General features: G+C 35.1%; 55 protein-coding genes, 3 pseudogenes and 1 riboswitch (1 of these 59 running past the window's edge). Of the genes and pseudogenes, 44 read left to right on the top strand and 14 right to left on the bottom strand.

Features of this window, described 5'->3' with window-relative positions; translation table 11 throughout:
- A protein-coding gene (locus tag V7S50_RS25820) for a YtxH domain-containing protein (protein ID WP_000030301.1) crosses the window boundary here: on the bottom strand, positions 1–143 show its 5' end (the start). Its footprint begins 220 nt before the window's first position; only the first 143 of its 363 coding nucleotides appear in the window; the start codon lies at positions 141–143; its stop codon lies off the left edge, out of view.
- Between the two features lie 185 nt (positions 144–328).
- On the bottom strand, positions 329–763 hold the full coding sequence (locus tag V7S50_RS25815; protein ID WP_242255619.1) for an HIT family protein: 435 nt from the start codon (positions 761–763) through the stop codon (positions 329–331).
- A gap of 559 nt (positions 764–1,322) precedes the next feature.
- On the opposite strand from V7S50_RS25815, the gene ecsA reads away from it, so the two are divergent.
- The 3 genes from ecsA to ecsC are packed head-to-tail and all read left to right on the top strand — an operon-like array spanning position 1,323 to position 3,991.
- Positions 1,323–2,066: an ABC transporter ATP-binding protein EcsA gene (ecsA, locus tag V7S50_RS25810; RefSeq protein ID WP_088062328.1), complete on the top strand. Its 744-nt coding sequence runs from the start codon at positions 1,323–1,325 to the stop codon at positions 2,064–2,066.
- Complete coding sequence (ecsB, locus tag V7S50_RS25805) at positions 2,059–3,270, top strand: ABC transporter permease EcsB (RefSeq protein WP_242255617.1); 1,212 nt, start codon at positions 2,059–2,061, stop codon at positions 3,268–3,270. Before ecsA ends, ecsB begins: the two co-directional genes overlap by 8 nt.
- A gap of 13 nt (positions 3,271–3,283) precedes the next feature.
- Positions 3,284–3,991 carry an ecs operon protein EcsC gene (gene ecsC, locus V7S50_RS25800; protein WP_242255607.1) on the top strand — a complete coding sequence of 236 codons (708 nt, stop codon included), beginning with the start codon at positions 3,284–3,286 and terminating at the stop codon, positions 3,989–3,991.
- Positions 3,992–4,081: 90 nt separating this feature from the next.
- Here the strand turns inward: ecsC and V7S50_RS25795 are convergent, their stop codons facing one another.
- The gene (locus V7S50_RS25795; protein ID WP_242255605.1) at positions 4,082–4,396 is read right to left on the bottom strand and encodes a DUF1433 domain-containing protein; all 315 of its coding nucleotides are present in this window, start codon (positions 4,394–4,396) and stop codon (positions 4,082–4,084) included.
- Positions 4,397–4,689: 293 nt separating this feature from the next.
- Positions 4,690–5,022, bottom strand: coding sequence for a hypothetical protein (locus V7S50_RS25790; RefSeq protein WP_242255603.1), 333 nt, complete (start codon positions 5,020–5,022; stop codon positions 4,690–4,692).
- A gap of 65 nt (positions 5,023–5,087) precedes the next feature.
- Here V7S50_RS25790 and V7S50_RS34130 point away from each other — a divergent pair, with 65 nt between their 5' ends.
- The 12 genes and pseudogenes from V7S50_RS34130 to V7S50_RS25735 all read left to right on the top strand — a co-directional run bounded on the left by V7S50_RS34130 (position 5,088) and on the right by V7S50_RS25735 (position 19,589).
- The gene (locus tag V7S50_RS34130) at positions 5,088–5,213 is read left to right on the top strand and encodes a hypothetical protein (RefSeq protein ID WP_396025708.1); all 126 of its coding nucleotides are present in this window, start codon (positions 5,088–5,090) and stop codon (positions 5,211–5,213) included.
- Between the two features lie 9 nt (positions 5,214–5,222).
- Positions 5,223–6,327 (top strand): annotated as a pseudogene (locus tag V7S50_RS25785) (lipase family protein); the annotation flags it as partial.
- 14 nt (positions 6,328–6,341) lie between these two features.
- Complete coding sequence (locus V7S50_RS25780) at positions 6,342–6,638, top strand: hypothetical protein (protein ID WP_001137435.1); 297 nt, start codon at positions 6,342–6,344, stop codon at positions 6,636–6,638.
- 200 nt (positions 6,639–6,838) lie between these two features.
- Positions 6,839–7,420: a TetR/AcrR family transcriptional regulator gene (locus V7S50_RS25775; protein ID WP_242255601.1), complete on the top strand. Its 582-nt coding sequence runs from the start codon at positions 6,839–6,841 to the stop codon at positions 7,418–7,420.
- Positions 7,421–7,422: 2 nt separating this feature from the next.
- Entirely contained in the window at positions 7,423–7,590 is a 168-nt protein-coding gene (locus V7S50_RS25770) for a hypothetical protein (protein WP_000783813.1), read from the top strand.
- Positions 7,591–7,669: 79 nt separating this feature from the next.
- Complete coding sequence (locus V7S50_RS25765; protein ID WP_000371358.1) at positions 7,670–8,146, top strand: PH domain-containing protein; 477 nt, start codon at positions 7,670–7,672, stop codon at positions 8,144–8,146.
- Complete coding sequence (locus V7S50_RS25760; protein WP_336376607.1) at positions 8,139–9,590, top strand: PH domain-containing protein; 1,452 nt, start codon at positions 8,139–8,141, stop codon at positions 9,588–9,590. Before V7S50_RS25765 ends, V7S50_RS25760 begins: the two co-directional genes overlap by 8 nt.
- Before the next feature lie 104 nt (positions 9,591–9,694).
- A complete protein-coding gene (locus tag V7S50_RS25755) occupies positions 9,695–10,129 on the top strand; it encodes a hypothetical protein (protein WP_000514471.1) in 435 nt (144 codons plus the stop codon).
- A 9-nt stretch (positions 10,130–10,138) separates the two neighbouring features.
- Positions 10,139–10,405 carry a CPCC family cysteine-rich protein gene (locus tag V7S50_RS25750; protein WP_242255597.1) on the top strand — a complete coding sequence of 89 codons (267 nt, stop codon included), beginning with the start codon at positions 10,139–10,141 and terminating at the stop codon, positions 10,403–10,405.
- Positions 10,406–10,775: 370 nt separating this feature from the next.
- Entirely contained in the window at positions 10,776–11,312 is a 537-nt protein-coding gene (locus V7S50_RS25745) for a TetR/AcrR family transcriptional regulator (protein WP_242255595.1), read from the top strand.
- 172 nt (positions 11,313–11,484) lie between these two features.
- A riboswitch (cyclic di-GMP riboswitch) is annotated at positions 11,485–11,577 on the top strand.
- A gap of 60 nt (positions 11,578–11,637) precedes the next feature.
- The gene (locus V7S50_RS25740; protein ID WP_336376608.1) at positions 11,638–17,835 is read left to right on the top strand and encodes a SpaA isopeptide-forming pilin-related protein; all 6,198 of its coding nucleotides are present in this window, start codon (positions 11,638–11,640) and stop codon (positions 17,833–17,835) included.
- A gap of 806 nt (positions 17,836–18,641) precedes the next feature.
- Positions 18,642–19,589 (top strand): hypothetical protein, encoded by a 948-nt coding sequence (locus tag V7S50_RS25735; protein WP_098556854.1) that lies wholly within the window; start codon positions 18,642–18,644, stop codon positions 19,587–19,589.
- A 106-nt stretch (positions 19,590–19,695) separates the two neighbouring features.
- Here the strand turns inward: V7S50_RS25735 and V7S50_RS25730 are convergent, their stop codons facing one another.
- Together V7S50_RS25730 and V7S50_RS25725 are read right to left on the bottom strand one after the other, a co-directional pair.
- Positions 19,696–20,331 (bottom strand): pentapeptide repeat-containing protein, encoded by a 636-nt coding sequence (locus V7S50_RS25730; RefSeq protein ID WP_098556853.1) that lies wholly within the window; start codon positions 20,329–20,331, stop codon positions 19,696–19,698.
- A gap of 142 nt (positions 20,332–20,473) precedes the next feature.
- Positions 20,474–21,106 carry a CatA-like O-acetyltransferase gene (locus V7S50_RS25725; RefSeq protein WP_242255592.1) on the bottom strand — a complete coding sequence of 211 codons (633 nt, stop codon included), beginning with the start codon at positions 21,104–21,106 and terminating at the stop codon, positions 20,474–20,476.
- Between the two features lie 135 nt (positions 21,107–21,241).
- On the opposite strand from V7S50_RS25725, the gene V7S50_RS25720 reads away from it, so the two are divergent.
- The 4 genes from V7S50_RS25720 (at position 21,242) to V7S50_RS25705 (ending at position 24,618) form a co-directional block, all read left to right on the top strand.
- Positions 21,242–22,045 (top strand): MerR family transcriptional regulator, encoded by an 804-nt coding sequence (locus V7S50_RS25720; protein ID WP_336376609.1) that lies wholly within the window; start codon positions 21,242–21,244, stop codon positions 22,043–22,045.
- 314 nt (positions 22,046–22,359) lie between these two features.
- Positions 22,360–22,656 (top strand): protoporphyrinogen oxidase, encoded by a 297-nt coding sequence (locus tag V7S50_RS25715; protein ID WP_242255588.1) that lies wholly within the window; start codon positions 22,360–22,362, stop codon positions 22,654–22,656.
- Positions 22,657–22,730: 74 nt separating this feature from the next.
- Positions 22,731–23,207 (top strand): PH domain-containing protein, encoded by a 477-nt coding sequence (locus V7S50_RS25710; RefSeq protein WP_001182711.1) that lies wholly within the window; start codon positions 22,731–22,733, stop codon positions 23,205–23,207.
- Complete coding sequence (locus tag V7S50_RS25705) at positions 23,200–24,618, top strand: PH domain-containing protein (RefSeq protein WP_242255586.1); 1,419 nt, start codon at positions 23,200–23,202, stop codon at positions 24,616–24,618. Before V7S50_RS25710 ends, V7S50_RS25705 begins: the two co-directional genes overlap by 8 nt.
- Positions 24,619–24,756: 138 nt before the next feature.
- Here the strand turns inward: V7S50_RS25705 and hmoB are convergent, their stop codons facing one another.
- A complete protein-coding gene (gene hmoB, locus V7S50_RS25700) occupies positions 24,757–25,254 on the bottom strand; it encodes a heme-degrading monooxygenase HmoB (RefSeq protein WP_242255584.1) in 498 nt (165 codons plus the stop codon).
- 127 nt (positions 25,255–25,381) lie between these two features.
- Here hmoB and V7S50_RS25695 point away from each other — a divergent pair, with 127 nt between their 5' ends.
- The 4 genes from V7S50_RS25695 (at position 25,382) to hemY (ending at position 31,126) form a co-directional block, all read left to right on the top strand.
- Positions 25,382–27,499 carry a transglycosylase domain-containing protein gene (locus V7S50_RS25695; RefSeq protein WP_242255582.1) on the top strand — a complete coding sequence of 706 codons (2,118 nt, stop codon included), beginning with the start codon at positions 25,382–25,384 and terminating at the stop codon, positions 27,497–27,499.
- Between the two features lie 189 nt (positions 27,500–27,688).
- Entirely contained in the window at positions 27,689–28,735 is a 1,047-nt protein-coding gene (hemE, locus tag V7S50_RS25690; protein ID WP_242255580.1) for a uroporphyrinogen decarboxylase, read from the top strand.
- Positions 28,736–28,749: 14 nt separating this feature from the next.
- Positions 28,750–29,685, top strand: a complete 936-nt coding sequence (hemH, locus tag V7S50_RS25685; RefSeq protein WP_242255578.1) for a ferrochelatase — start codon at positions 28,750–28,752, stop codon at positions 29,683–29,685.
- 19 nt (positions 29,686–29,704) lie between these two features.
- The gene (hemY, locus tag V7S50_RS25680; protein WP_242255577.1) at positions 29,705–31,126 is read left to right on the top strand and encodes a protoporphyrinogen oxidase; all 1,422 of its coding nucleotides are present in this window, start codon (positions 29,705–29,707) and stop codon (positions 31,124–31,126) included.
- Between the two features lie 52 nt (positions 31,127–31,178).
- Here the strand turns inward: hemY and V7S50_RS25675 are convergent, their stop codons facing one another.
- A complete protein-coding gene (locus tag V7S50_RS25675; protein ID WP_242255575.1) occupies positions 31,179–32,531 on the bottom strand; it encodes a DUF4026 domain-containing protein in 1,353 nt (450 codons plus the stop codon).
- 240 nt (positions 32,532–32,771) lie between these two features.
- Here V7S50_RS25675 and V7S50_RS25670 point away from each other — a divergent pair, with 240 nt between their 5' ends.
- Positions 32,772–35,138, top strand: coding sequence for a DUF6359 domain-containing protein (locus tag V7S50_RS25670; RefSeq protein WP_242255574.1), 2,367 nt, complete (start codon positions 32,772–32,774; stop codon positions 35,136–35,138).
- Positions 35,139–35,241: 103 nt separating this feature from the next.
- The gene (locus V7S50_RS25665) at positions 35,242–35,541 is read left to right on the top strand and encodes a hypothetical protein (RefSeq protein ID WP_063222373.1); all 300 of its coding nucleotides are present in this window, start codon (positions 35,242–35,244) and stop codon (positions 35,539–35,541) included.
- A 55-nt stretch (positions 35,542–35,596) separates the two neighbouring features.
- Here V7S50_RS25665 and V7S50_RS25660 read toward each other — a convergent pair whose 3' ends face one another.
- Positions 35,597–36,442 carry a hypothetical protein gene (locus tag V7S50_RS25660; RefSeq protein WP_063222372.1) on the bottom strand — a complete coding sequence of 282 codons (846 nt, stop codon included), beginning with the start codon at positions 36,440–36,442 and terminating at the stop codon, positions 35,597–35,599.
- A 230-nt stretch (positions 36,443–36,672) separates the two neighbouring features.
- On the opposite strand from V7S50_RS25660, the gene V7S50_RS25655 reads away from it, so the two are divergent.
- From V7S50_RS25655 to V7S50_RS25640, 4 genes are all read left to right on the top strand, one after another.
- Positions 36,673–37,074: a BlaI/MecI/CopY family transcriptional regulator gene (locus tag V7S50_RS25655; protein WP_063222371.1), complete on the top strand. Its 402-nt coding sequence runs from the start codon at positions 36,673–36,675 to the stop codon at positions 37,072–37,074.
- A 2-nt stretch (positions 37,075–37,076) separates the two neighbouring features.
- Positions 37,077–38,963 (top strand): M56 family metallopeptidase, encoded by a 1,887-nt coding sequence (locus V7S50_RS25650; protein ID WP_242255567.1) that lies wholly within the window; start codon positions 37,077–37,079, stop codon positions 38,961–38,963.
- 214 nt (positions 38,964–39,177) lie between these two features.
- Positions 39,178–39,750: a TetR/AcrR family transcriptional regulator gene (locus tag V7S50_RS25645; protein WP_000963375.1), complete on the top strand. Its 573-nt coding sequence runs from the start codon at positions 39,178–39,180 to the stop codon at positions 39,748–39,750.
- Positions 39,751–39,964: 214 nt separating this feature from the next.
- Positions 39,965–42,904, top strand: coding sequence for a YhgE/Pip domain-containing protein (locus V7S50_RS25640; protein WP_242255565.1), 2,940 nt, complete (start codon positions 39,965–39,967; stop codon positions 42,902–42,904).
- A 25-nt stretch (positions 42,905–42,929) separates the two neighbouring features.
- Here V7S50_RS25640 and V7S50_RS25635 read toward each other — a convergent pair whose 3' ends face one another.
- On the bottom strand, positions 42,930–43,361 hold the full coding sequence (locus V7S50_RS25635) for a PH domain-containing protein (RefSeq protein ID WP_242255563.1): 432 nt from the start codon (positions 43,359–43,361) through the stop codon (positions 42,930–42,932).
- 109 nt (positions 43,362–43,470) lie between these two features.
- On the opposite strand from V7S50_RS25635, the pseudogene V7S50_RS25630 reads away from it, so the two are divergent.
- The 3 genes and pseudogenes from V7S50_RS25630 to V7S50_RS25620 all read left to right on the top strand — a co-directional run bounded on the left by V7S50_RS25630 (position 43,471) and on the right by V7S50_RS25620 (position 44,580).
- Positions 43,471–43,684, top strand: a pseudogene (locus V7S50_RS25630) (hypothetical protein).
- A 21-nt stretch (positions 43,685–43,705) separates the two neighbouring features.
- Positions 43,706–44,011: a DUF2087 domain-containing protein gene (locus V7S50_RS25625; RefSeq protein WP_242255562.1), complete on the top strand. Its 306-nt coding sequence runs from the start codon at positions 43,706–43,708 to the stop codon at positions 44,009–44,011.
- 59 nt (positions 44,012–44,070) lie between these two features.
- Positions 44,071–44,580: a GNAT family N-acetyltransferase gene (locus V7S50_RS25620; RefSeq protein ID WP_242255560.1), complete on the top strand. Its 510-nt coding sequence runs from the start codon at positions 44,071–44,073 to the stop codon at positions 44,578–44,580.
- Here V7S50_RS25620 and V7S50_RS25615 read toward each other — a convergent pair.
- From V7S50_RS25615 to V7S50_RS25605, 3 genes and pseudogenes are all read right to left on the bottom strand, one after another.
- Positions 44,573–44,653: pseudogene (locus V7S50_RS25615) on the bottom strand (PH domain-containing protein); the annotation flags it as partial. The gene V7S50_RS25620 and the pseudogene V7S50_RS25615 sit on opposite strands and share 8 nt — an antisense overlap.
- 57 nt (positions 44,654–44,710) lie before the next feature.
- The gene (locus V7S50_RS25610; protein WP_242255558.1) at positions 44,711–45,211 is read right to left on the bottom strand and encodes a DinB family protein; all 501 of its coding nucleotides are present in this window, start codon (positions 45,209–45,211) and stop codon (positions 44,711–44,713) included.
- A gap of 84 nt (positions 45,212–45,295) precedes the next feature.
- The gene (locus V7S50_RS25605) at positions 45,296–46,237 is read right to left on the bottom strand and encodes a helix-turn-helix transcriptional regulator (RefSeq protein WP_242255556.1); all 942 of its coding nucleotides are present in this window, start codon (positions 46,235–46,237) and stop codon (positions 45,296–45,298) included.
- Between the two features lie 196 nt (positions 46,238–46,433).
- Here V7S50_RS25605 and V7S50_RS25600 point away from each other — a divergent pair, with 196 nt between their 5' ends.
- Positions 46,434–47,447, top strand: coding sequence for a LacI family DNA-binding transcriptional regulator (locus tag V7S50_RS25600; protein ID WP_000103726.1), 1,014 nt, complete (start codon positions 46,434–46,436; stop codon positions 47,445–47,447).
- A 39-nt stretch (positions 47,448–47,486) separates the two neighbouring features.
- Here V7S50_RS25600 and yhfH read toward each other — a convergent pair whose 3' ends face one another.
- On the bottom strand, positions 47,487–47,615 hold the full coding sequence (yhfH, locus tag V7S50_RS25595; RefSeq protein ID WP_000567010.1) for a protein YhfH: 129 nt from the start codon (positions 47,613–47,615) through the stop codon (positions 47,487–47,489).
- 180 nt (positions 47,616–47,795) lie between these two features.
- On the opposite strand from yhfH, the gene V7S50_RS25590 reads away from it, so the two are divergent.
- The 11 genes from V7S50_RS25590 to V7S50_RS25540 all read left to right on the top strand — a co-directional run bounded on the left by V7S50_RS25590 (position 47,796) and on the right by V7S50_RS25540 (position 57,577).
- Positions 47,796–48,530 (top strand): MBL fold metallo-hydrolase, encoded by a 735-nt coding sequence (locus V7S50_RS25590; RefSeq protein ID WP_242255554.1) that lies wholly within the window; start codon positions 47,796–47,798, stop codon positions 48,528–48,530.
- Between the two features lie 9 nt (positions 48,531–48,539).
- Complete coding sequence (locus V7S50_RS25585) at positions 48,540–49,529, top strand: lipoate--protein ligase (protein WP_060629876.1); 990 nt, start codon at positions 48,540–48,542, stop codon at positions 49,527–49,529.
- A 253-nt stretch (positions 49,530–49,782) separates the two neighbouring features.
- A complete protein-coding gene (locus tag V7S50_RS25580) occupies positions 49,783–50,208 on the top strand; it encodes a hypothetical protein (protein ID WP_242255552.1) in 426 nt (141 codons plus the stop codon).
- A gap of 161 nt (positions 50,209–50,369) precedes the next feature.
- Positions 50,370–51,902: a fatty acid--CoA ligase family protein gene (locus V7S50_RS25575; RefSeq protein ID WP_242255550.1), complete on the top strand. Its 1,533-nt coding sequence runs from the start codon at positions 50,370–50,372 to the stop codon at positions 51,900–51,902.
- A 111-nt stretch (positions 51,903–52,013) separates the two neighbouring features.
- On the top strand, positions 52,014–52,265 hold the full coding sequence (locus V7S50_RS25570; protein WP_000435468.1) for a hypothetical protein: 252 nt from the start codon (positions 52,014–52,016) through the stop codon (positions 52,263–52,265).
- An 89-nt stretch (positions 52,266–52,354) separates the two neighbouring features.
- Positions 52,355–53,380 (top strand): S-layer homology domain-containing protein, encoded by a 1,026-nt coding sequence (locus V7S50_RS25565; protein ID WP_242255547.1) that lies wholly within the window; start codon positions 52,355–52,357, stop codon positions 53,378–53,380.
- Positions 53,381–53,658: 278 nt separating this feature from the next.
- Positions 53,659–54,156, top strand: a complete 498-nt coding sequence (locus V7S50_RS25560) for a barstar family protein (protein WP_242255545.1) — start codon at positions 53,659–53,661, stop codon at positions 54,154–54,156.
- 226 nt (positions 54,157–54,382) lie between these two features.
- Entirely contained in the window at positions 54,383–54,580 is a 198-nt protein-coding gene (locus tag V7S50_RS25555) for a hypothetical protein (protein ID WP_242255543.1), read from the top strand.
- A 124-nt stretch (positions 54,581–54,704) separates the two neighbouring features.
- Positions 54,705–55,226 carry an SMI1/KNR4 family protein gene (locus V7S50_RS25550; RefSeq protein WP_313897244.1) on the top strand — a complete coding sequence of 174 codons (522 nt, stop codon included), beginning with the start codon at positions 54,705–54,707 and terminating at the stop codon, positions 55,224–55,226.
- A gap of 133 nt (positions 55,227–55,359) precedes the next feature.
- On the top strand, positions 55,360–56,466 hold the full coding sequence (locus V7S50_RS25545) for a metallophosphoesterase (RefSeq protein ID WP_242255541.1): 1,107 nt from the start codon (positions 55,360–55,362) through the stop codon (positions 56,464–56,466).
- Positions 56,467–56,599: 133 nt separating this feature from the next.
- Complete coding sequence (locus V7S50_RS25540; RefSeq protein WP_242255540.1) at positions 56,600–57,577, top strand: HD domain-containing protein; 978 nt, start codon at positions 56,600–56,602, stop codon at positions 57,575–57,577.
- Positions 57,578–57,671: the final 94 nt, after the last annotated feature.

Genomic DNA, 57,671 nt, shown 5'->3' with positions numbered 1-57,671 from the left:
AATGTCTTTTTAATATCATTTCCTTTTTCTTTTAACTTGCCGCGCATGTCTTTGCCAGAAGAAGGAGTAGAGAAAAGAACAGCTAATCCAGCAACTGCTCCGCCGCAAATGACACCTGTAATAAAGGATTTAGCTTTTGACATAAAAGGAGACCTCCTTATTTTTTGTTCGTATTCATGATGTGAAAAAATATGCATATCTTTAAGACAAGGGAAAGAAAAGTGTACTGTACATATTCCCTGGAATCTTGAATGGAGAAACAAGCCTTGCAATATTTAATCACTTTAGGAAAGTGGCTTGTTATGTATTACTTCTTATTATAGTGTCACTATTTCACACTATTTGCAATTTTACTTGCGATGTTTTGTAAATTTTCCATTGTGTATTCATTTTGATGTGATTTCCAAACAGCACCGAAACCATCGTTTTCACCGTAGCGTGGAATTAAATGAAGGTGGAAGTGGAACACAGTTTGTCCAGCTTTCTCGCCGTTGTTGTTAAGTAGGTTAAAACCAACTGGATTAAACTCTGCTTTAATCGCATTTGCGATTTTCGGAACGACAGAAAAAATGTGTGATGCGATTTCTGGCGTTAACGCAAATATGTCTTGTTTGTGAACTTTCGGAATAACAAGAGTATGTCCTTTTGTTACTTGACTAATATCTAAAAATGCAAGCACATGTTCATCTTCGTATACTTTTGAGCAAGGGATTTGCCCGTCAATGATTTTGCAAAAAATACAATTATCTGCTGTATGATTCATCGATCTCATCCTTTCAAATATCCTTAGCCGTATTTTACCATAATTACATAAGAGAACAAACACGAAAAACAGGAAGCTGACTCAGCTTCCTGTTTTCTGAAGAGGGATTGAAAAAGCATTATCGTAATTTACGTTTCGCAGACACCTCATTTATTTAAGAAATGCACGGTAAATCGGCTAAAGTTTCTGCCGTAGACACCCCATTTTCAAGTGAAATGAATTGCAATCTTTCATAAAAGGAAATTGTTTATTTTTTAAAACAGTATATGCTCTTTCGGAGACACCCCGTTTCGAAAATGAAACAAATGATCTGGTTATGTGTAAATTTCTTTGTCCAACATGGACACCCCATTTCATGATGACTTAACTATGTTGTTGTACTCATCAATTGGTGGTCGCTTTTTCAATGTGTTCCTTCTTCACTAATTATGATGTCCGCTTTCGTAAAAATATATGCTAACAAATTTAAATTTTTTTTAAGACATCGATACTATGTAGTACAGCGCCATTTTTGGTAAGATGAATATAGAATGAATACTAATGAAGAAAGTGGTGTCGTATGAGCGAGTTATTGCGTGTAGAAAATGTTACAGGAGGATATACGAAGCGACCTGTACTAAAAGATGTTTCGTTCTCTGTTAATAAAGGCGAACTTGTCGGCTTAATCGGTTTAAATGGAGCGGGTAAAAGTACGACGATTAAACATATTATCGGTTTAATGGAACCGAAAAAAGGAACTGTCACAATTAATGGGAAAACAATTCGTGATGATATGACAGCGTACCGTTCTAGCTTTTCGTTCATCCCAGAAACACCTGTATTATATGATGAGCTAACGCTAGAAGAACATTTGAAGCTAACAGCGATGGCGTACGGTGTCGATGAAAAACAATATGAAGAACGTGTAGGACAACTATTACAAGAATTTCGCATGAAAAATCGTTTGAAATGGTTTCCGTCTCATTTCTCAAAAGGGATGAAACAAAAAGTAATGATTATGAGTGCATTTTTAGTGGAACCATCTCTTTACATTGTGGACGAACCTTTCGTAGGGCTTGATCCGTTAGCGATTCAATCACTTCTTCAAATGATGGATCACATGAAAAAGAGCGGTGCAGGAATCTTAATGAGTACACACATTTTAGCGACAGCAGAGCGTTATTGTGATTCGTTCATTATTCTGCATCAAGGTGAAGTAAGAGCGAAGGGAACATTAGCTGAACTACAATCACAGTTTAATATGCCAGGTGCAACGTTAGATGATATTTATATTGCATTAACGAAGGAAGAAGATTATGAATAGCACAGCATTATGGAAAGAACGATTTCGTCACTTTCTAAAAGAAGTTCGTACATATAGTAAATACGTATTTAATGATCATTTGAAATTTATTTTTGTATTTATCATCGGCGCAGGAGCGTATTATTACCAGCAGTGGTTACAAACGCTAACACCGTCGTTTCCGACAGCACTCGTTATGGCAGTGTTGCTTGGACTCGTATTAACGGCCGGATCGATACAAACGTTATTAAAAGAAGCAGATCTCGTTTACTTACTGCCAGTGGAAGAAAAGTTAAAACCTTATTTCACAAAGGCATTTCTCTTTACGTTTATGATTCAGTTATACATAATCGCCATCGTAGCGGCAGCACTAGCCCCGTTATACTTTCAGCAAATGAAACAAACTGGAGCGGCGTACATATGGATTGTAATCGCGTTTGTCATTGTAAAAGCGTGGAATTTATTCTTGGCATGGGAAAAATCATTTTTAACAGACCAAAATATACAAAGAGCCGATTGGTTCATTCGTTTTATTTTAAACGGATTATTTGTTTACTTCCTTGTAGAACGTACTTCCATTATGTTTATTGGCGGAATCGTTCTGCTCATGGTGTTATACCTCGCTATCATGCATCAAATGGTGAAGGGAAAGCCGCTAAACTGGGAGTATTTAATTTCTGAAGAAGGTAAGAAGATGATGCTGCTGTACCGCATCGCGAATATGTTCGTTGATGTACCAGCATTAAAAGAGAGAGTATCCCGCAAGAAATGGCTTGATTTCATTCTTTCGATGATTGGCGAAAAGCGTACATATTTATACTTATATACGAGAACGTTTTTACGATCGGGTAACTATTTCGGCTTATATGTGCGCCTGCTCGCTCTTGGAGGAGTTATTCTGTACTTCATTCCGTTTTTATATGGACGATTTGTCGTAAGCCTTATTTTCTTATACTTAATCGGTTATCAGCTATTAACTTTATGGAAACATCACCGCATGAAGATTTGGCTTGATTTGTATCCGATAGGGGGAGAAGAGAAGAAGAAAGATTTTCTTACTTTATTAAATGCAATCCTTATTACAGGTAGTATTATCTTTACAATCATATTTGCACTTGCGACGAAAGATTTCATGATGACAGGAATTTTACTAGTCGTAAGCATAGTATTTAGTATCGGTTTCGTTTATCAATACGGGGCAAAACGTATTGAGCGTTTAAATTGAAGGGAATGAACCTATGATTACATATGAAGAAAAGGTTATAAAAGAGCTGGAGCAGTGGAAAGCTACATTCATGAAAGATTCTTCTATGATGACACGGTTCTCAAAGAAAGTGCAGACGAAAGTACAACAGCTTATTCCGGCGAAAGTGCAAAAAGTATTAACAGAAACGATTCGGATGATGGTGCAAACGATTAGTGCCGGATCAAACTTTATAAAGCCGAAATTAAAAGAGCCGAACTGGTCATTGCAACGACGAGACGATGAAGTACGTAAAAAAATGGATGAGTATAAAAAAATAGCAGCGGCAGAAGGAGCGGGGACGGGAGCAGGCGGTATTCTCCTTGGCCTTGCTGACTTTCCGCTTTTACTCGGCATTAAAATTAAATTTTTATTCGATGCAGCAACATTGTACGGATTTGATACGAGCGACAAAGAAGAGCGCCTTTTTATCCTTCACGTTTTCCAACTTGCCTTTTCAAGTGACGACCACCGAAAAGAAATATGGAAAGCCATCGAAACGTGGGATACAGAAGAAGAAAACCATATGGACTGGGAAAAGTTCCAAACAGAGTACCGAGACTATATCGATTTAGCAAAAATGCTTCAGCTCGTACCAATAATCGGTGCCCCGGTCGGCGCGTATGCGAACTATCAATTACTGCAAAGACTTGGGGAAGTAACGATGAATTGTTATCGTATGCGATTGCTGAATAGGAATTAAAAAGAAAGCATCCTAAATGTGTGATTTAGGATGCTTTTTTGTTTTAATGATTAATGCTTCAAAAGAAGAAGGTATAATTGAGATTGTTTTTCAGCGTTTTAGGCTGAAATTAGTGGTGGAGATAGAACCGATATTATAATCATCCTTATAATCAATTGAAGTAGTAAATTTCTTATTTGTATCATCTTTGATATGACCAGTTATAAAAATAGTTTCGATATCATTAGAAGGAAATCTATGATTCGTAATAGTCACTTCTAAATTCTCTTTTTCTTTGAAATACTGAATGGTTTCTTCTTTTGCTTTATTAACGATTTGTTGTTCTTCATTCTTTTGATCTATAGTACATCCACCTAAAAGGATAAGTGTAAAAATAAAGAATAATTTTGTACCGAATTTGTTCATGTATAATCACTCCATGGATCTTGCGTTATATTCCTTTTCACTAAATTTTATATTCACTGAACATTGTGGGGTGGGGTTATAAAGAAAAGCATTCTAAATTACCCGGGTACTTAGTTTTTAAGCTCTAAATTTTTTGAATGAGACATACGGCTTATATGATAATCTCCTACATCATATTCTTTGTCCATAGAAAAAACCTTATTTTTGTTATCTTTAACATGTCCGTTTATAAAAACTATTTGAACATTATTGGGAGCATATAGGAATGACTTAGATAAAAATTATGGGAAGTGTTAGTATTTTAATTTTAAACTTTTACTTTTAGAAATTGAACCTATCGTGTATTTATCTCCGCTATATTGAATAGTTATATTAAATGTTTTGTCTCTATCATCTTTGACATGTCCAGAAATATAAATGGATTGTAAGTCTTTAGGACCAAACTCATGCCCAGTAATTACTACATCCAAATCTTGCTTTTCCTTAAAGTATGTAATGGTTGTCGCTTTTGCTTCTTTTACTACTTGTTCTTCATTGTTTTTTTGATCCATGGTACATCCCTCTAAAGTACTTAAAATAAATATAAATAATAAACAAAAACTAAATTTTTTAATAATAATATCCATATGTATCCTCCGAAAATGTTATCTTAATTATAAGAATATATCAAATGTTGTAGAAGAAAAATGTTTTGAGTAACAAAAATGAAGTTTTAGATTCTACTTTTTATCAATTAGCAGACACAACGTATAAATCTGATAAAGATATTGAAGAAGTTGTTATTACCAATAAAGAAGGTCGAAGTTTACAAACATAGGAAAAGGGAGGAACATTCCACGATAAATTGGAATAGGCACAGTTGTCTTTGTACGAGATGTGAATGGGGAAAAGCAAGTTATGATAGCTTTCTGGGGGACAGAATGAGATAAAATTATAGAGAAAAACTCTTTAGGCGTTCTGATGAAGCTAGGGAAGGTATGAAGGATTTAAAAACGGATACAAATCATTTTGTATTACGAGAAGGTGTTCATGGACCAGCAGCACCTCCTGTAGCAGGGACTGAGAATGCAGGTTCAAAGAAATATTGGAATGAAGAGAATCAGCGCTGGGAAACACATAATCAATTTGAACAAGCTGAAAGGGTCATGAAACAAGTAACGGATACATATAAGGGCAGGGATGATGTGGAGATATATACGACGGGTCATTCATTAGGGGGAGCTTTAGCGGAATATGCAGCGGCATCTAATGACAATGTAAGATGTATGTCATGGAATGCGCCAAGTGCAAAACATTTGTTACCGCCTGATTTACAAGAAAAAGCAAATAATGGTGAGTTTAATAATAGAATTGTAAGTGTTGTTCACGGAAATGATTCAATTGGTTATGGACCATTTGGTGCATATGAAAGTCATATAGGATCTACTTATGCGGTAACACCACCAATTTCGAAAGAAGAAATGTCCGAGTTATCATTACAGCAAAAGCTTGGGATGGATGTTACTCGATTTTTGAATTCGATAAGTGGTCCTGGTTATCATTATCAAACAGATAAAAACTTCCGATTTGGGGAGAATGGGTCTTTATCAAATAAATACTTGTTAAATGTAGACACGAATGAAAGAGTTTATGATTCACCGGGCGCGTTATTAGGCGGGGGAGAGATTCGTGTAGTTGTAGAGAATTTGGAAAAAGCCGTAAGAGATATGAAGCGAAACGCACAAGAATTTCAAGAGAGAGTACCGAGGTTAATTTCTAATATGATGACATTATTAGAAACGGCTGAAAGTAGACGGGTAGAAGCTAAAGTAAATAATATACGTGCACATGTAGAGCATTTAAGTTTTTGGTACATACGAACAGCAACGGAAATTTCAGATTTTATTGAGAAGAAAACCGATGATTATAAGAAGACGGATCAACAATATTAAGGGAGAAGATTAGGATGCCGAGAATTTACCTAAATGAAGAAGCATTGAACCAAGCTTTACAACAATTTGACCATATGATTCAAGACTTAAACCATAATAAAAGGGTTGTAAGTAATGTACATAATTTACTCTTATCAAGCTGGTCTCAACTTGGAGTAGGGAAAAAAGCCATTAGCGATTTAGAATCTTTTAAAAAAGATATCGAAAGAAGAATGGAAGAATTAGAGTCTGATAAAAGAGAGTTAAAGGGTGCGATTGATTTATTAAAAGCGTTAGATCAAAGTTATGATTACATGGGGCCTAAATATTAAATTACAAGAAGCACTCACAAAGGTGCTTTTTGTAGTTTAACTGGATTAAAGATTACTGTAGTAACTATGGAGGAATATGATTCTGCTTCATAAAGTAAATGGAGAAAGTAATATGTAGTTTTGAATCAAACTTGCAAACGATAATTTTTTATTTTACAATTTATTTACCGACCGGTAAGTAAAAACAAGTGAGGTACAGTATGACAAAGAATTTACAAACATCTCAAAACATTGTAGCGGCATCATTTAAACTCATGGCAGAGCACGGCATTGAGAAGATGAGTCTTTCCATGATTGCGAAAGAGGTAGGTATTTCAAAACCGGCTATTTATTATCATTTTTCTTCTAAAGAAGCGTTAGTGGACTTTTTATTTGAAGAAGTTTTTTCTGGATATTATTTCATGAGTTATTTTGATAAAGAGCAATATACGAGAGAAAATTTTGCGGAAAAGTTAATCGCAGATGGTTTACATATGCTCTCAGAGTATGAAGGACAAGAAGGAATACTGCGCGTCATAAATGAATTTATCGTAACTGCGGCGCGAAATGAAAAGTATCAGAAACGTTTATTTGATATACAAGAAGAGTTTTTAAATGGTTTCCACGATTTATTGAAGAAAGGTGTGGAACTGGGCGTCGTGTCACAGCATGCAACGGAAGAAAACGCTCATACGTTAGCGCTTGTAATTGATAATATGAGCAATTACATGCTCATGGGATTTCAGTTAAAGTATAAAGAAATTTGGATTCGAAATGTGAAAAACGTCATGAAGGAGGAATAAAAGTGAAAATGCAAAAAAACTGGTGGCTCGGTTTTCTTGGATTTATTGGGGTGTATAAAATTCCAGGCATGATAGAAGCTTTTCAAGCGGATGGAAATTGGATGAAGTTAATCGGTTTCATTTGGCTACTTTGGTTCGGATATTTTATTCCTGAGAAGAAAGAAGATTAAATTTCAATTTTCTGTAAAGTTATGTAAAATATAGATTGAGACTATTCATATATTAGATTACTAGATTTGGAGTGGTTACATGGATCCATTGAAAAATGAAATTCACCCTGACATGGTCAAGGTGTGGAAAGTTCGGGCTGTAATAGAAGAAGGGATCGGTATTCTTGTCATTTTAGCGTACCTTTTCCTCATGATAAAGTTTGATTGGTGGGCGTGGATTTTGTATGTGATGATTGGGCTAACAGTTGTGTTCGCACCATTTTCGTACTTCTTATTCCCGAAACTACGTCAACGTTATTACAGCTACCAACTAAATGAAGAAGAGCTTGAAATTCAGCACGGTCTTTTTGTCGTAAAGCGCGTATTAGTACCGATGATTCGTGTGCAGCACGTTACGATTGAACAAGGGCCGATTATGAGAAAATATGGCTTAGCAGAATTACACATTTCAACAGCAGCAACTTCTCACAGCATCCCAGGCTTAACGATGTATGAAGCGGAAATGTTGAAAACGAAAATCGCAGAATTAGCGAAAGTGAGTGATGAGGATGTATAAGAGGCAGCATCCAATCACGATGTTATTGGAATTAAAAATAAGAGATTTTATACCACTCTTTATTTTCATGTTTAGCTTAAATGGAAAATTCCCGTTTTGGTACTTAATTCCCGCTGCATTTGGTTTACTCACTGTCTTTTCAGCGTTTGAAAAATGGTATTACACAACATATTGGGTTGAAAATAACGTATTACATGTGAAACAAGGGCTCTTTGTAAAGAAGGAGAGCTACTTAAATAAAGAACGTGTTCAAACGATTCATACAAGTTCTAACGTGCTATATCAAATGCTCGGTTTAAAGAAAATTCAGATCGAAACAGCTGGCGGGGGCGATGATGCGGAGGTTAGCTTAGCCGGTATTACAGTAGAAGAGGCAACTGAGCTTATTGCTTTGCTAAATGAGCCAACTCCAGAAGTGAAAGCAGAAGGAACGCTAGACGAAAAAGCGGAACATGCAGTAAAAAAAGAAATCGTTACAGAAGAAAAACAAACAACAGAATATAAATTGACTTGGAAAGAAATTTTACTAGCCTCTGTTACATCGGGGCAGTTTGGACTATTATTCTCGTTAATCTTTTTCGTGTATCACCAAGTAGAGGAGTACATTCCGAAATGGATAGAGAATAGCGTAAAGTCATATGTAATGCAACATGATATATATGGCTGGATTTTCATGGTAGCTATTTTACTCGTCCTTTCGTGGATTATATCTACAATCGGTTATGCGCTAAAACATGGAGATTTCACAGTAAATCGAAGAAATGACGAAGTCCGCATTTCACAAGGATTACTTGAGAAAAAAGAACTCGTCTTAAAGTTACATCGTATTCAAGGGATTACGATAAAAGAAAGTATTTTACGTCAGCCATTCGGCTATTGTGCTGTGCAAGTAGAAGTTATTCAAAGTAAGGGAACGGATGATGAAAAAGAAAAAGTTACACTGCATCCAATCATTCGAAAAGACCGAGTACAACAGTTACTCGCGCATTTACAACTACCATACGAACTGGATACAAATATTATTTCATTACCAAAAGCAGCATTACGCCGCTATCTCATTGATAGCTTCATCTTCTTCACGATGCTAGCAATTCCGCTTATTGGAATAAGTATATACTTTGAAAAACACTTCATCATGTGGGCACTAATTCCGCTCACGATCCTCATCTTTACACTTGGTTACGCAACATTTAAAACAAATGGTTACAGTGTAAACGGAGAGCAAATTACACTTGTATATCGCAGCGTTGGAAAATATACAGGACTTGTTAGAAGAAGACACGTCCAATCGATGGAAAAGACACAATCATATTTCCAGCGCCGGGCAGATTTATGTACGTATAAGTTTTCGAGCGCATCATCGAGTTATAAATTAGAGCATACGAGAGTAGAAGATGCGGAGAGAATGCAGGATTGGTATAAGAAGAGAATAAGTGAGAATTAAATGGAATGGCTCGTCTTTTGCGGGAGGCGAGTTATTTTTCTATGTAAAAATGATAGGAAATAATTAATAATATATGTGACGCAAAAAAAGTGAGGTGAGCAGGATTGGGAAAATTTTTAATTCCGTATTCCCATTCTTTATTAAGCTTATTTATTTCAATGACGATAATTCAAATATACGATGAGAAGGGGATTTTTGAAGGAGAGCTATTTTCTATTTTTACGAATCTTTTTATTGCTATGGCCCAAATGTTGGCCGCTACTTTGATAGTTGGAGTCCCTGTTGTTTTAGTTGGATGTCTTCTTGGGGAGATATTGTTTAGGTGCGTTATTTTACCTATAAAGCTACATTTTATCCCATCCTTAATTTTATATATTCTTTTAGCCATAAGTATTGTTTTTTGCTATGAAGTTATATCTGACGGGGTTCCTACAACATATGAAAATACTCGTATTATTAAAATGATGTACTTTATGGGATTAACTATAATTTGCTCTATTACATTTTTAGTAAGTAGGACTACATATGAAGGGAAATAAGGTGATTATATGAAATACACCTATCCATGCCGCGGATATAAAACAATAGAAGAAGAACCACCGGGTACATATGAAATTTGTAATATATGTTATTGGGAAGAGGATCCTGTTCAGCTTAAAGAGCCTGACCTTGAAGATGGAGCAAATGAAGTCTCGTTAAGACAAGCACAGAGAAATTTCATTGCATTTGGGGCTTGCGGGGAATGTTTTGTGAAATCAGTTAGAAATCCGACTAGTGAAGATGTGAAGGATGCTAGTTGGAAGCAAATTTGTTAAATAGATTAAAATAAAAATGTTATTACTCGATGTAACAGGAGTAATAACATTTTTTATGCAACGATGAAAGAATTAACGCCGTCTTATAAGGTAAAACAATAGAGATGATAAAGTAAAAAAAGGACTAAAACAGTAAATTTCACTAATGGATATATTAGGAATGAAAACAAAAGTATAGATGTATAGTCATCTTTGTGTATTTAATGTTATCATATTGAATGATATGAAAATTTTTAATAGAAGAAGCAACGAACAATTCAAAGGCGATGAAGCTTTTGTTGTATAAAGAAAATATTTATTATTACTCAGTGATATTAAAAATAAGATACGTATTTATATAAATTTAGTAGAAATGGGGTTTTAAAAAGGAATGAGTACAAGTATAACACGGCAAAAGATTTTAGAAGCCGCTTCTCAAATTGTGCAATGTAAAGGGGTTGCTAAATTAACCTTAGAAGCAGTGGCAAAAGAGGCGGGTGTAAGTAAAGGTGGATTATTGTATCACTTTTCAAATAAAGAAGCTTTAATAGAAGGTATGATAGTCAGAGGGGTAGAGGATTATGAGGGGGCCATTTACGCTAAAGTAGCGGAAGACTCAGAGAGGAAAGGAAGGTGGGTTCGCTCTTTTGTAGAGGAAAGATTAAGTAACGAGAGAAGAACAGAAGAGTTGTCTAGTAGTATGATGGCAGCATTCATGTTAAAACCTGAATTACTTGAGCCATTACAACAATCATTTCAGCAACTGCAAAAGAATATAGAAAATGATGAGATAGATTCAGTTTGTGCAACAATTATTAGATTAGCAGCAGATGGATTATGGTATGCGGAATATTTAGGGGTTGGAAGACTAAGGCCAGAGTTAAGAGAAAAAGTGATTCAAGCTCTTATTAATAATTCATATAAATAGAATATATTAACTATATAATATATAAATAATTCACCATTGCTTCTTTAATGTAGTGGTGAATTATTTTTTTTATTAGAAAAATAGAACAATTTTATAGAGTATTGAATTATAACCGTCCAGACGGTATAGTAATATTTGGTTTAAGAGGAAAATGAAACAAAAAAAGAATAAAAGATATTTTTAGCACACTATTCGAAAGGATAGGCCGCAAAGCTTAGAGTCTACGGTAATACATATTGGTTACTAAGATCGTCTGGTTGCACATTTTTGATGCAACCAGACGGTCTTTTTTTGTTATATAAATATAAAAATTTAGGAGGGAACTATGCAAATGAAAAGTACTAAAAGGCACATTTCAATGGTTTCATTAGTTTTTCTAGTATTATTTTCAGTGCTGAATGTGTGGGCTCCAGTTATTCAAGCTGCTGTGATGAAAAGTCCAGTGGACGAAATTAATATTTCCCGTACTGATGGCACGACATCTGAACCGTATCAAGCCTCAGATGGAATGAAAGTAGAAGTGAAGTGGTCAGCTAAAGAAAAAATAAAAAGTGGAGATCAATTCACAATTGATATGCCAAAAGAGTTTCGAAAAGACCTTATGAATATGAGTTTTCCTTTAAAAGATGCTGAAGGAAAAACAGTTGGTACATGTGAGATGAAAAAGGGTCTATTGACGTGTACTATGGGTGATTACGTAGAAGGAAAGAATAACATTAAAGGTTCTTTATTCGTAGAATTCTACTTTGGTCTAGAAGCATATGATGGTGTTAAAGAAATTCCATTAGAATTTAACGTTGATGGTCAAATCGTCAATAAAGAAGTAAGTGTAAATAATACGACAGAGAGACCGAAGCCACAGCCCAATACAGATAATCTATTGAAATGGGGTTCTTATAATCAAGAAGATCCGTCCATTGCTGATTGGCTTGTATATGTAAATGCAACTGGAACAGAAATGCAAGATCTTAAATTAACAGATACATTAGGACCTGGGCATGAGTTAATTACAGACAGTGTAGTATTAGAAGAGGCTGTATTTGAAGATGGTTATGCACCAACAAATATTAAGCCAGCAGATTTATCTAACATTAAAATAAATGCAACAAAGACTGGATTTACAATTGAGTTTCCAGACAGTTCAAAAGGTTATATTTTAAGATATAAAACAAAGATTACTAATCCTGCTGCAAAGCCTCATAAAAATACAGTGAAATTAGAAGGGGAAAATATTAAAACTGAAGAAAAAGTAGGACAAGTATTCGTAAGTGGTGGGGGAGGAACCGGTTCAGGTGACGATCATCCACCTAGCATTGAAAAAAATATAGTTGATGAGAATGGCAAGCTTGTAGAGAATGAGCAGCTAACACAAATGGATCAAGTTATTCAATACCAAGTTGGTACACATATACCAAACGATCCTCCTAAATACACATCAATGGTAATTAGTGATGATTTAGAAGATGTTTTAGAAGTATTAGAGGCAAAAGTGTATGATCAAAATGGCCAAGATATTACTTCTAAAGGAACGTTAAATATAGATAAACAAAGAAGTGAAGTAACATTTACGTTTGGTGAGAATTTTGACTATAAGTCATATGAAGACCAGATAATTAACCTCAGTATCAAGGCGAAAATCAAAAATAATGCAGACTTATCTTCTTACGTAGATAAGAAGATTCCTAATAAAGCGGAATTACATTTTGATGATAAAACATTAACATCAAAAGAAGTAACCATTACACCGCCTGAAGCTCCAAAAGATGGTACAGTATCGATTCATAAAATAGATTCTGAGAATCCGAACAAAGGGTTAAAAGGTGCCGAATTTGAAGTTCGAAATAGTGCAAATGAAGTTGTTGCAAAACTGAAAACGGACGAAAAAGGTTTTTCAGTACCTCAAACTTTAGCTCCCGGGACATATAAAGTTTATGAAACAGTAGCACCAGAAGGATATCAAAAATTAACAAGCCCAGTAGAGGTTACACTTCAAGCTGGAGAAACAAAAACAATTGAAATTAAAAATACTATGCAAAAGGGTCAAATTGAAGTAAAGAAAATTGATTCGGAAAATGGTGAAAAACCATTAGCAAATGCAGAGTTTGATATAGTAAAAGACGGTGTAGTAGTCGAACATATTGTTACAGATAAAGATGGTAAGGTAATCTCTAAACCGTTAGCACCAGGGAAATATATTTTAAAAGAAACGAAAGCGCCTGAAGGATACCAATTAAAAGAAACAGAGTTCGAAGTAAATGTAACAGGGGACGGCATATTCCCAATACAAGTGGAAAATGCAATGGTTGACAAAGGTAATATAGAAATTACAAAAGTGGACAAAGAAAACGGGGCAGTATTAGCGGGTGTCGAATTTGAAGTCCAAGATGAGAAAGATGGAGTAGTAAGAAAAGTAGTAACAGATAAAGATGGAAAAGCAAACGTTTCAGATCTATCAGTAGGAAAGTACAAATTAGTAGAGACGAAAAGCTTACCAGGTTATAAAAAGCTAACAGAACCAGTACCATTTGAAATTGCAAAAGGTATGACAAAAGCTTTAGCAATAAAAGTAGAAAATGAGCAGTTAGACAAAGGCTCAGTAGAAATTACAAAAATAGATAAAGATAGTCAAAAAGTATTAGAAGGCGTAGTCTTCGAAGTGCAAGATGAGCAAGGCAAAATAGTAACAAAAGTAAAAACAGATAAAGATGGTAAAGCGAAAATCTCTGATTTATCAGTAGGAAAGTACAAATTAGTAGAGACGAAAAGCTTACCAGGCTACAAAAAGCTAACAGAACCAGTATCATTCGAAATTACAAAAGGTATGACAACAGTCCTATCATTGAAAGTAGAAAATGAACAGTTAGATAAAGGTTCAGTAGAAATTACAAAAGTAGATAAAGACAGCAAAAAAGCATTAAAAGGCGTAGTCTTTGAAGTGCAAGATGAAGCTGGAACAGTAGTAAAGGAAGTAAAAACAGATAAAGATGGTAAAGCAAAAATCTCTGATTTATCAGTAGGGAAGTACAAATTAGTAGAGAAAGAAAGTTTACCAGGCTATAAGAAATTAACAGAGCCAGTATCGTTTGAAATTACAAAAGGCATGACAGAAGTTCTATCATTAAAAATAGAAAATGAAATGGTAGATACGGGAAATATAGAGATAACAAAGATAGATAAAGATAATAAAGCACCGTTAGCGGGAGTAACATTCATCGTCCAAGATGAAAAGGGTAATGAAGTTACAAAAGTAACGACAGATAAAGATGGAAAAGCAAATATTTCAGATTTACCTGTAGGAAAGTATGAATTAGTAGAGGTAGAAAGTTTACCTGGTTATAAAAAGTTAGAAAAACCAGTATCATTTGAAATCAAAAAAGGCATGACCGAGGTTCTATCATTGAAAGTAGAAAATGAAATGGTGGATACAGGGAATGTAGAGATAACAAAAATAGATAAAGATAGTAAAGCTCCATTAGAAAATGTTGTATTTGAAGTACGTGATTCAAAAGGAAAAGTAGTTGCAAAAGTAACGACGGATAAAGAAGGAAAAGCAAACGTTGCAGATTTATCTATTGGGAAGTATGAGTTGGTGGAAGTAGAAACACCGGCAGGATACAAACCACTAGAAAAGCCAATTTCATTCGAAATTGAAAAGGGTAGAGTAACAGCGCTAAAGCTAACAGTAGAAAATGAATTAGTGGATACAGGAAATGTAGAAATTACAAAAGTAGATAAAGAAAATAAAGATGCTTTAGCTGATGCAGTATTTGATATTCAAGATGAAGCAGGACAAGTAGTCGCTAAAATAACGACAGATAAAAAAGGACAAGCACAAGTTACTAATTTATCAGTTGGAACATATAAGCTAGTAGAAGTGAAAGCACCAAAAGGATATAAGAAATTAGTAGATCCAATTACTTTCCAAATTGAAAAAGGTATGAAAAAATCTCTTGCTTTAACAGTCGAAAATGAAATGTTAGACAAGGGTAATGTAGAAATTACAAAAGTAGATAAAGACAGTCAAAAAGCATTAGAAGGCGTAGTCTTCGAAGTGCAAGATGAAAAAGGAAAAGTAGTAACAAAAGTAACGACAGATAAAGAAGGAAAAGCAACAATTTCAGATTTATCAGTAGGGAAATATAAGCTAGTAGAGGTAGAAAGCTTACCAGGATATAAAAAACTAGCAAAACCAGTATCGTTTGAAATTAAAAAAGGTATGACAGAAGTTTTATCACTAAAAGTAGAGAATGAACAGTTAGATAAAGGCTCAGTAGAAATTACAAAAGTGGACAAAGAAAGTGGCGCGTTATTAGAAGGCGTAACATTCGAAGTGCAAGATTCAAAAGGCAAAGTAGTAACGAAAGTAACGACAGATAAAGAAGGAAAAGCGAAAGTTTCAGATCTATCAGTAGGAAATTACAAATTAGTAGAAGTAGAAAATTTACCAGGCTATAAAAAATTAACAGAGCCAGTAGCGTTTGAAATTAAAAAAGGTATGACAGAAGTCTTATCACTAAAAGTAGAGAATGAACAGTTAGATAAAGGTTCTGTAGAGATTACAAAAGTAGATAAAGACAGTCAGAAAGTATTAGAAGGCGTAGTATTTGAAGTGCAAGATGAGCAAGGCAAAGTAGTGACTGAAGTAAAAACAGATAAAGAAGGAAAAGCAAAAATTGCTGATTTATCAGTAGGTAAGTACAAATTAGTAGAGAAAGAAAGCTTACCAGGATACAAAAAATTAACAGAACCAGTAACGTTTGAAATTAAAAAAGGTATGACGAAAGTCTTATCACTAAAAATAGAAAATGAAATGGTAGATACGGGAAATGTAGAGATAACGAAGATAGATAAAGATAATAAGGCACCGTTAGCGGGTGTAGTCTTCGAAGTTCAAGGCGAAAAAGGAAAAGCAGTAACAAAAGTAACAACAGATAAAGAAGGAAAAGCAAACGTTTCAGACTTATCTGTAGGAAAGTACAAGCTAGTAGAAGTAGAGAGCTTACCAGGATACAAAAAATTAGAAAAGTCGGTACCATTTGAAATTAAAAAAGGTATGACAAAATCTCTAGTGTTCACTGTAGAAAACGAAATGGTGGATATGGGGAATGTTGAAATCACGAAAATAGACAAAGATAGTAAAGCACCATTAGAAGGTGTTGTATTTGAAGTACGTGATTCAAAAGGGAAAGTAGTTACTAAAGTAAAAACGGATAAAGAAGGAAAAGCAAACGTTTCAGATTTATCTATTGGGAAATATGAGCTGGTAGAAGTAGAAACATCAGCAGGATACAAACCGCTTGAAAAACCAATTTCATTTGAAATTGAAAAAGGTAGAGTAACAGCATTACAATTAACTGTCGAAAATGAATTAGTGGATACAGGAAATGTTGAAATTACCAAAGTAGACAAAGAAAATAAAGATGCTTTAGCTGATGCAGTATTTGAGATTCAAGATGAAGCAGGACAAGTAATTGCTAAAATAACAACAGATAAAAAAGGACAAGCAAAGGTTACTAATTTATCAGTTGGCACATACAAGTTGGTAGAAGTAAAAGCACCAAAAGGATATAAACCATTAGTAGATCCGGTTACTTTCAAAGTTGAAAAGGGCATGACAAAATCTATTGCTTTAACAGTAGAAAACGAAATGTTAGACAAAGGCTCAGTAGAAATTACAAAAGTAGATAAAGACAGTCAAAAAGTATTAGAAGGCGTAGTCTTCAAAGTACAAGATGAGCAAGGAAAAGTAGTAACAGAAGTAACGACAGATAAAGAAGGAAAAGCAAAAGTTTCAGATCTATCTGTAGGAAAGTACAAATTAGTAGAGAAAGAAAGCTTACCAGGATACAAAAAACTAACAGAACCAGTATCATTCGAAATTAAAAAAGGTATGACGAAAGTCTTATCAATAAAAGTAGAGAATGACTTATTAGACAAAGGTTCAGTAGAAGTTACAAAAGTGGATGCTGAAAGCAAAATTGTACTATCAGGGGCTGTTTTTGAAGTTCATGATAAAGGAGGACAAGTAGTAACGAAAGTAACAACAGATAAAGAAGGAAAAGCAAATATTTCAGATTTACCAGTAGGTAACTACACACTTGTGGAAGTGGAAGCACCAAAAGGATATGAAAAATTAACAAATCCAATTCCGTTTGAAATCAAAAAAGGAATGGTAAGTTCAGTTCAATTAGAAGTGTTAAATAAATTGCTTCCTTTAGCACCACCAGGTCCAGAGAAACCGGAAACAACGGATCCAGAAAAACCAGGAACACCAGATCCAGAAAAACCGGAAACAACGGATCCAGAAAAACCAGGAACACCAGATCCAGAAAAACCGGAAACAACGGATCCAGAGAAGCCTGGAACAACGAATCCAGAAAGACCAGGAACACCAGATCCAGAGACATCTGGAAAAGAATTGCCGAAGACAGGGCAGAAAATGCCGGTGGAACCATATATGGGAGCACTTCTTGTAATGATGAGTTTTGGATTACTCGTATTAGGTAGAAAAAAACAAAGATAGTGAAAGTGAAAAGGTATTCTCAAAGTACTTGAGGATACCTTTTTTATATTATTTGGCATAAAAAAGACATTTAGCAAAAGAACTCGATGTAAATAAAAAACAAAAAGGAAGACAAAGTTCATCCTTTTTTCCTCATGCGGTTATATCAAAAAAGTTAACTTTATTATATATATTTAATGTGAAAGCTATGAAAGTAAAAGGTCTTCGTAATGTTTGGGTGAAAAAAGAGTTATCTATGTAACTAATTTGAGGACTTTAAGAAAGAGGGCTTTTTCCTAAAGTATTCAAAGGATGATAGGTCCAATAGCAGGTGGGAGATGAAACTCGTTTTAGCACTGTATTAACACCTTAAAATGTAGATAGGGGAAAATAATGTAAAAAAACTATTGTATATTCAAAACTCTTATGTTACATTTGTGTTACAGATAAGTTACAAACCGTAACTTATGTTACATTTTGTTTTCTGTTGTTTTTCGGTATGTTACGAATTGAGGTGCGTATCGAATCGACCGATAATATATAAAGTTAAAAAAATACAAAACTAAAAATAGCTTTTCTATGTGTATAAGAGTGTGTGTAGTAAAGAGCCTGGTGAGAGCTTTACGCACATTATTAAAATTCCTTTCTGTCTTAAAAGAAGAAGAAAACCAACTACCAACTATTTAGGAGTTTTAAGTAATGATAGTAAATGAAATGTACTTCCTTTCCCACACACAATGTAGTACATATTTACTTTCAGTCTAATTACTACACAGACTTTTATACATATGACGTTATTGTTTTAGGAATGCATAGGGGGAGAAACATTGAGGAAGTTATTAACGGTAATTGGAATTACATTTTTAATGTTAGCAGGATGTAGTAATGGAGATTTTGAAAAAGAAATAGATGCAGGGAAGACCGCGTTAACGAATAAAGAATATAAAAATGCCTTATCATCATTTGAACGAGCGCTGGATGAGAAAAAAGACGATTCAGATACAATAGTGCTTGTAGAACAAACGAAAATCATGATGGAAGCAGTGAAGTTAAAAGAAGAAAAAAAGATAGAAGAATCAATTAAGTCATTTGAAAAAGTAGAGAACATGAAGGATGGAAATACTACACTTATAAAGCAGGCCAAGGAAGAACGAACAGCATTATTAGCCATTTTAGAACAAAAAAAGAAGTATAGCGAGCAACTGACGAAAAGTGAAGAGTTAATAAATAAGAAAAGTTATGCAGAAGCGAAAGAGCTATTAAATAAGCTAGTTTCAGAAACAAAAGATAACAAGAATCTTGAAGAATATAATAAAAAGGCTGTAGGATTAATCACTAAAATTGGTGAAGAAGAAAAAAATGCAAAGAATGTAACGGCAGCAGCAAAGGCACAAAAAACTGATGCAGTAACGAGTCAAAAGGTAGCAACAGAAAAGAACCAAAAAGCAGAGCCAGAAAAAAATCAGAAGGCAGTAACAGAAAAGAACCAAAAAGCAGAGACAGAAAAGAATCCAAAAACAGAGACAGAAAAGAACCAAAAAGTAGAGACAGGGAAGAATCAAGATGCATTTACTTTTGAGAAAGCTACAGCATATATCAAAAATGAATATAAAGAAGACTATGATTACACGCTAGAGAATACGCAAGTAGAGAATGGAAAGAAATATTATCAAATTAGAGTGCGTACGACATATAAAATAGAAGGCGCAGCTGGATCAGGATTTACTGGAGTATTCAAGGTATATGAAGATGGTACAATTGTTGAAATGTACTAAATTGATGAAAAGAATACGATACAAAACAGTAATAAAAATAGAGAGAATAAAAAGGTATCCTTCAAGTATGAGGATACCTTTTTACGTTTTAAATCGTTCTTTTTGACTAATCTTTAATAATCAATCCCAATAAAGATGCAAACTGAATAGCTTGGTGTGGTGACACTTTACATCCTCTTAGGTTGTTCACTGAAACCGTAAGTGTATCAAAAGTAGAAGAACTAATATCGATTCCTTTTAGTGATGTTTGATCGAAATTTGCTTCGTCAAGGCTGCATGAATCAAATTCAACCTTCTTTAGCTTACAGTCAAAAAAGTCTGCATTATTTAATGAAGTTTCATTAAATATAATCTTTTCTAGTTTAGAATTTCCAAATGAGGCTAAATTCAAAATTGAATTTTCAAATTCAACATTCCCTAAGCTAGATTCTGTAAAATTAACTCCAATTAATTTACTGTTTTTAAATTCGACTCTGTGAACAGAAGAATTGCTTAAATTAACATTTGATAAATCACAGTTTTCAAAACAAACATCTGTAATATCAATATTGCTAAAGTCTGTATTTGTGAACTTACAATTCTTTATCACTGCACTATATAAACGCACTCTATCTACAGATTCATTTTCAAAAGTGGAATCGATAATTTCACACATTTCTAATGTTGAATCTTCTTCATAAAAAATATCGTGAAAATTCTTTAAAGATAACTCTGGTGAAATTTTTGGTCTATCAATTTTCATATTATGTCCTTCTTTCATTGAATTAGTTAGCTAGAAAAAATGGTATGTCCTATAGAAAGAGCTGTGTAGAAATTTCATCTCTTTTTATACTACGCTTTTATTAACTTTAGCAATAAATGCATAGTCGTGTATTCTCTAAAAGTTAACGGTTCATTTCACGTTGCAGTATTTCAAAAAATAACGATACATGATAGCCATCAACTGTTGCATGATGAACCTTAATATTCACTGGCATTAACAACTGTGAACCAACTTTTTCGTATTTTCCACTAGTAATCATTGGTGTTAAATTATTTTTGATAGCTCCTTGATGAGATGAGAAATGTTCAAAATGCATCCAAGGAATGGATGAAATATTCACCACGTTTGGCGGAACAACTCCCATTGGTACGATATCTGTTGTATTTGTGTAGTCTTTTATAAGCCTTTTGTACTCACGATCAACTGATTTATAATCTGTTAATTCTTCTAACCATAAATTATAAAATAGCCCTGTGTCTTGATTAAAGTTCGTAAATGTTGGCACTAATTCTTGCCATTCTACTAATTGTTTATCCCTATGGGCATACTTCAAATTCGGGATCTTGTTAACCGATTTAGTCAAATTAAAAATGGAGTAAGCATAAAAACTTATAGATTCGTCTTTGCATTTTTTAACTGCACGAGTAACATCAATTTTGACTGTCATTTCAAACGTTGTGTTTGTCAACATAAAATACTCATAGTAGTTTCTTCTTGAGAAATTCTCTAAATCAATGATTTGATAATCTATCATCTATTTTAACCTCTTTTTTTTATAAATTCGATGATTGTAATGGCACCCATTTTTTATTACCCTTCCATTAACTTTAACGATAAAATAATAATGTCTCCCTTAAGAGGAGAGTCAAGGATAAGGGGGCAATATAAATTGGGAAATTTATTTTCTATTGGTGAAGTTGCTAAAATGAAAGGTGTTACAATAAAAGCTTTAAGATATTACCATCAAACAGGTATTCTTGTCCCGGTATATATTGATACGAAAACGGGTTATAGATACTATTCGGTAGATCAATTTGTTTATATTGATATAATTAAAGTTTGTAGAGATTTAGGAACGAGTACGAAAGAATTGCAAAAAATTTTTACGGAAAAGAATATGGATGAATTATTAAAATTTTTAGCATTAAAAAGAGAAGAAACTGAGCAAAAGATAAAAGAGATGCAAGCAGTCATTCATACAATTGATAAACTAAATAATAGTGTACAAGTCGCTAAAAAGGCACTAGTACATGATCAAATAACAATACAGTATTTTGAGCAACGTTATATCGTCACTGCTCCATGCAAAGAAGTGGGTAATTTTAAAGAATTCCTTTATTATTCAGATGTAGATAAAATTATTCAGGAGAGAAATTTAGAAACAACGATGGAAATTGGTATAGCATATACCATTCATTCAAAATACAGATTTGAACCAAAGTATGCTTTTTCTGTGTTATGTAAATATGATTACACACAGAAAGAGCAAAATATAGATATATTACCAGAAGGTAACTATTTGATACTGGCCTATAAAAAGAATAATAAAGAAGAAAGTATGGAGAAATTAAAAGATTATATAGAGAAAAATAATATAACAATCAAAAATTGCATTGAAGTGGAATTATTAGATGAGTTTTTTAGTACGGATTCTTACAGTTGCCAAATGCAATTGCTTATAGAGAATGAGTGAAAACGCACTTTAGAGCATACTCAGAAATAATATAAACTAAGAGATGAGGTTGGGTTATGTAAGTACAATTGTTGAAAAGGTAACCTCAAAGTATGTGAGGATGCTTTTTTAGCATAAAAAAAGCATCTAGCAAAAGTACTAGATGCAAATAAAAACACAAGGGAAGACAAAATTCTTCCCTTTTCCCGTAAGTAATTATATCAAAAAATTTATAAAAAACTAGCTTTATTTTTAATATAATTGATGTTTGAAGCTATGAAAGTATAAGATTACACTGTTTTTGTAGTATTTTGTTGAAAAAAGGAGCTGTATATATGATTAATTTTAAACCAGAAAATTTGAACCAACTATTAAAAGTGATGCTCATTAGTGCGAATAAGTCCTATGATGCGATTACAGATTATGAATTTACGGGAGAAGCGGTAGTATTCCGTATAGACTTCGAATATATTGACGTTTCTTTAATGATTGTAGATATGCTAGGAAGATCAGCGGCGAGATTTAACATTTTGCCATTTGCTAAACCAGATACGAATGAGATAGATTACATTCAGTTTCAAGTGTATTCCATTAATGAAGGGAATTTTAAAGAAATGATCGATACGATGTAGAAAACTATAAATTTACAAAAATGTATATAACAACTAATATATAAGTAATAAATTCATATAATTGGAGTGATGAGATGCAGCCGTTAGAAAGGGAGATTCATTCTAATATGCTGAAAGTGTGGCGAATTCACGCTTTAATTGGGGCGGCAGTTATACTAGCAGTCGTAATTGCGTATTTCTTTTTTATGATCAATTTTAATTGGTGGGGTTGGTTGTTTGGCTTGTTAGTAACAGGAGCTATTACGTTTATCCCACTTGATTATTTTGTGTTTCCAAATTTACGTCAACGTTATTATAGTTATAGATTAAATGAAGAAGAGATTGAGATTCAAAAGGGAATGTTCGTTGTAAAACGCGTGCTTATTCCGATGATTCGTGTGCAGCACGTAACGATTGAACAAGGCCCGATTATGAGAAAGTATAATTTAGCAGAATTACATATTTCAACAGCAGCAACTTCTCATAGTATCCCAGGCTTAACGAAGGAAGAAGCAGAGCAGCTGAAAAGACAAATTGGAGAACTTGCGAAAGTGAGTGATGAGGATGTATAAGAGGCAACATCCGATTACGATTTTATTAGGTATTCGAATTGCGGGTTTATTGCCTTTTATTTTTCTTGTTTTATTTCGGTCAGATGGTGAAGTGAAAGCTTGGTATTTATTTCATTTTGTTCTTTTGGCCATTTTATTTATTATGGCTATTTTCTCAGCTATAAAATGGTATTTCAAAGTGTACTGGGTTGAAAATAATATTTTACATATAAAGCACGGTGTGTTCGTTAAGAAAGAAAGTTACTTAAATAAAGAACGTGTACAAAATATTAGTACGTCTTCTAACATCATTTATCAAATACTTAGCCTAATGAAATTAAATATTGAAGTAGCAGGCGGCGGTACTGAGCCAGAAGTGATGTTAGCCGGTATTAAAGAAGATGAAGCGAAGGAACTAATGGCTTTATTACATAAAGAAAGCAGCGTTGTCAGTGAAGATGTGCTTGCGGAAGAAGGTAGTAAGGCAGTTTATCAGTTAACAGCGAAAGAAATTTTATTCGCATCGATTACATCTGGTCGATTTGGATTAGTGTTTTCTATGTTGGTAATCCTTTACACAGAGTTCAATCAATTTCTACCAGAATGGCTCATCAATAAAGTAGAAGCGTATGTGATGGATAACGGTGTATATGAATTAATCGTTATGGCGGCGATTTTAATGGCAGTCTCGTGGGTCATTTCTACAGCTGGCTATGCGTTAAAATATGCGAACTTTAAAATAGAGCGAAACAGAAAAGAAGTTCGCATCGTGCAAGGATTATTTGATAAGAAAGAGTTTGTTTTAAAATTACACCGCATTCAAGCGATTACAGTGAAAGAAGGCATTCTTCGCCAGCCTTTCGGTTATTGCTCTGTTGAAGTAGAAGTCATTCAAAGTACAGAAGCGGCAGGGAATGAAGTGATGCTACATCCTTTTATGAAGAAAAAAGATGTGCAGCAGTTACTTACGTATTTGCAGTTGCCGTATGAAATGGAAGAGGAAATCGTTCATTTACCGAAAGTAGCATTGCGCCGTTATGTGATCATGGGATGGATTACAAGTGCTGTGCTTGCTGTGCCGATTGTCGGTGCGAGTATATATTTTAAACAGAATATTGCGTTGTTCATACTGATACCATTATTTATTGTATTTACGTTACTTGCATACGCTCGGTATACAAGTGGTGGTTATATGATACGAGACAATCAGTTAGTAATGGTGTACCGAGGACTCGCGAAATATACAGGGATCATGCGAAGAAGGCATGTTCAAGCAGTAGGATATAGTCAGTCGCATTTTCAAAAGAAAGACGAGCTATGTACAGCTGTTGTATCGGTAGCGGGGCATCCTTACAAAGTGAAGCATATGCAAAAAGAAGATGCGCTTCGAATATATAATTGGTACAAAGAAAAAGGAAACACCAGCGTGTAATGGTGTTTCCTTTTTTGTGTCGTGATTTGTCGATAAGTCGATATATTTGAAAAATCGCTGATATAATTCGAGATACGCCAATATATTTGAAAAATCGCCGATATAATTTCATATACCGCTGTCTCCAAACTCCAAAACTTAAACTAACACATCAAAAGTAGTCACGAAAGACGGACGAGAGAAAATACTCTTTTGCTGTTCTGCATGTGGATGCGCCGGAGCTTGTCCTTCTGCTTGCGTGGGGCGTTTTTTATGAGCGTTTTCAAATGAACGTGATTCTGTCCAGTCTTTAAAGTTTTGCTCTGTTTCCCACATCGTTAAGATGACATATGTATCGTTACTTAATGGGCGTAGAACGCGGATCGCTTGGAATCCTGGTTCGTTTTCGATAAGGCCTGCGCGGTTTTTAAAACGGTTTTCAAATACAGGGCGACCTTCGTCTGTTACAGAAATGTTGTTACAAACGATATAGCCAGGTCGTCCTTTAAATTCTCCAACAGCGTCTAGTACGTCATATTGAAGAGAGCCGTCTACAGATTCTTCTGTATCTTCTTTATAAAACATATCTTTTTCATCATTTTTTGCAGTGAAATGTGCTTGTTCTAGAGGTGTTTCGTATGAAATAATAGCCTTCATTTTAATGCCCCCTTAATTGTTTGTTTCTATTATATCAACTCTCTTAAAAAACTTCGAAGATTATATACATAAAGATACTTCTTTTTCAAATAATAAATGTACCATCATTTGGAAAGAAGGCCGATGTATGAAGAAAGTAAAGTGGACTTTATTAGGTGGGTTAGCAACGCTAGTATTAGCGATTGTACTGTATAAACTTATCGTGTTAGCTGGTGGCTATATGATGGATGAAAAGCAGCTCGTTTTCCACTCTTCATCACGTATCGTTGACCAGAAAGGGAAAGAAATTACGAAATTATACGTAGAGAATAGAGATCTCGTACCAGTCGAGCAAATTCCGAAGTACGTGCAGCAGTCGTTTATTGCAGTGGAAGATTCCCGTTTTTATGAGCATCAAGGAATTGATTATCCGTCTATACTTCGCGCTCTTTATAAAGATACGTTAGCTGGAGAAAAAGTAGAGGGCGGTAGTTCGATTACGCAGCAACTTGCTAAAAACGTCTTTTTAAATCGTGAAAAAACATTTACGCGCAAGTTGAAGGAAGTCGCAATTTCCCTTCAACTCGAGCAAAAATATACGAAGCAGCAAATTCTTGAAATGTATATGAATCATATTTATTTTGGACATGGGGCGTACGGTATTCAAGCGGCAGCAAAGCTGTATTTTAATAAAAATGTAGAAGATTTAACAGTAGAAGAAGGGGCAATGCTTGCAGGTCTTCCAAAGTCGCCAAACGGATATTCACCTTATTTCTCTCCAGAAAAGAGTAAGGAGCGCCGCGATCTCGTATTGTCACTGATGCATAAACAAGGGTATTTAACTGCCGAAGAAAGTGTTCGTTATCAAGGAAAGACAATTGCTCTCTATAAAAACTTAGATGAGAATGAGCTAGCATATATGCCGTATATTGATATGGTCATAGATGAAGCAGCGCGTTTGTACGGTTTGTCTCATCAAGAAGTACTCCGAGGAGGATATACGTTTGTCGTACCGATGGATGAAAAGATTCAAAAGGTAGCGTATAACCAGTTTCAGGATGCAAAGAATTTCCCTGGGAAAGAAGAGGGTGCGCAAGGTGCATTTTTATTAATGGATAATCGTACAGGCGGGATTAAAGCAGCGATTGGCGGAAGAAAGTATGTCCCGAGAGGGTTTAATCGTGTTTTTGCAAAAAGACAGCCGGGTTCTGTGTTAAAACCGCTTATCGTCTATGCACCAGCACTCGAAACGAAAAAGTATAATCCGTATTCTTTATTGACGAATGAACGAAATTCTTTTGAAGGCTATGAACCTCGAAATTATAACCATGAGTATTCGAAAGAAATGACCATGTACGATGCGATTTTAGAATCGGCAAACGTACCAGCAGTTTCTTTATTAAATGAGTTAGGGGTAGAAGAAGGAAAGCAATATTTAGAGAAAGGTAATGTTCATATTGCTGATGCTGGTTTAAGTACAGCGCTTGGCGGATTGAAAAATGGTGTCTCACCATTTGAGCTTGTAAAAATGTATCGTGCATTTTTAGCAAATGGCGATATTATTGAGCCGCACGTTATTGATAAAGTGTTAAATAGACACGGCGCAGTCATTGGAGAATCGCCAAAAGTAGAAACGAAAATTTTTTCGAAACAAACGGCGTGGTATATGACGAAAATGTTAGAAGGAGTTGTGAAGGAAGGGACAGCGAAAGCTGGTGTATATAGCGGGGCATTAGCTGGGAAAACAGGTACAACTTCCTTACCAAATGACGATAATGGAGCTAGAGATATGTGGTTCGTTGGTTATACGCCAAATTTAGTAGGTGCTGTGTGGATTGGTTATGACCGTACAGATAAAGAGCATCAGCTGCAAGGAGAAAGTGCGTCAGCAACGAAATTGTTTAAGAAAATTTTAACGAAAGCAAATGTAGAACAGAAAGAGCAGTTTATGAAACCAGAAGGTGTGGAAACAATCGGTGCTCCGATTCGGCTGCATAAGATTGAAGATGTGAAAATGAAATTAGCGTTTAGCCCTTTCGGTTTATTTAAAGCGAAATTAAGCTGGACACCACTTCCAGATGAAAGAATTATGTATCGTATTTATAGAGTAGAAAATGGAATTCATACGCATGTAGGTACTGTAAACGGTGCCGGGGAATATGAGGAAAAGTTCGTTAACATCTTTTCAAAACCGAGCTTTTACGTTGTGCCATATAACACACAAACGAATCGCGAAGGAGAAAAGTCAAAAGTAGCTAAACCATAGTTTTTCTCTGTGTTATAATAAGAATGTTGTGAAAATAGTAAGCGTTTTTACGAATGTTTGTGTCAATTTAATGAACAACGTACATAATATTATGCATTTTGTTTTTACAAGCTGTATAGTAAAAAAAGATAAATATCGGAATAGAACGTATTTAGAGCAAAAGCATTGGCAAGGAAGGGAGCAAGGGTCTTGGTAAGAACTATAAATGAGACATTTTTAAAAGCATGTAGGGGGGAACGCACTGATTATGTACCAGCATGGTATATGCGTCAAGCAGGTCGTTCGCAGCCGGAATATAGAAAGATAAAAGAAAAGTATTCTTTATTTGAAATTACACACAATCCAGAGTTATGTGCTTACGTTACAAAGCTTCCAGTTGATCAATATAACGTAGACGCAGCAATTCTTTATAAAGATATTATGTCACCACTACCTGCAATTGGTGTGGATGTAGAAATTAAATCAGGTATTGGCCCAGTTATTGATAATCCAATCCGTTCTTTACAAGACGTAGAAAAACTAGGGGAAATCAATCCAGAAGATGACGTACCGTACATATTAGATACGATTCGTTTATTAACGACTGAAATGTTAGACGTACCGTTAATCGGTTTTTCAGGAGCTCCATTTACACTAGCGAGCTATATGATTGAAGGCGGTCCGTCTCGTAACTACCATAATACGAAAGCGTTCATGTATGCAGAGCCGAAAGCTTGGTTCGCTTTAATGGATAAGCTAGCAGATATGGTTATTACATATTTAAAAGCGCAAATTAACGCAGGAGCAAAAGCAGTTCAAATTTTCGATTCTTGGGTTGGAACAGTAAATGTAGCAGATTACCGCGTATTTATTAAACCGGCAATGGAGCGTATTTTTGCAGAAGTTCGTAAGGTGGGTGTTCCGATGATTATGCACGGCGTAGGAGCGGCACACTTAGTAAATGAATGGCAAGACTTACCGCTTGATGTAGTTGGCTTAGATTGGCGCTTACCGATTGAAGAGGCACGTGCACGCGGTATTCACAAGGCGGTACAAGGTAATATGGATCCTTCATTCTTACTTGCGCCATGGTCTGTTATTGAAGAACATGTAAAAGCTATTTTAGATCAAGGGATGAAACAGCCAGGTTACATCTTTAACTTAGGTCACGGTGTATTCCCAGAAGTAAATCCAGATACATTAAAACGTTTAACTACATTTATTCATGAATACTCTAAAGGGCAGTTAGCGAAGTAAAGGAGAATTGCTGTATGAAAAAGAAAATTGGTTTGCTTGTAATGGCATACGGAACGCCATATAAAGAAGAAGATATTGAACGTTACTATACACATATTCGTAGAGGAAGAAAACCAAGTCCTGAAATGCTAGAAGATTTAACAGAGCGTTACCGTGCAATTGGTGGTATTTCTCCTTTAGCTACTATTACATTAGAGCAAGCTAAGAAGTTAGAACAGCGTTTAAATGAAGTACAAGATGAAGTAGAGTACCATATGTACCTTGGCTTAAAACATATCGAACCGTTTATTGAAGATGCAGTGAAGGCTATGCATAACGACGGTATACAGGATGCAATCGCACTTGTTCTTGCGCCGCACTATTCTACATTTAGCGTGAAATCGTATGTAGGACGAGCACAAGAAGAAGCTGAGAAACTTGGAAACTTAACGATTCACGGCATTGATAGCTGGTATAAAGAACCGAAATTTATCCAGTACTGGGTTGATGCAGTGAAAGGTATATATAACGGTATGTCAGACGCAGAACGTGAAAAAGCAGTATTAATCGTATCTGCACATAGCTTACCAGAGAAAATTATTGCAATGGGCGATCCATATCCAGATCAGTTAAATGAAACAGCGGACTATATCGCGCGCGGAGCTGAAGTAGCAAACTATGCAGTAGGATGGCAAAGTGCAGGAAACACGCCAGATCCTTGGATTGGTCCAGATGTACAAGATTTAACGAGAGAATTAAATGAAAAGTACGGTTATACTTCATTTGTTTATGCACCAGTTGGATTTGTTGCGGAACATTTAGAAGTTTTATATGACAATGACTTTGAGTGTAAAGTGGTGACTGATGAAATTGGCGCGAAATATTATCGTCCAGAAATGCCAAACGCATCGGATGCATTCATTGATTGCTTAACGGATGTTGTATTAAAGAAAAAAGAATTTGTAATGTAAGAAGAAAGGGGGAGCATGCTTGAGGAAAAAAGTTGTAATCATCGGCGGTGGCATCACAGGATTAACAACAATGTATAACTTACAAAAAGATATTCGTGAGAAGAACTTGTCGATTGATATATTACTTATAGAAGCATCGGGTAAACTTGGCGGGAAAATTCAAACGGTTCGAAAAGATGGATTTATAATTGAACGCGGACCGGATTCTTTCTTAGCACGAAAAGAAAGTGCAGCTAGATTAGCGAAAGAACTAGGACTTGGCGAAGAACTTGTCAATAATAAGGCCGGTCAATCATTTATCCTCGTAAACAATCGGTTACATAAAATGCCGAGTGGATCAATGATGGGAATTCCAACGCAAATTACGCCGTTTCTATTTTCCGGGCTGTTCTCTCCAATTGGTAAACTAAGAGCTGGTTTTGATCTGTTAATGCCGAGATCAAAACCAGTATCTGACCAATCACTCGGGCATTTTTTCAGACATCGCCTCGGAAACGAAGTAGTTGAAAACTTAATAGAACCATTACTCTCTGGTATTTATGCAGGAGATATTGATGAAATGAGCTTAATGTCAACATTCCCGCAAATGTATCAAATTGAGCAGAAACATCGCAGTATTTCACTTGGTATGCGTACGCTCGCTCCGAAAGCAGAGAAAGCTGAACCGAAAAAGGGAATCTTCCAAACAGTGAAAACCGGTTTAGAATCTATCGTAGAATCTCTCGAATCAAAGATGCATGAAGGCACGATAATAAAGGGAACCCGCATTGAAAAAGTTGCAAAACAGGGTGATGGCTATGCGATTACTCTTAGTAACGGAAAAGAAATAGAAGCGGATGCGATCGTAGTGGCAAGCTCACATAAAGTATTGCCGTCTATGTTTGCTCAGTATAAGCAATTTCGTTTCTTCCGCAACATTCCATCCACATCAGTTGCGAATGTGTCAATGGCTTTCCCGAAATCAGCCATTCAGCGCGATATTGATGGTACAGGATTTGTCGTATCTCGGAATAGTGATTACACAATTACAGCATGTACGTGGACACATAAAAAATGGCCACATACAACGCCAGAAGGGAAAACGCTTCTTCGATGTTACGTTGGGCGACCGGGTGATGAAGCAGTTGTAGAACAAACAGAAGAGGAACTTGTTCAGCTTGTACTAGAAGACTTACGAAAGACGATGGATATTACAGAGGATCCAGAGTTTACAGTCGTAAGCCGCTGGAAAGAAGCGATGCCCCAATATACAGTAGGCCATAACGAGCGAATGAAGAAACTCACAACATTTATGGAGAAAGAGTTGCCAGGTATATACTTGGCAGGTAGTTCTTACGCTGGTTCTGGTCTTCCGGACTGTATTGATCAAGGTGAGAGAGCTGCAAAGCGTGTACTATTTCATTTGGAGAAAGTAATGGATGCGGAATTAATCGCACAATAAAGTGAAACGCCTTCAATCATATTGAAGGCGTTTCGTTTATTATATAAAACACTTATTCACCAATAAACATATACAAGTTATTTGGTTTTATCACGGCATCTCCTGCATAAATAGCCCACTCTGTTAAGTCATCAAAATCTAAATGATAACTATTTCCTTCACTCATATCTTCTATAAAATATGGTTCATTAATGAGTATTCCTTGAATAAGGTCTTCCGTAATATCTTGCATTTTAAACCACATATGTTCGCTTTTACCCTCTTCATAGGAAACACCAAACTTAGCTAGAAAACGAAAATCTTCATTTGATTGTTCAATTTGAAAAATGTTACTGAAATACCCGAAAGTATTCTTCGCGTTGTAAGCCATACGAGCCGTTTCGCTATTTGTTTTATAGAACATGAGCCCTGTAGCTTCCTCGTGTTCCTTGAAAAAGCTTTCGATACATTCTTCTGAAGTATCAAATTTGAACAAGAGAACAGATGGAGATTGATGGTATTCATCACGGTCATCCATCCCGCCAAGAAATACGTATTGTGCATCAATTGGTTGTAGCTTCACTTCTTCATCCTCAATTGAAGATAATTGATCCATACTCGTTTTATGTCCGATATAAGATAAGCCTTTTTCCCACGGAACAGCTACTGTATGTATAGAACCTTGCTGACTATGTGCGATAACGATAGGCTCATTCATTGGGACTTGGCCATTCTCAACGGCATTATTAGCAAAAGTTTGGAAAAGATCTCCAATGCCATAATAAGAAGAAATGCGATTTGGAATAATTAATTCTATTTCTGTTACGCCCGCTCTTAAAAGACCGTGTGTATGAAACCAATATTGCGTAGGCTCGCCTTCTTTATCGTCTTCATAAACGGAATGAATAACGTATAAGTCAGGAATATCAGGTAATAATTCATTTTCAACGTGATATTCAATATAGTTTCTAGATATCACTTTCATTGCTGCGCTTGAATCAATTACAAATAACAAGTCTGGAGCAAGGTTCCATAAAAATTGTATTTGCTGGAAAAAGCAGTCCAGTACATCACCTACAAATAGCGTACGAGTGCAAATTTCAGTACCATAAGCTGCACCTTCAAAAGTACGGTCTACGATTGTGGAATCTTGTCTATTGTACAGTTTATATTCTTCAGGATCATCCGTTTCATCAATATGCAGTTCATACGGTATGATTGTTTCATCCATATGTAACTCAACAATAAGGCTTGTCTCATCACTATAAACAATTTTTAACTCATCAACTTTAGTAGAGACAGTTTCTAGCCGCTGTTTTAACTGATCAATTGTAATTCTAGTTGGTATAACAGCAATCATATCTGAAAAATGACGTTCTAATGTTCCATTCATAGCTGCGCGGTATGTTTCTGTTTGCACTTCCATCCAATCACTCCTATTCAAATGAATCCATTTACATGCCAAGGAAATTTCGATATTTTCTGTTTTCTCTCTTTAACATTATAAAGTGCATTCATAGAAGGTGTAAAATTATTATTTTGTATTATAGTTTGAAAACGAGTAAATTAGATTAATTTTTTGTAAAACTTGTCGAAATATCATTCTATATAACGAATCATTTGATATGATAGAAATGCTGAGAAAATATGAAATAGGGAGAGGAAAATGGCTGTGAAGAAATTGTTAAGTGTCTTTTTATCATTCATACTATTGCTTTCATTTACTGGAACTTTAGTACAAGCAGAAGAAGCTACTTCTATGTCAGTAGAAAAAGCAATTCAAGTATTTAAGCAGCAAGGGAAAACGAAGGGGACAGTGGAAGGATATATTATCGGATATACGCAAAGTCCTTCTAAGTACACGAAGGATCCGGCTAAGTTTGATGATACAAACGTAGCAATTGCGGATTCGCCAAATGAAACAAATCCAGACAAAATCATGCCTGTTCAGTTGCCAAAAGGCGATGTGAGATCGGCAGTAAACGTGAAAGATCATCCTGAAAATATTGGGAAGAAAGTTAGTTTAACAGGAACGCTTGAATTATATTTTAGTAGCCCAGGTTTAAAATCGGTAACAGCTCATAAGTTTCAAGGAGAAGGACAAAACCGTGTTAGCGATGTAGTAGCTTCACCTGGTGGCGGAGAAATTACGAAAGGCACAGCTGTAACGTTAACAACGAATACAGAAGGAGCAACAATCTACTATACGTTAGATGGCTCTAACCCTACAAATAAAAGCGTTCTTTATAACGGACAAATTGTAGTGAATGAAAATAGTGTAATTAAAGCAATTGCAGAGAAAGAAGGGCTTACTTCTTCAGCAATTTCAACTTTTTCATTTGTTATCGTAAACAATGAACCGGTTCGTATTCATGATATTCAAGGGAAATCACATCTTTCTCCTTACAACGGGAAGAAAGTATACAATGTGGAAGGCGTTGTAACAGCGCTTGATAAAAATGGTTTTTATATAGAAGACAATCAGCCAGATAATGATCCAGCTACTTCAGAAGGTATGTACGTATACAAAAAAGATGCGAATGTAGCAGTAGGAGATCTTATTCAAGCTGATGGGGTAGTAGAAGAATATGTTGGGCCTGGATATGCAGAGCGGTTTGAAACAGACTTAACGACGACAGAAATTAAAGCGAGCCGCGTTGCTGTAATCGCAAAAAATCAAGCTTTACCAGCACCGATTGTACTTGGAGAAAACGGTGTGAAAATTCCTGATCAAATTATCGATAATGATGCATTTGGTTTATTTGATCCAAGTGAAGATGCAATTGACTTTTATGAAAGTGTAGAAGGTATGCGCGTTACGATGCCAACGCCAAAAATTATTGCTCCTCAGAAAAACGGGAATTTATATGTAACAGTAAAAAATGGCGGGAATAAAGTCGTAACGAAATATGGTACACCTCTTTTAGATGAAAATCAATTAAATCCTGAGCGTCTTTCTGTAAAAGTACCTCGTGATTATGTAGCAAAAGTAGGAGATACTTTCACTGGAGATATAACAGGAGTAGTCGGATATGATTACGGTTCGTTCCGCATTGCGCCAATAACGGAATTACCATCTGTAGTAGACGGCGGATTTAAGCAAGTAGGGGCAAATATTCAGCCGCGTCTTAATAAGTTAACAGTTGCTACATATAACATTGAAAACTTCTCGGCGAATAAAAAAGAAACAACAGATGAAAAAGTAAAAGCATTAGCGTATTCTATTAAATACAATTTAAAAATGCCAGATATTATCGGTGTAGAGGAAATGCAAGATAATAACGGAACGCTTAATGACGGTACAACAGATGCTTCGTTAAGCGCAAAACGTATCATTGATGCAGTGCTAGAAATTCGTGGACCGAAGTATGAGTATGTAGAAATTGCTCCAAACAACAATCTAGACGGAGGAGCACCAGGAGCGAATATTCGCGTCGGTTTCTTCTATAACCCATCTCGCGTAAAACTAGCAGCAGTACCGAAGTTGCTAGATAAAAATGTTGTTCGTATTGGAGACGAAAATCCATTGTTTGAAAGTACACGTAAACCGTTAGCTGCAGAATTTACGTTCCAAGGACAAAACATTGTTGTCGTTGCAAATCACTTAAACTCAAAAATAGGAGATGCAACGCCATTTGGAACAGTGCAGCCGCTCGTATTAAAGAGTGAAGAAAAACGAATTCAATTAGCACAAGAAGTAAATCATTTCGTACAAGGTATTCAGAAAAAGAACACGAATGCACCAGTTGTTGTGTTAGGGGATATGAACGATTTTGAGTTCGCTAAACCACTAAAAACACTAGAAGGAACAAACTTAAAAAATATGTTAAACACAGTGCCGAAGGAAAATCGCTACACGTACATTCATGAAGGCAATGCACAAGTGTTAGATCATATTTTAGTAACCAACAACATCGCACCACATACAATTTTAGATCCAGTACACTTAAACACAAACATTATGAAAGAGCACGGACGTGTAAGCGACCACGATCCAGTACTTGCTCAAATTGATTTGAAGAAAGCTTCTTAAATAGTCATGAAAGAACGTTTAGAGATATACTAAGCGTTCTTTTTCTGTAAAAATCATGTTAAAATTATTTGAAAGTTCAGTGTTTTTAATGAGGAGGTTAAAGATGCAAGCATGGTTAAATGGAAAGCTAATGAATCAGCTTGCAATTTTTTTTAGTACAATCGTCATGCTTCAATTTCTAGCTGATGTAACAGGACTCACACAAACTTTAGATATTACATATAACTTAATACATACAGCAGCATCTTATATAACGTTTAGTTTGGCAGTTATTTTTACTTTAATCGGCGCAAGTAGAGAGTTAAGTAAATATGCAATTATTTTATTATGTTTAGTGGTAGGTATTAAAGCGATTTATTTTACGGCGGTCGTTATTTTATGGGGATTGGCTGGCGCGCCGTAAAAGGATAGTAAATAAAACCCCTAATTTCCAAGATAGTAAGGAAATTAGGGGTTTATTATACTTGAAATGCTTTTCTACACCGATCTCTTCTTTGCAGTCTTCTTTTATATTTTTTTCTATCGCGCTTTACGCCTTGTATATACATGAATAAGCTAACGAGAAGGAAGAAAGCACATTGCATCGTTAAAATGTACGGTGACATGCCTTGCAACGGTTGCTTTGGGTCATATAAATGAATAGGTGCTCCGCCTATTGTAGGGAATATTGTATTTAGCAGGACGTACGGAATGGAATTAACTGCAAATGGAAATAGAATCGCCATATAGTCCTTTTGTGACCATGCAGATGCAGCAAGTCCTAAGAGGGCCATTAAACCTGCAAATAAAAAGTTAATTCCGATATATACCGTAATGTAAGTGAGAGGCGCATCTAAATATAGGTTTGCGAACATTCCATCATCATTTATGATGCCTGAACCAGCTATAGGTTCTCCGTCTGGAATGGTTAATTTGCAAAATAATAACGATAAGATGAATGGAAATGTATAAAGAAATCCTCCGCAAAAAAACGTAACGATATATTTCGTTACTGAATAAGGAAATAAAGAAATTCCTTTACTCACGAACGGTTTAAAGCCATCTGACTTATCGGAATTGTAACTTGTACTAAAGGGGAAACTCGCAATAACTGGCATTAATAATAAATAAACATCCATTTCATTGTCACGAAATCCAATCCATTTTATATCTGTTGATATAGGTCCGCTCGCAGCGTCTCCTAAATAACGAATAACATAATAATAGTGATAAATACAAATAAGAACAAATCCACTAAACATAATAATTAAAGAAACACGATTACAAAAAGCTTGCTTTATATTTAAACGAAGCGCACGCATCATGACTGAAAAAGCCTCCACTATTTTGATAAACTTGTCTATTTTATATATTACTATTAATTGTAAAGTTTTTCTTGTTTTTTTATTTGATTATTTGAAAAAAGGGAAATTTGTTCTTGTTAAGTAAGGTTTAGTTGAAATTAGTTTTTTCTAAAATATGGTTGACAATTAAGTATTACATTTGTAATCTTAATTATAGATTACAAATGTAATACGAGGGAGTGAAATATACTATGACAAATCAATTACCTAAAATATCTGAAGCAGAATTAGAAATTATGAAAGTACTTTGGTCGAAATCTCCACAAACAGCGAATGAAATTATAGAAGAACTGGAAGATGCAATGGACTGGAAACCGAAAACAATCCGTACATTAATTAATCGGTTAGTACAAAAGGAAGCCGTTTCTTATCATCAAGATAAAGGGCGTATGTACGCTTATTATCCGTTAGTATCACAAGATAATTATTTACAAGTTGAAACGAAGTCTTTGCTAAAGCGTTTTTGCGGCGCGGCGTTTAAGCCGTTACTTGTCAATTTCTTGAAAGAGGAGAAATTATCTTCAGAAGATATTAATGAACTAAAACGCATTTTAGATGAGAAGACAGAGGAGAATAAGAGGAAGGATCGATAACAATGATAGACATGCTTATAAATGTATACCTTCCTCATTTTTTTGATTGGCTTATAGAAACATCACTTATGGCTAGCATATTAGTTGGATTTATTTTATGTATAAAAATTCTACTTAGAAATAAGTTAACACCCCGGTGGCAATATATGCTGTGGATTGTATTAATGATTAGACTCCTTTTACCATGGTCACCAGATAGCTCTTATAGCATTTATTCATTACTTTCCTATCGTTCTAGTGTATCGGAAGTTATTCCAAAAAATGAGAGTATGATGAACATAGAAAGTGATCATACAGTGGAATTAGAATCAAATGCTGAAACTGTGACAAAAAATAGTAAACCTGAAGTAAATGTGAGTGCGAAGCAACAGACTACATTGTCTTTATATAAAATTGCTCTATATGTTTGGCTAGTTGGGGTAATCGTATTAGCAGCTATAACGTTTATTACAAATAGACGGTTATATTCGTACATAAAGAAACAACCGGATATTACGGATGAACAGATCGTTACAGTATTTAATCGCTGTAAGCAGTCTATGAAAATGAAGAAGGAAGTTTCATTACGTTTAGCAGGAAAGATTGCGAGTCCAACTGTGTTTAGTTTCTTTCGTCCGAAAGTATTACTATCAAAAAAACATATGAAAGTATTAAATGAGCAACAATTACAATATGTCTTTTACCATGAGTTAGCTCATATTAAAAGAAACGATGTAGCTGTAAATTGGGTTATGTACAGTTTAATTCTATTAAATTGGTTCAATCCGATTCTTTGGTACGCCTATTTTTGTATGCGAGAAGATCAAGAATTAGCCTGTGATGCATATGCACTTACTTTTATAGATAAAGAGGAACAACTTGCATACGGTCATACAATTATTACCCTTCTAGAACACTATTCCTATCAAGCACCAAGCCTAGCAAATTTAAGTAGAAATAAACGAACACTAAAAAGGAGAATCGTTATGATTAAAAAGTTCCAAAAGAAATCGTATTGTCTTTCTTTACTTGGGATTATTGTTATAGTTGCTATTGCATCTCTTTCTTTATTCAACGCACGTGCAGCGGAAGGGAAAGAAAAACAAGAGGATAAAGTAGAGCAGTCAAAGGATGCTTTCCAAAATGCTGTAGATATGCTGTTTGGTACAGAAGAAAATGCGAGGAAAGAATTCAGCTATTCAAACAGGGTATATGAAAAAAAGACAGATTATTTATATTTAGCTGAAAAGGCTTTAACGAAAGATGAGTTCGAACAGTACATAAAATTGTATAAAGACATTCTTAATATACAGAAAAAAGGTACTACAGGAAATTATGAATCCGATACATCATATTTTGAAGAAGAGCGTTTAACAAAAGACGATCGTGACAAATTATATGCACTTTATGATCAATCAAAACCATTTGATGACAAAGTGCACGAATCTATAAATTACACGGTAAAGGAAGCGCAGCAACATGTTGATTTTCAAATTAAGAAGCCAAGGTACACAATTGAAGGATACAATCTGAAGGATGAAAATGTAGGTTATTTTATTAAGAGAAGACCTGAGTTAATTATTGAATTAGAGTATACAAACGGAAAAGGAAACTATACAACTTATCAATCACAAGTATTCGGAGAGAGTAAAGATCCGTTTCATGCTTTATTTGTTGTAGAAGAAAACATTGAACAGTACGAATTAGAAGGTAATCAAATATTCTATGCGACTCATAACTCGGATAGTAATTTACAAGGTATGAAGATGATTGTTCCTGCAAAAGGGAAAGATAGTGCATATCAAATAGTCATTATTAATCATAGTTTAGAGGATCCAGGAGAAGCAGTATTTGATAAAAATGTAAATAAAGAAGAGTTAGAGAAGGTTATGCTTGCTATGTTGAAATAATAAAAAGGTGTTCTTGAGACGTATATCTCTAGAACACCTTTTCCTTTTCTCTTTTCTTCTGATAAACTATGGACAGTATGATATAACTTGACTGGAATTTTTTTATACTGGAAATAATAAAAAAGAGAACTTGTCTAGAATGTAAGCGTGTGGTAATATCAAAGATGTACTGATTGACTATATTATCCAATTGGTCATTTTTGGAGGTGACGATGTGGCGATAGATCGAAAACGTTCTATTATTGAAGCTGCAACAAAGTCTTTTTCAGCGTTCGGTTATAAAGCAACAACGATGGATCAAGTAGCGAAGTTAGCGAATGTAGGAAAAGGAACGATTTATACTTTTTTCAAAAATAAAGAAGAGCTATTTGGTGAAATTATTTCTAATTTAATTACAGAAATGAAGCAAGTTGCAGAAAATGCAATTCGTTCAGATGTTTCATTTTTTGAAAATGTACATAGAGCATTATATAGCATATTAGAATTCAGAAAAGAACATCAGCTCATGATTAAGTTAATTCAAGAAGAGCGTGATATGGGAACGAAAGAAGTACAAGAAGTGATGCAACAAGTAGATGTGGAAATTGTTTCTGTCATTCAATCGTATTTAAAGATTGCGATTGATAAAGGTGAAATTAGCAAATGTGATCCAGAAATTACAGCATTTATTATGCTTCGCTTATACGTATCGCTTATTTTTGATTGGGAAAAAAATCATGAACCGCTAGAAAAAGAAAAAATCGCAGAATTATTTGAACTTTATTTATTAAAAGGATTGTCAAACTAAGATAATCCTTTTATTATTATAGAAAGTGACCAATTGAACAAAATGGTCATATATTTATTTTAGGAGGGATAATAGAAATATTCACTTCATAGTAAGGAACAGTTGCATAGTATAAATTCGGGGATAAGGCATATGTATGAATAAGTATAGCCTTTTTGTTTGGGTAAGAATGACCAAATGAACGTTTTGGTCATTTAATAAAGGGGGAGAAATGATGAAATGGAATCAGTTACTTCGTAAAGAGTTTACTGAAATTATAAAAAGTAAAAAAATATTAATTCCAATTATCGCGGTTCTATTCGTACCGATTTTATATGCGGGTATGTTTTTGTGGGCCTTTTGGGATCCGTATAAACAGTTAGATGATTTACCAGTGGCGGTAGTTAATTTAGATAAAGGTGCAGTATTTGATGGGAAACCAATTGAGGTCGGAAAAGGACTCGTTGATAATTTAAAAGATAATACAAGTTTTAAATGGGAGTTTGTAAGTGAAAAAGAAGCGAAAAAAGGAATGGAAGGTAGAAAGTATTACATGTTAGTACGCATTCCAGATGACTTCTCAAGTAACGCTACAACGTTATTAAAAGATGATCCAAAGCCATTAAACTTAGAATATATTCCAAACGAAAGCTTAAACTTCTTATCTTCACAAATTGGCGGGACAGCAATTGAAAAAATTAAAGGTGAAGTATCAAGTACGTTAACGAAAACATATGCAGAGAAAATGTTTGATTCTATTCAAGACGTCTCAAAAGGATTAGCAGATGGAGCGGAAGGTGCAAGTAAACTGCACGATGGATCAAGTGAGCTGCATGATGGTTCAAGTAAAGTGACGGATGGCCTTCATACACTGCAAGGAAAATCTGGGGAGATGAAGGATGGAGTTGGGAAATTATTTGATGGATCTGGGAAAGTAACGTATGGCCTTTATACGTTGCAAGGAAAATCAGGGGAAATGACAGTTGGTATTAATAAGTTGTTTGATGGATCCGGTCAGATAACATCTGGTTTGTATACGTTGCAAGGGAAATCAGGGGAGATGGCAACAGGCATTGCTAAGTTATTAAATGGATCCAGTGAAGTGACAAATGGAGTAAATAAATTAACAGCTGGTTCAAGTCAATTAACAAATAATTTAAATACATTTGCAAATAAAACGGGTGAATTACAAAAAGGTGTGGATGATCTTTCAATTGGATCAGGTAAATTATATGGGGGATTAAACGATTTAACTGGCCGATTTATTACATTTAATAATGGTTTACAGGATGTTTCTCTCGGATCTAGTGATTTGAAAAAAGGTACTACTAACCTTTCAAATGGGATGAAAACGTTGGATAGCGCACAAGGTAACCTAGAGCAAGGAGCTCAAAATATTCAACAAGGTTTACAGAATTTAAATAATCAACTGGAAGGTTTTAAAACTGGATCATTGAATGTGAAGCCAAATGTAACAGGTTCATTGAAACAAGCAAATGACAAGATAAATGGAGCTGAAAATAATATAAAACAATTAGATTCAGCGGCGCAGTCGAATGTAGAGAATGCAAATAAAGCAATGCAAGATGTAGCGGCTTTACAAGAACAGATTAAGAGCTTACCAGAAGAATACCAAGAAAAATTAAAGCCTTTTATTACGAATGCTACAAATAGCACTGCTGCTGTTCAAAAGAATTCAGCAGGAGTAGCAGGTACGACAGGTCATTTAAAAACTGAAGTATCGAATTTAAAAGAGAATGTAAGTGAAACCGTTAATGGATTACAAACGGGATTACCGAATCCTCAAGTTTTAAAAGAATTAGCTGTGGGTGTTGAAAAGTTAACGAATGGACAGAACGGTTTTGTTACTAAATTCCAGGAATTCGGTAAAGGTTTAGATGAAGCGCAATCTGGAGCTGTAAAAATTGAAGAAGGTAGTCAGCTGTTAGATGGGGGAATAAGTAAATTAGCTGAAAATGGTCCAAAGCTTATAAACGGATTAAATGAATTAACAGCTGGTTCCAATAAAATAAATAGCGGATTAAATAAATTATCAACAGGGTCAGAACAGTTAACCTTGGGAGCGAATAAGTTAGCGGACGGTTCTAATAAAGTAACAAGTAGTTTAGGACAGCTAACAAATGGTTCGGGTCAAGTGACAACAGGTTTAGGCACATTATCAGGAGGAACAAACCAATTAGTCGATGGAGTAAATAAGTTAGCAGACGGTTCGGGCCAAGTGACAACAGGATTAGGTACATTATCAGGAGGAACAGGTCAACTAGTTGATGGAGTAAACAAGTTAGCAAATGGCTCCGGTCAAGTAACAACAGGCTTAGGTGCATTATCAACTGGCTCAACCCAGCTAATCGACGGAGTAAATAAACTAGCAGACGGATCAGGAAAAGTAACAGATGGTCTTGTAAAAGTAAACGATGGTTCAGGTGAACTTGCTGAGAAACTTGGCGAAGGGGCAGAGAAAACTGGTGAAGTAAAAGGAACGGATAAAACGTATGATATGTTTGCAAGCCCAGTAAAAGTGAAGACGGAGAAAATGGCGGAAGTCCCAAACTACGGAACTGGATTTACACCGTATTTCTTATCACTTGGTTTATTTGTTGGGGCATTACTACTATCTATCGTATACCCATTACGCGATACAGTCGGCGTTCCGAAATCAGGATTTAGTTGGTTTATTAGTAAGTTCGGCGTTTTACTATCAGTCGGTATTATTCAAGCGATAGTAGCAGATATCATATTACTATTCGGATTAGGTGTAGAAGTACAAAGTATTCCATACTTTATACTCTTTAGCATCGTTACAAGCTTAGCGTTTATCGCACTAATTCAATGTTTAGTAACAGCATTTGGTGATGCAGGCCGTTTCATTGCCATCATCACATTAATTATTCAGCTTACAACGAGTGCTGGAACATTCCCACTAGAATTGATTCCGAAGTTTTTACAACCATTTAATGCTTGGCTACCGATGACATATTCTGTATCAGGATTGAAAGCAGTCGTATCAAGCGGAGACTTTAACTTCATGTGGCAAAACATTGGAATACTCATGATCTTTATCGTTGTGTTATCACTTGGAACAATTGCTTCATTAACTTGGATGCACAAACGACAATTTAGAAATATTGCTGAAAATCAATCGGTTGAAGCGTAGAAAAAAGCACCTATTCGGTGCTTTTTTATTGTAATGCAGGGCATCTTTTCTGTAGTTCGGATATGAACCTTTCAGGATCTTTCGGTGAGATTTTTACACTTCCTAAAGTTCCTGACGTATAAAAAATTTCATAACAATCTTTTGAAGAGAGAATACGGTATCCAATTAAAATGTTATCTGTTTTCGAGATATTCGTTATATGGCCGTAGGGAATCTTACTTCGAAATGGGCCACCTTTCACGAATAAGTAATCCTCATAGAATGTATATGTAATAGAAAAGGAGCACCATAATAGGAAGCCAGAAGATAGAAAGAAAATAGATAGTAGAATGTATGCATTTGTTGTAGTAGCTTCATCATCAAATATGAGAGGAAGTATTGTTACAGCACCAGTGGTGAAAATAGCAAAACTGATGATAGATAAGAAGAATGTATCCATTTTAGAGTGAAATGTCATTTGCAACCCTCCTTCTCCTTAATTTTACCATATTTCATGTGTAGGGCTAAATAAAAGGACAGGAATTGCAACTATTTGAACAGAAGTATATTACATAGTAGCTGATATGATGAAAGGAAATCTTACTTATTATTTTATCTTATATCCACTAATCTTCTTTCTCGTTTTCACCCTTTCGCTTATCGTATTTCATAAAGAGGAATTTACAAGTATGAAAGATACACTAGGGATACTTTTATTTTACTATGTGCTAATCAGTGGATATTGCTTTATAGATGGTATAAGTGAAAGAATGAAGAAAAAATAGTAAGGACAAACAATAAAAAACGATGGAGGATAACAAATTGACCGAAAGTGAAATGAAATTCAGAGATACAACAATCCGTAACTTTTTCGATAAAGAGGACCGTCTAAAATCGATTCCAGGTCAAAAGAAGAAAAAGCTAGTATTGTTAGAGCATTTAGTTAGCAAGTTAGATGCGGAGAAACAGTATACGGAAAAAGAAATGAATGCATTCATAAAACAATATCATGATGATTTTTGTACGATTAGGAGAGAATTTATCGTCCATAGGTTTATGGATCGCGAGGATAATATGTATCATATAAATGGGAGAGAAGTGTGGGCGAAGTGGGAGGAGTTAAAATAATGAATTTCACGTTATCTATTCTTCTTTGTAGTTTTTAGAAAAAGGTACGAGGTGATTTAGTGATACGATTAGCAAAAGAGATTGATGCGGAAGCAATTATGAATATTAGAAAAGAAATTATATTATCGGAAACTACTACAAAGTTTTTCATAGTATCTCCAAAGAAATTACCAAATGATAGTAATGCAGAAAGAGAAAAAATACGGAAAAGTAATGAGAAAGGCAATCTTTATATAGTTTATGAAGTAGATAAAAAAGTGGTTGGCTTTTTAATTTTCAATCGATATGAATTAGAACGCTTACGACATGCAGGCACAATGGGAATGGGAATTAAAGAGGCGTACTGTAATCAAGGTATTGGTACGAAGCTAATTGAATTTCTTATTCGTTGGGCTAAAGAGCAGAAAGGTTTAGAGAAAATTTGCTTAGGCGTAGTTTCTGTTAATGATAGGGCGATTAAGGTGTACAAACGTATGGGATTTGTAGAAGAAGGCAGACAAAGAAAGCAAATAAAATATGAAGATGGATCATACGGGGATGACGTATTGATGGGGTTTTCTATTGACTAAAAAAGAGTCTTCCATTACTAGCAAGTAACATGCCTAGATACGGAACTTTATAAATAACGGTATAGTCAGTCAACATTTTAGTGAAGAGACTGCCAATATTGGCAGTCTCTTTTTAGTGGAATGTTTACACTTAGCAAACCTTAAGTTCCAGTCGATCTTTCTGATGTAAATGATGTGCAAAATGCATAGAAATAAGCTGGAACCATTCTGCTGCATTTAAGTAACCAAGCCCAGGATGTTCGAATTTACAATCACTTGGAATAGAAGAAAGTGTTGGTTCAATGTCTTTAACAACTGTAATTAATTCTAGAATACGTTTTTGTATTTCTTCTTTATTAGAGGGATTTTCAGGTGTATATCCAGGATGATTTGGTACTTTGATTTGTATATCCGGGAAAGCACCAAGTTTATATACTTTCTCACCCATATCCGTTTTCTTGTTAGTTGCTGATGGTGTTTCAGTTTTACATTTCGCGATTGCATCTAACTGCATATATGTAGAGGCAATTAAATGATTATACATTTGACCAAGAGACCATTCTTCGCTAGACGGCTTCGTCCTAAATTGTTTTATAGAGTACCTTTCTAATTCTTCTATGTAATACTCTGCTAATTCCTCAAATTTCTTCATACCACTAACTCCTTTTTATGAAAATGTATTTGTTAATACCTACTATAAAGGAGGGCTACTGACAACATTATGTCAGTAGTGAAATTAAAGTTTTAACATTTTTTTTGCTTCATCACGGATTTTCTCAGAAAGAATTTTTGGCTCAAGTACTTGTACTTGGCTTCCCCAGCTCAATACCCATTGAAACACTTCGTCTATGTTTCTTGATTTCAACAAGACATGAAAGCCATTGTCTTTATGTTCGTATGAATCTATAAAAAAGTAGCGGGATTCAATAATCTTATGTGCAATATGAGATGGAAACAATAAATGAATCATAACAGTGCGATTGCTTTCAGGTTTGTAGTTTTGTAAAGAAAAGTCTTTCGGTTTTGTAAAGAATTCTTGATCTTGCTGTAATTCCTCCATACGATCTAAACGAAAATTACGTATTTGTTTTCGAAGTAAGCAATGTGCAACGATGTACCAAATTCCCGAAATATTGATTAAACCGTAAGGATAAACGGTCCGCTGCATTTTTGTAGTTTCCCTCGGTTTACGATAAGAAAAGGAGATAGCTTGTTCTTTTTGAATAGATTCTTGCAACAGGATCAGTTGGTTTTCAAGTTTTTCTTGTTCAGGTTGCTGCTGCGAAAATATAGGAGAAAGAAAACGAAAAGTTCCTCGTAATTCCCGGGCTTTCTTTTGTTGATCAGCAGGGAGTACAACCTCAAGTTTCTCTTTTGCTGATTGCGCATGTACAGAAAAAGAAGAAGTGAAAGTTTTCTCGATATAATCACCGCCTAGTAAAAGAGTAACAGCCTCTTCAGGCGTAAGTTGAATGGGAGGCAAGAAATAGCCATCCATTAAGGAATAACCGTAGCCAGTCATTGAATAGATTGGAACACCCGACTCATTAAGTGCATCCATATCTCGATAAATAGTTCTTATACTTGTTTCAAATTTTTCGGCTAAGCTTTTTGCTGTAACGGTTTGTTTTCTTTGTAATTCAATTAATATAGCTAATAAACGATCTGTCCGATTCATGAAATATCACCTTCAATTTTTATAAATATGCCCACTGTAAACTTCTAAAACTAATATAAATTCCCCTCCCATTAACATACTTTTCCCTATGTATAATATTAATATAGTAAAATCATAACAACCCGTATTGCAGTTTCCAATAATATACTATATAATCAATTTAAGAAAACGTTTTCATGCAAAGGGGGAGAATTTCGTGTCGACTATAGAGGACGTGGCGAAATTAGCGGGGTTATCAAGGACAACGGTTTCTAGGGTGATCAATAATCATCCATATGTTTCAGATGAGAAGAAAAAAAGGGTTCAATTAGCAATGAAGCATTTAGGCTTTGTTCCTAATTCTGCGGCGAGAAGGCTTCGTAAACAAAAAACGGAAACAATTGCGGTGCTAGTTCCAAGGATTACAAATCCTTTCTTCAGTAGATTTATTGAAGCAATCGAGATTGCTGCTTCTGAACATAAATATAAACTGATTATTTGTCAAACAAGATATTTACCGGAAAAAGAGATGGAGTATTTACAATTATTATCTACGAAACAAGTAGATGGGATTATTCTATGTTCACTAGAAAATCCGTGGGAAGATGTAGAGCCATACTTACAGCACGGTCCAATCGTGTTATGTAATGAATATATTGAGGAAGCAAACGTTCCAACAGTGAAGTTTGATCATGCACAAGGAGCGTACATAGCTGCTAAGCATGTGTTAGAACAAGGATATCGCAATCTTATTTTTTGTCGTGGTAACGAAACCAAAGTTGTTAGCCAACAGCGAAAAATGGGCTTTTTACGTGCCATAACGGAGAAGAGCCGCCAAGTAGAAGCGATTGATTTTCTTGAAAACGCTTTCTCTTGGGAGGATGGAAAACGAATATTCCATGAAGTATTAAAAGACAAAAAAAATCCTACCGCGATTTTGGCAGGAGGCGATGAGGTAGCAGCTGGAATTATCTCAGAGGCGAAACGCCATGACTGGAGTATTCCAGATGATCTCGCTGTTATCGGTTTTGATAATCAAATTTTATCACAGATTACAGAGCCAGGCATTACGACAATTGAACAGCCAATCGATGAGATGGCCCGAAAAGTTGTCGACCTGATGATGGATAAAATCCATACGAAAAATTATCGAAAAAAAGAATTGTATGAGTTTGAACTGGAGCTCTTGGTGAAAGGTTCAACGATGAAGGATACGATGTTATTAGCCTAGTAGACTATGTCTGCTAGGTTTTTTTCTGTTTACAAACTACTATTCTTCGTGGACGCAGTCATCACATTTGTTATGGTATGCTTCGTGCTGCTCATCAATTTCTTTCCCGCAGTGCGCACAAGTTTTCGTCGGTAAATTTCTGAAGAACTCCATTGGTTGATCGATCATGTCAATCCCTCCATTTCCATTTCTTACTATTATTGTATTAGTACAAAAAACAAAAGTCAATAACTGTTTTATAACAAAATTGAAAATTAATGAAAAAGTTTAGGAAATGGATTATAGTTAACAATGTAGGATGTAAGCAAAACATGCATTCCTACTCGGTTTTAGAAAGGATGGATACATATGAAAATGACTGTTGTCGGCTTTTGGGGCGGCTTTCCAGAAGCGGGAGAAGCAACGTCGGGGTATTTGTTTGAACACGATGGTTTTCGTTTACTTGTAGACTGTGGTAGTGGTGTACTAGCACAGATTCAAAAATATATAACACCATCTGATATAGATGCAGTTGTATTGTCGCACTATCATCACGATCATGTTGCAGACATTGGGGTATTGCAATATGCGAGATTAATTACGAGCGCGACAAAGGGACAACTACCAGAACTACCAATATACGGTCATACGTTTGATGAGAATGGATTCAACTCTTTAACGCATGAACCACACACGAAAGGAATCGCGTACAATCCAGAAGAAACACTTCAAGTTGGACCGTTCTCGATTTCATTCTTAAAAACTGTTCATCCTGTTACATGCTTTGCGATGCGTATTATAGCAGGGAATGACGCTGTAGTATATAGCGCTGATTCAAGTTATATTCCTGAATTTATTCCATTCACGAAAGATGCTGATCTTTTCATTTGTGAGTGTAATATGTATGCACATCAAGAGGCTGCAAAAGCAGGGCATATGAATAGTACAGAAGTAGCAAGTATTGCGAAAGATGCAAATGTAAAAGAACTTTTATTAACGCACTTACCGCATACAGGCAACCCATCTGATTTAGTAACAGAAGCAAAACAAATTTTCAGTGGCCATATTACGCTAGCGCATAGTGGCTACGTATGGAACTCATGAGGTGATATGATGTTATTTATTGATAATAAAGGAATTACAGATCCTAGAATAAACTTAGCGATTGAAGAATACTGTGTGAAGAATTTAGATATTAACGAAACATATTTACTGTTCTATATTAATGAGCCTTCGATTATCATTGGTAAAAACCAAAACACAGTAGAAGAAATTAATGCGGATTACGTAAAAGAAAAAGGTATTCATGTCGTTCGTCGTCTATCAGGCGGAGGCGCAGTATATCACGATTTAGGAAACTTAAACTTCAGCTTTATTACGAAAGATGATGGAGATAGTTTCAGCAACTTCAAAAAATTCACTGAGCCTGTAACGAAAGCGCTTGGTAAATTAGGCGTAAATGCAGAACTAAGTGGTCGTAACGATATTTTAGCTGAAGGTAGAAAAATTTCAGGTAACGCACAGTTCTCAACGAAAGGTCGTATGTTCAGTCACGGTACGTTACTATTTGACTCTGAAATCGATCACGTTGTATCAGCACTTAAAGTGAAAATGGATAAAATTCAATCAAAAGGAATTAAATCAATCCGTAGCCGCGTTGCGAACATTACAGAGTTCTTAAGCGAAAAAATGACGACAGAAGAGTTTAGACAACTTCTTCTAGAAACAATTTTCGAAGGAGAAACAGAAATTCCAACGTATGAATTAACAGAAGAGGATTGGAAAGCAATCCATAAACTTTCTGAAGAGCGCTACCGTAATTGGGACTGGAACTACGGAAAATCTCCGAAGTTCAACTTACAACATTCACACCGCTTCCCAGTTGGACAAGTTGACGTTCGTCTTGAAGTGAAAAAAGGAACAGTAACAGAATGCAAAATTTATGGTGACTTCTTCGGTTCACTAGATGTTCATGACATTGAAGAGCGTCTAACAGGCGTACAATTTGATAAAGATGCATTCACAGCAGCTTTAGAAGGCGTGGATATCGCGCGCTACTTCGGTAACATCACAACAGAAGATTTCTTACATTTATTCTTCTAAAAATAAGGGAGGCTGTCATAACGGGCAGCCTCTTTTTTTGCGTTGATTGTCATGTTTTGTCGGTAAGTCGATATATTTTAAAAATCGCTGATATGTTTCGAGTTACGACCGATATATTTGGAAAATCGCTGATATATTTCGAGTTGCGGTCGATATATTCGAAAAATCGCCGATATAATTTCATTTACCATAAAATCATAGGGCATTTGCCCCTTATAACGGAATATATATATTAAAAAGGAGGCGGATCGAAATGAAAAGGGTAATGTACGTTGTATTATTGCTCAGCTTCCTCATCGTAATGACAGCCTGTAACGATGAAACGTCCTCAAGTCGCACACTTTTATCTATTGGAAAACCAGCGAAAGATAATGTTATATATTTTACGCATACAGATAGCAGACGAAAGATACAGGAAATACAAGACATGTTTCAAAATAAGAAGTGGAAAAGAAATGAAACATTCAGCACTGTTAATAAAACACCAGATGTTGTCTTTTCAATAGATGACAATACAGGGTTACCGACATTATATGTGACGGTGTATTTTCATGAAGATGGAGCGGACGCAATCAACTTGTTTGGAGAGCATACGACGTTAAATAAAGAGGAACTTACTAAAATTAGAGAAAAGATGAGTGCATATTATCCTAAAATGATTTTTGGTCTAGTTTCATAAATTACTTGCAAATAAAATTCCCTTATCCTTCCAAAGTAAACTAAGAGGAGGTGATCTGTGTATATGCAGTTAATAGAATATTACTTGCCACTTTAATTTTCTTTTAATATAATTAATTTAGAATTTTTAAATATTCTAAATTTTATAAAGGTGGGGTTTGTGTGAATCTCGTTCAATCTTTGGCTGAAACGGCGAAAAAGAAGGGGGATAAACCGGCTTATATATTTATGGATCAGTCGGTCTCATATGACCAATTAAACAAAATGGTCACAAGGTTTTCTAGCAATTTAGCAGAAATGGGCATTGGAAAAGGGGACAATGTCGCATTAGTTGTTGGGAATTCACCACATTTTTTGGTCGGTTTATACGGAACAATGAAAGCTGGAGCAACTGTTATTCCAGTTAATCCAATTTATACAGCAGACGAAATGCATTACATTTTACAAAATGGAGATGTAAAAACAATCATCATACTCGACGTCCTTCTACCTGTTATACAATCTCTTACAACAAGACTTCCTTCACTTGAAAACATCATCATATGCGAAACCTCATCAGATTTTAACCATACAGAAACCGAAAAAATGAAAACGTTTACTAGAATGATAGGGGCTGGAGATTTAACTTACGAAGGCCCAGAGCTAGATGAAGAAGATGTAGCGGTTATTCTATACACTTCGGGCACAACTGGAAAACCAAAAGGTGCTATGTTAACACATAAAAATTTATATAGTAATGCGAGCGATGTGGCTTCGTATTTACAATATACTGCTGATGACCGCGTCGTTGCGGCATTGCCGATGTTCCATGTATTTTGTTTAACAGTCGCAGTAAATGCACCGATTGTGAACGGGGCGACTATTTTAATGTTACCGAAATTTAGTCCGAAAGAAGTATTCCGTATTTGTCGCACGTATGAACCGACGATTTTTGCCGGTGTACCGACAATGTACAATTATTTATATTTATTCGAAGAAGCAAGCGCAGAAGATGTGAAGACACTTCGTCTTTGTATTTCAGGTGGTGCGTCAATGCCTGTTGCTCTTCTACAAAACTTTGAAAAACGTTTTGACGTAATTGTTTCAGAAGGATACGGTTTATCAGAAGCATCACCAGTTACTTGTTTTAACCCACTAGATCGTCCGCGTAAACCTGGATCAATCGGTACAAATATTTGGCATGTAGAAAATAAAATTGTGAACGAACTTGGGGAAGAAGTACCTGTTGGCGCAGTCGGTGAATTAATTGTTCGCGGACCTAACGTTATGAAAGGTTACTATAATGCACCAGAAGATACAGCTGCGACATTAAAGGACGGCTGGTTGTATACAGGAGACTTAGCGAAAATGGATGAAGAAGGTTACTTCTATATTGTTGATCGTAAAAAGGATATTGTTTTAGTTGGTGGTTATAACGTATATCCTCGTGAAGTGGAGGAAGTATTGTATACACACGAATCAGTAGCAGAAGTGGTCGTAATCGGTGTTCCTGATGAAAACTTAGGAGAAGCAGTGCGAGCTTACGTCGTTCTGAAACAAACGAACGTAACAGAAGAAGAGCTTATGCATTATTGCACATTACATTTAGCAAAATATAAAGTGCCAATGAGTATCGAATTTTTAACAGAATTGCCGAAGAATACGACAGGCAAGTTGCTGAGAAGAGCTTTGAGAGAAAAAGCGATGCAAGTTTAAAAATAGGGCAACCATCTTTATGAAGATGGTTGCCTTTCTATTTTTTAGCATTGGTTAAGCTATGGTGCCATATATTTAAACCGTAATATGACTAATAAGGAGGAGATATAAGTGGAACAAAAGGAATTACGTTTGCGGCGAGTGCAGTATCTTATTTGTGACATTATGGATGAAATGAATGCTGAAAGTGAGAAGAAAAACTTAGAGATTTTGCAGCAAGTCATTGATCACCTTTCAGGAGCGATAGGTGATTTAGTTGATCCATCAAGCTCGTATTCTATCGATTATTTAGAACGGAAAGTTCATACGGCGCATTATTTACTATTTAAAAATGAGCGGAAAGCGTACTTATGTAGGAAATAATAGTATTATTTTCATTTGACATTGATAATCATTATCAATATGATAGTTATGTTGGATACATTCATATAAAGGGAGATGTCATACTGATAATGATTAAGAAAAAATATATTAATGCATTCGTTATAGCGGCAACTTTAGCAGTTCCATTTAGTAGTATTATGGCACCAATTGCGAAAGCAGAAGCGGCAGTAGAAATAAAAGCAGCTAGCAAACTAGCAGATGGCACGTATGACGTTATTTTAAAGACTTATAAAGATCAAACGAATGAAACATCTGTTGCTTCTACATATTTAAAAAATGCAAAAGTAACGATTCAAGGTGATAAAAAAATCGTTACGTTAACAATTCAAGATAGTAGCTATTTCCAGTATCTTAGAGTAGAAGACCAAAAAAAATTAGGGACATTCCATGATGTAAAAGTAATTTCCGAAGATAAAGCAAATAACGGTAAGAAAGTTGTTCAATTTGAAATTGATGAGTTTTCGAAAAAATATAATATGCAAATGCATATATTAATTCCAGCAATTAAATATGATCATAAATATCAAGTACAGTTTGAAATTGATGCGAGTGCAATTGAACAGAAGCCTAAATTCTCAGATGTACCAGCTTGGGCACAAGAGTCAGTTCAATATTTAGTAGATAAAGAAGCAGTGCACGGTAAGCCAGATGGTACATTTGCACCGACTGAAAATATCGATCGTAGTTCAGCTGCAAAAATATTAGCAACTGTTTTACGGTTAGAAATTAATAAAGATGCAAAGCCATCATTCCCTGATGCACAAAACCATTGGGCAACTCCATACATTGCTGCTGTTGAAAAAGCAGGTATTGTAAAAGGTGATGAGAAGGGTAACTTTAATCCAAGCGGGTTAATTAACCGTGCATCAATGGCTTCTATGTTAGTAAATGCATATAAATTAGAAAGAAATGAAAATATAAAACTACCAAAAGAATTTGCTGACTTAAACAATCATTGGGGTGCGAAGTATGCCAATATTTTAATCCAAGAAAAGATTTCGGTGGGAACAGATAATGGCTGGGCTCCAGATAAAGCGGTAAGCCGTGCGGAAGCAGCACAATTTATTGCGAAGGCGGATAAGTTGAGGAAATAAATGAAATAGAATGAGAAATGAAGGCGCACAACGTTCACTTTTGTGAATGGATTGTGTGCTTTTTTTATGTTTCTATTATTAATAGGATTGTGTGGAAGATAGTATTAATCCGTTATATGAGACGGATGGTAGTGGAAATGTACCTCGTCAATATGTATACTCTACAGATGCGTATGTCTAGCAAGGCTTGTAATTGGTCAAAATGGAAAAATATATTATACAAAAAATCACTATGAAATTTTTGTTCAATTACCACATAAAAAAAGGATGATAAGATCATGCGAATTGATAATAAAATAAAATCGTTAACTCCTCCATTTATACATTTACTATTTATAAATGAATTTAATCGTTCCAAACATTTAAATATAGAAGAGAATAGCCAATTAATATCTATTGATGGTAGTAAATGTATGGATATGAGTGGGTTATTCAGCGAATTCTCAAAGAAAATGAATTTCCCAGATTATTTCGGTGGTAACTGGAATGCTTTTGATGAGTGTATGAACGATTTAAGTTGGTTAATATCTAAGCAATATGTAATTTTGATTAGTGAAACAGATAAATTGTTGGTGAATGACAATGAGAATTTTAAAGTGTTAATAAACATATTGTCTGATACGTGTATGGAGTGGGTAGAAGGTAGGGAATATGGGGAGTTAGTCACTTTTCCAACCCCTGTTCATGTGTTTTTTTGTTGTACAGATAACAAAGAGAAACATATAATTGAGAGGTTTGAGTCTACAGGCATAATTGAATTTGATATTATAAAATAAATTTGCAGTTATAAAAAGCATTGTGGTAGTACTCACAATGCTTTTTATAAATATCCCTCTAAATATTACAGCTTGATAATATTTAAAATGTAGCTAGTAATTGTTGAAACGTATTATAAGGCGAAAGGCGGAGTTTCTATGAGCGATGCGTCTTTATTTATAGAAAGGAAAAATCAACTTGTACAATTTTAAGCAGGATACAAAAGAACTATTGCAAAAAATATTAATGGAAAATGCGCCTGAACTAGTATGGGTTGTAGATTGTAAGGATTTTCGTATATTAGAAATTGAAACAATACATGAGTTGAGAGACATTTTAGCAGATGAGTTAATTGAAAAAGGCTTTGATGAACAAGATAATATTAATGATTTTGGTAGAATTTTAGAGGAATGGATTGATATATTTGGGGATTTGCTAGCTTAGAATTTTGTGCTTTATTGCGAAGTTCTTTTTCTTTGCTAAACAATGAGTATAATGTCGAGATAGTACTATGGAAAGAAAGCTGAATGTATTAGAGTGTTAAGTTTGTATGAAAAGAGTTGAAATTATGCACAATATTATTATAAAAAAATTGGAACCTGTATATAGAAAAGATACAAAAACTGTAAGAACTGGAACTAGGGTATTTGGAAATGTAGATAAAGTTAATTGGATGAACGTGGTGAATCCGCCACTTAGTAAAGAAGAGATTCAAGTATTTGAAGATGAGATGGAAACTGTATTTCCGGAGCCATATAAATATCTACTATCTCTTATGAACGGAAGCTTTTTGGCAAATTTAGTTCGTATAGCAGGGCAGCCGAAAATTGGTGGTCTTTCTAATGAGGAAGAATATTTTCAACCATTTGATTTGTATAACTTTCAACAACTATATGCTTCTAAAAAAATTCCTGATTCATATTTTGTCTTTGCAGATTCAATGGATTTGGGCACAATATATGCTATTAATGAAGAGAATAGAGTATTAGAATTACATTTAAGAAATAAGAAAGTTTTACGAGATATAGGAACTATGGAAGAATGGTTGGATTTGTTATTAGAAGAAGCGGTGCGTATAGACTATAAGTAAATGTAATGGTCGGGGAGTCGTTTATGAACTTAAAATATAGAAATGGTTTTTATTGTAAAGATCGCTGTGCTTAATATTTACGCTATAAGTGCATAACAAGTTATAATAGAAGAAATGAATGAGGAGGCTAGTTGTGAAGAATCTTCGTTATCTCAGTATATTTACTATATTAATTATATACACATTACTTATGCTTTACATAGGCTGGAACGGATGGGTTTGGCTTCATGCGGTATTTGGCTGGGAGTCTTGGGGGTATTACGCTTTCGTAGTCGGTTTTATTTCATATGCGTACATTCTCGTGCAAGTGTTTAAGTTTTTGCCATTCCTACGAACGATTGGTTCGATTTGGTTTGCGGTCATCCAATATGCGCTTATGTTGTTGCCACTTGCTAATATTACAGTCTTTCTTTTACAGTTTGGGGTGGAGAAAGAAGCGGCAATTATTTGGACAGGGACGACTGTGTTAGCTGCTTTTATCTTTATCTTTGCGTACGGAGTATTCAACGCATATAGCCCGGTAGTAAGAAAATACGAGGTGCACATACCCAAAAGAGTAGAGGGACGTAAAAGCTTACGCATTGCGATGGCTTCTGATATGCATTTTGGTAAATTATCTGGCGTTTCGCATTTGAAAAGGCTTGTTCGTCATGTAAATGAAATGGAGCCTGATATTATTTTACTGCCAGGAGATATTATAGATGATCATCCAGGTGTGTTCATTCAAAAAAATATGAGACATATTATGAAAGAAATGACAGCTCCACTAGGCGTATATGGTGTGTTAGGAAACCACGAATATTACGGACGAGCGGTTCCAGAATTTTTACAAGAGATGGATAAGATCGATATTCGTATTTTGTTAGATGAAGTGATCACCATTGAAGATGACTTCCATCTCGTTGGAAGAAGAGATAAAACAGAGCGAGATCGCCAAAGCTTTGAAAAACTTATGAGTACAGTGGATAAATCCATGCCAGTTATCGCAATGGATCACCAACCATTTGAATTGAAACAAGCAGCGGATGCTGGTGTAGATTTACTATTATCCGGTCACACGCACCGCGGACAAATGGCGCCGAATCATATTGTAACGAGAAGAATGTACGAACTAGACTGGGGATACGCACAAAAAGGTGCATTTCACGCGATTGTTTCTTCTGGTTTCGGATTCTGGGGGCCACCATTAAGACTTGGAAGTAGGTCGGAAATTGTACAGGTGGAGGTTACGTTTGAATAGGATTATAAAATAGAGAGCTGACGGCTCTCTATTTTTTTCAATAAAAACAAATAACAATAAGTATCTCTGTTGGTGCTAATTTCATAAAAGAGGTACGATTATAAGACGTGGCGGAAATAAAGGGGGATTATAAGTGATCATATCAGATGTACTATACGGAGAATTTGAAGTGGATCAAGTGTTAGAAGAATTAATCTTAAGTAAGTCTGTGCAAAGACTTAAAGGTATTCATCAAAATGGCGCAAGCTACTTAATAAATGAGAAATGGAATGTAACGCGCTTTGATCATTCAGTTGGCGTTATGTTATTAGTGAAAAAACTCGGTGGTTCAGTTGAAGAACAAATTGCAGGTTTACTGCATGACGTATCACATACTGCTTTTTCCCACGTGATTGATTACGTTTTTCATAATGAGGGTGAAAGTTATCATGAAGAGATATTTAGTTCTGTCGTGAAAAACTCAGAAATTCCAGCTATCCTTTCAAAGTATGGTTATAACTATGAAGATATTTTGTTAGATGATTCGAAATGGACGTTACTCGAAAGGTCAGCACCAGAATTATGCGCAGACAGAGTGGATTATACGTTACGAGATATGTATACATATGGGTATGTTTCTTTAGAAGAAGTTCACAGTTTTTTAGAGGATGTCATTGCTGTAGATGGGAAAATGGTTCTTCAAAGTGTCGAAATGGCAGAGTGGTTTACAGAAACGTATTACAAAGAAGTAATCGATTTCTTTATGAAACCAATGAATATTTATGGAAATGATATGTTAGCGAAAACGTTAAAGTTAGCTCTTTATAAGAGGGTTATTCATGCAGATGATTTTCTTCTTGAAGATGAAGAACTTATTTCAAAATTGAAGCAATGTAGTGATCCAGAAGTACATGCTTTATTAGGCAAAGTTCATCCGAATGTAAAAGTAAAAGAAGATAGAAACGATTATGATTTACAACAGAAAAATAAAGTACGTCTTATTGATCCGCCTTTACTTCATGCAGGTGAAGTTATTCACTCGTCTATTGTGTCAGAAAACATAAGGCAGATGAGTGATAGCGCTTATGAAAAAGCGGTGAGAGGGATGTATGTGAAAGTGATTTCAGATTAAAAAAGAAGAGCATCCCCAAATGATATGATCCCCTTATAGTAGACAGGAAAAAGAAAGCACATTAACCTGTTTACTATGGAGGGGATTTTTCTGT

It is taken from the genome of Bacillus sp. CCNWLW194, from assembly GCF_037120585.1.
Classification (GTDB): Bacteria; Bacillota; Bacilli; order Bacillales; family Bacillaceae_G; genus Bacillus_A; species Bacillus_A basilensis.
This window is presented reverse-complemented; position numbering and strand designations above follow the sequence as displayed.

What these genes read in the sequence shown, in the direction of transcription:
- V7S50_RS25605 (WP_242255556.1), bottom strand. Translation starts at nt 46,237, where the DNA reads ATGAATCGGACAGATCGTTTATTAGCTATATTAATTGAATTACAAAGA.
- V7S50_RS25635 (WP_242255563.1), bottom strand. Translation starts at nt 43,361, where the DNA reads ATGACATTTCACTCTAAAATGGATACATTCTTCTTATCTATCATCAGT.
- V7S50_RS25790 (WP_242255603.1), bottom strand. Translation starts at nt 5,022, where the DNA reads ATGGATATTATTATTAAAAAATTTAGTTTTTGTTTATTATTTATATTT.
- V7S50_RS25710 (WP_001182711.1), top strand. Translation starts at nt 22,731, where the DNA reads ATGCAGCCGTTAGAAAGGGAGATTCATTCTAATATGCTGAAAGTGTGG.
- V7S50_RS25795 (WP_242255605.1), bottom strand. Translation starts at nt 4,396, where the DNA reads ATGAACAAATTCGGTACAAAATTATTCTTTATTTTTACACTTATCCTT.
- V7S50_RS25675 (WP_242255575.1), bottom strand. Translation starts at nt 32,531, where the DNA reads ATGGAAGTGCAAACAGAAACATACCGCGCAGCTATGAATGGAACATTA.
- V7S50_RS25560 (WP_242255545.1), top strand. Translation starts at nt 53,659, where the DNA reads ATGCGAATTGATAATAAAATAAAATCGTTAACTCCTCCATTTATACAT.
- V7S50_RS25715 (WP_242255588.1), top strand. Translation starts at nt 22,360, where the DNA reads ATGATTAATTTTAAACCAGAAAATTTGAACCAACTATTAAAAGTGATG.
- V7S50_RS25550 (WP_313897244.1), top strand. Translation starts at nt 54,705, where the DNA reads ATGCACAATATTATTATAAAAAAATTGGAACCTGTATATAGAAAAGAT.
- V7S50_RS25585 (WP_060629876.1), top strand. Translation starts at nt 48,540, where the DNA reads ATGTTATTTATTGATAATAAAGGAATTACAGATCCTAGAATAAACTTA.
- V7S50_RS25565 (WP_242255547.1), top strand. Translation starts at nt 52,355, where the DNA reads ATGATTAAGAAAAAATATATTAATGCATTCGTTATAGCGGCAACTTTA.
- V7S50_RS25760 (WP_336376607.1), top strand. Translation starts at nt 8,139, where the DNA reads ATGTATAAGAGGCAGCATCCAATCACGATGTTATTGGAATTAAAAATA.
- V7S50_RS25740 (WP_336376608.1), top strand. Translation starts at nt 11,638, where the DNA reads ATGCAAATGAAAAGTACTAAAAGGCACATTTCAATGGTTTCATTAGTT.
- V7S50_RS25610 (WP_242255558.1), bottom strand. Translation starts at nt 45,211, where the DNA reads ATGAAGAAATTTGAGGAATTAGCAGAGTATTACATAGAAGAATTAGAA.
- V7S50_RS25665 (WP_063222373.1), top strand. Translation starts at nt 35,242, where the DNA reads ATGCAAGCATGGTTAAATGGAAAGCTAATGAATCAGCTTGCAATTTTT.
- ecsA (WP_088062328.1), top strand. Translation starts at nt 1,323, where the DNA reads ATGAGCGAGTTATTGCGTGTAGAAAATGTTACAGGAGGATATACGAAG.
- hemH (WP_242255578.1), top strand. Translation starts at nt 28,750, where the DNA reads ATGAAAAAGAAAATTGGTTTGCTTGTAATGGCATACGGAACGCCATAT.
- V7S50_RS25650 (WP_242255567.1), top strand. Translation starts at nt 37,077, where the DNA reads ATGATAGACATGCTTATAAATGTATACCTTCCTCATTTTTTTGATTGG.
- V7S50_RS25640 (WP_242255565.1), top strand. Translation starts at nt 39,965, where the DNA reads ATGAAATGGAATCAGTTACTTCGTAAAGAGTTTACTGAAATTATAAAA.
- V7S50_RS25705 (WP_242255586.1), top strand. Translation starts at nt 23,200, where the DNA reads ATGTATAAGAGGCAACATCCGATTACGATTTTATTAGGTATTCGAATT.
- V7S50_RS25765 (WP_000371358.1), top strand. Translation starts at nt 7,670, where the DNA reads ATGGATCCATTGAAAAATGAAATTCACCCTGACATGGTCAAGGTGTGG.
- ecsC (WP_242255607.1), top strand. Translation starts at nt 3,284, where the DNA reads ATGATTACATATGAAGAAAAGGTTATAAAAGAGCTGGAGCAGTGGAAA.
- V7S50_RS25725 (WP_242255592.1), bottom strand. Translation starts at nt 21,106, where the DNA reads ATGATAGATTATCAAATCATTGATTTAGAGAATTTCTCAAGAAGAAAC.
- V7S50_RS25555 (WP_242255543.1), top strand. Translation starts at nt 54,383, where the DNA reads ATGGAAAATGCGCCTGAACTAGTATGGGTTGTAGATTGTAAGGATTTT.
- V7S50_RS25670 (WP_242255574.1), top strand. Translation starts at nt 32,772, where the DNA reads ATGGCTGTGAAGAAATTGTTAAGTGTCTTTTTATCATTCATACTATTG.
- V7S50_RS25815 (WP_242255619.1), bottom strand. Translation starts at nt 763, where the DNA reads ATGAATCATACAGCAGATAATTGTATTTTTTGCAAAATCATTGACGGG.
- V7S50_RS25730 (WP_098556853.1), bottom strand. Translation starts at nt 20,331, where the DNA reads ATGAAAATTGATAGACCAAAAATTTCACCAGAGTTATCTTTAAAGAAT.
- V7S50_RS25745 (WP_242255595.1), top strand. Translation starts at nt 10,776, where the DNA reads ATGAGTACAAGTATAACACGGCAAAAGATTTTAGAAGCCGCTTCTCAA.
- V7S50_RS25590 (WP_242255554.1), top strand. Translation starts at nt 47,796, where the DNA reads ATGAAAATGACTGTTGTCGGCTTTTGGGGCGGCTTTCCAGAAGCGGGA.
- V7S50_RS25750 (WP_242255597.1), top strand. Translation starts at nt 10,139, where the DNA reads ATGAAATACACCTATCCATGCCGCGGATATAAAACAATAGAAGAAGAA.
- V7S50_RS25780 (WP_001137435.1), top strand. Translation starts at nt 6,342, where the DNA reads ATGCCGAGAATTTACCTAAATGAAGAAGCATTGAACCAAGCTTTACAA.
- V7S50_RS25775 (WP_242255601.1), top strand. Translation starts at nt 6,839, where the DNA reads ATGACAAAGAATTTACAAACATCTCAAAACATTGTAGCGGCATCATTT.
- V7S50_RS25660 (WP_063222372.1), bottom strand. Translation starts at nt 36,442, where the DNA reads ATGATGCGTGCGCTTCGTTTAAATATAAAGCAAGCTTTTTGTAATCGT.
- yhfH (WP_000567010.1), bottom strand. Translation starts at nt 47,615, where the DNA reads ATGATCGATCAACCAATGGAGTTCTTCAGAAATTTACCGACGAAAACT.
- V7S50_RS25655 (WP_063222371.1), top strand. Translation starts at nt 36,673, where the DNA reads ATGACAAATCAATTACCTAAAATATCTGAAGCAGAATTAGAAATTATG.
- V7S50_RS25695 (WP_242255582.1), top strand. Translation starts at nt 25,382, where the DNA reads ATGAAGAAAGTAAAGTGGACTTTATTAGGTGGGTTAGCAACGCTAGTA.
- hmoB (WP_242255584.1), bottom strand. Translation starts at nt 25,254, where the DNA reads ATGAAGGCTATTATTTCATACGAAACACCTCTAGAACAAGCACATTTC.
- V7S50_RS25580 (WP_242255552.1), top strand. Translation starts at nt 49,783, where the DNA reads ATGAAAAGGGTAATGTACGTTGTATTATTGCTCAGCTTCCTCATCGTA.
- ecsB (WP_242255617.1), top strand. Translation starts at nt 2,059, where the DNA reads ATGAATAGCACAGCATTATGGAAAGAACGATTTCGTCACTTTCTAAAA.